At 71.8% G+C, this 50,189-nt stretch carries 57 protein-coding genes and 1 pseudogene; 36 read left to right on the plus strand and 22 right to left on the minus strand.

Annotation, left to right across the window (positions count from 1 at the left end):
• The first annotated feature begins 154 nt into the window (after nucleotides 1–154).
• Genes ABZW32_RS27760 through ABZW32_RS27775 form a run of 4 tightly spaced genes read left to right on the plus strand, consistent with a single transcriptional unit; the run spans nucleotide 155 to nucleotide 2,813 of the window.
• Complete coding sequence (locus tag ABZW32_RS27760; RefSeq protein WP_356220749.1) at nucleotides 155–1,261, plus strand: hypothetical protein; 1,107 nt, start codon at nucleotides 155–157, stop codon at nucleotides 1,259–1,261.
• Nucleotides 1,262–1,293: 32 nt separating this feature from the next.
• Nucleotides 1,294–1,770 (plus strand): macro domain-containing protein, encoded by a 477-nt coding sequence (locus ABZW32_RS27765; protein ID WP_356220751.1) that lies wholly within the window; start codon nucleotides 1,294–1,296, stop codon nucleotides 1,768–1,770.
• Between the two features lie 46 nt (nucleotides 1,771–1,816).
• On the plus strand, nucleotides 1,817–2,401 hold the full coding sequence (locus ABZW32_RS27770; protein WP_356220753.1) for a GNAT family N-acetyltransferase: 585 nt from the start codon (nucleotides 1,817–1,819) through the stop codon (nucleotides 2,399–2,401).
• A 55-nt stretch (nucleotides 2,402–2,456) separates the two neighbouring features.
• On the plus strand, nucleotides 2,457–2,813 hold the full coding sequence (locus ABZW32_RS27775; RefSeq protein ID WP_356220755.1) for a VOC family protein: 357 nt from the start codon (nucleotides 2,457–2,459) through the stop codon (nucleotides 2,811–2,813).
• A gap of 10 nt (nucleotides 2,814–2,823) precedes the next feature.
• On the opposite strand, the gene ABZW32_RS27780 is transcribed toward ABZW32_RS27775, so the two are convergent.
• Nucleotides 2,824–3,099 carry a hypothetical protein gene (locus ABZW32_RS27780; RefSeq protein WP_356220758.1) on the minus strand — a complete coding sequence of 92 codons (276 nt, stop codon included), beginning with the start codon at nucleotides 3,097–3,099 and terminating at the stop codon, nucleotides 2,824–2,826.
• A gap of 165 nt (nucleotides 3,100–3,264) precedes the next feature.
• A pseudogene (locus tag ABZW32_RS27785) lies at nucleotides 3,265–3,432 on the minus strand (TetR/AcrR family transcriptional regulator); the annotation flags it as partial.
• A 161-nt stretch (nucleotides 3,433–3,593) separates the two neighbouring features.
• Between ABZW32_RS27785 and ABZW32_RS27790 the strand changes: the two are divergent.
• Complete coding sequence (locus tag ABZW32_RS27790) at nucleotides 3,594–3,977, plus strand: hypothetical protein (protein ID WP_356220760.1); 384 nt, start codon at nucleotides 3,594–3,596, stop codon at nucleotides 3,975–3,977.
• On the opposite strand, the gene ABZW32_RS27795 is transcribed toward ABZW32_RS27790, so the two are convergent.
• From ABZW32_RS27795 to ABZW32_RS27815, 5 genes are all read right to left on the minus strand, one after another.
• The gene (locus ABZW32_RS27795; protein WP_356220762.1) at nucleotides 3,964–4,416 is read right to left on the minus strand and encodes a nitroreductase family deazaflavin-dependent oxidoreductase; all 453 of its coding nucleotides are present in this window, start codon (nucleotides 4,414–4,416) and stop codon (nucleotides 3,964–3,966) included. The genes ABZW32_RS27790 and ABZW32_RS27795 overlap by 14 nt on opposite strands.
• 207 nt (nucleotides 4,417–4,623) lie before the next feature.
• Entirely contained in the window at nucleotides 4,624–4,809 is a 186-nt protein-coding gene (locus tag ABZW32_RS27800; protein WP_030226344.1) for a hypothetical protein, read from the minus strand.
• Between the two features lie 128 nt (nucleotides 4,810–4,937).
• On the minus strand, nucleotides 4,938–5,963 hold the full coding sequence (locus ABZW32_RS27805; protein WP_356220863.1) for a YdcF family protein: 1,026 nt from the start codon (nucleotides 5,961–5,963) through the stop codon (nucleotides 4,938–4,940).
• A gap of 5 nt (nucleotides 5,964–5,968) precedes the next feature.
• Complete coding sequence (locus ABZW32_RS27810; RefSeq protein WP_356220765.1) at nucleotides 5,969–7,561, minus strand: D-aminoacylase; 1,593 nt, start codon at nucleotides 7,559–7,561, stop codon at nucleotides 5,969–5,971.
• Nucleotides 7,562–7,563: 2 nt separating this feature from the next.
• Nucleotides 7,564–8,844, minus strand: a complete 1,281-nt coding sequence (locus ABZW32_RS27815) for an alanine racemase (protein WP_356220766.1) — start codon at nucleotides 8,842–8,844, stop codon at nucleotides 7,564–7,566.
• A 186-nt stretch (nucleotides 8,845–9,030) separates the two neighbouring features.
• On the opposite strand from ABZW32_RS27815, the gene ABZW32_RS27820 reads away from it, so the two are divergent.
• Together ABZW32_RS27820 and ABZW32_RS27825 are read left to right on the plus strand one after the other, a co-directional pair.
• Nucleotides 9,031–9,843 carry an IclR family transcriptional regulator gene (locus ABZW32_RS27820; RefSeq protein ID WP_356220769.1) on the plus strand — a complete coding sequence of 271 codons (813 nt, stop codon included), beginning with the start codon at nucleotides 9,031–9,033 and terminating at the stop codon, nucleotides 9,841–9,843.
• On the plus strand, nucleotides 9,840–10,250 hold the full coding sequence (locus tag ABZW32_RS27825; RefSeq protein WP_030226332.1) for a RidA family protein: 411 nt from the start codon (nucleotides 9,840–9,842) through the stop codon (nucleotides 10,248–10,250). Before ABZW32_RS27820 ends, ABZW32_RS27825 begins: the two co-directional genes overlap by 4 nt.
• 68 nt (nucleotides 10,251–10,318) lie before the next feature.
• Here ABZW32_RS27825 and ABZW32_RS27830 read toward each other — a convergent pair whose 3' ends face one another.
• Together ABZW32_RS27830 and ABZW32_RS27835 are read right to left on the minus strand one after the other, a co-directional pair.
• Nucleotides 10,319–11,656: a M14 family metallopeptidase gene (locus tag ABZW32_RS27830; protein WP_356220771.1), complete on the minus strand. Its 1,338-nt coding sequence runs from the start codon at nucleotides 11,654–11,656 to the stop codon at nucleotides 10,319–10,321.
• A 125-nt stretch (nucleotides 11,657–11,781) separates the two neighbouring features.
• Entirely contained in the window at nucleotides 11,782–13,476 is a 1,695-nt protein-coding gene (locus ABZW32_RS27835) for a glycoside hydrolase family 18 protein (protein WP_356220774.1), read from the minus strand.
• Between the two features lie 350 nt (nucleotides 13,477–13,826).
• Here ABZW32_RS27835 and ABZW32_RS27840 point away from each other — a divergent pair, with 350 nt between their 5' ends.
• From ABZW32_RS27840 to ABZW32_RS27905, 14 genes are all read left to right on the plus strand, one after another.
• Nucleotides 13,827–14,798: a hypothetical protein gene (locus ABZW32_RS27840; RefSeq protein ID WP_356220776.1), complete on the plus strand. Its 972-nt coding sequence runs from the start codon at nucleotides 13,827–13,829 to the stop codon at nucleotides 14,796–14,798.
• A 40-nt stretch (nucleotides 14,799–14,838) separates the two neighbouring features.
• Nucleotides 14,839–15,540: a Flp pilus assembly protein CpaB gene (gene cpaB / locus ABZW32_RS27845; RefSeq protein ID WP_356220779.1), complete on the plus strand. Its 702-nt coding sequence runs from the start codon at nucleotides 14,839–14,841 to the stop codon at nucleotides 15,538–15,540.
• 7 nt (nucleotides 15,541–15,547) lie between these two features.
• Nucleotides 15,548–16,834 carry an AAA family ATPase gene (locus ABZW32_RS27850; RefSeq protein WP_356220781.1) on the plus strand — a complete coding sequence of 429 codons (1,287 nt, stop codon included), beginning with the start codon at nucleotides 15,548–15,550 and terminating at the stop codon, nucleotides 16,832–16,834.
• 84 nt (nucleotides 16,835–16,918) lie between these two features.
• Nucleotides 16,919–17,248, plus strand: coding sequence for a TadE/TadG family type IV pilus assembly protein (locus ABZW32_RS27855; protein WP_356220784.1), 330 nt, complete (start codon nucleotides 16,919–16,921; stop codon nucleotides 17,246–17,248).
• A 37-nt stretch (nucleotides 17,249–17,285) separates the two neighbouring features.
• Complete coding sequence (locus ABZW32_RS27860) at nucleotides 17,286–17,621, plus strand: TadE/TadG family type IV pilus assembly protein (protein ID WP_356220786.1); 336 nt, start codon at nucleotides 17,286–17,288, stop codon at nucleotides 17,619–17,621.
• The gene (locus ABZW32_RS27865) at nucleotides 17,618–18,964 is read left to right on the plus strand and encodes a CpaF family protein (RefSeq protein ID WP_356220788.1); all 1,347 of its coding nucleotides are present in this window, start codon (nucleotides 17,618–17,620) and stop codon (nucleotides 18,962–18,964) included. The genes ABZW32_RS27860 and ABZW32_RS27865 overlap by 4 nt, the downstream gene beginning before the upstream one ends.
• Nucleotides 18,961–19,899, plus strand: coding sequence for a type II secretion system F family protein (locus ABZW32_RS27870; RefSeq protein WP_356220790.1), 939 nt, complete (start codon nucleotides 18,961–18,963; stop codon nucleotides 19,897–19,899). The genes ABZW32_RS27865 and ABZW32_RS27870 overlap by 4 nt, the downstream gene beginning before the upstream one ends.
• Before the next feature lie 16 nt (nucleotides 19,900–19,915).
• Complete coding sequence (locus ABZW32_RS27875) at nucleotides 19,916–20,818, plus strand: DUF5936 domain-containing protein (protein ID WP_356220792.1); 903 nt, start codon at nucleotides 19,916–19,918, stop codon at nucleotides 20,816–20,818.
• A gap of 6 nt (nucleotides 20,819–20,824) precedes the next feature.
• Nucleotides 20,825–22,012 carry a histidine kinase gene (locus ABZW32_RS27880; RefSeq protein WP_356220795.1) on the plus strand — a complete coding sequence of 396 codons (1,188 nt, stop codon included), beginning with the start codon at nucleotides 20,825–20,827 and terminating at the stop codon, nucleotides 22,010–22,012.
• Nucleotides 22,009–22,695, plus strand: a complete 687-nt coding sequence (locus tag ABZW32_RS27885; RefSeq protein WP_356220797.1) for a response regulator transcription factor — start codon at nucleotides 22,009–22,011, stop codon at nucleotides 22,693–22,695. Before ABZW32_RS27880 ends, ABZW32_RS27885 begins: the two co-directional genes overlap by 4 nt.
• 125 nt (nucleotides 22,696–22,820) lie before the next feature.
• On the plus strand, nucleotides 22,821–23,051 hold the full coding sequence (locus tag ABZW32_RS27890; RefSeq protein WP_356220865.1) for a hypothetical protein: 231 nt from the start codon (nucleotides 22,821–22,823) through the stop codon (nucleotides 23,049–23,051).
• Nucleotides 23,051–23,707, plus strand: a complete 657-nt coding sequence (locus ABZW32_RS27895) for a pilus assembly protein TadG-related protein (protein WP_356220800.1) — start codon at nucleotides 23,051–23,053, stop codon at nucleotides 23,705–23,707. Before ABZW32_RS27890 ends, ABZW32_RS27895 begins: the two co-directional genes overlap by 1 nt.
• Nucleotides 23,708–23,737: 30 nt before the next feature.
• Nucleotides 23,738–24,325, plus strand: a complete 588-nt coding sequence (locus ABZW32_RS27900; protein WP_356220802.1) for a hypothetical protein — start codon at nucleotides 23,738–23,740, stop codon at nucleotides 24,323–24,325.
• Between the two features lie 4 nt (nucleotides 24,326–24,329).
• The gene (locus ABZW32_RS27905; protein WP_356220805.1) at nucleotides 24,330–24,968 is read left to right on the plus strand and encodes an OmpA family protein; all 639 of its coding nucleotides are present in this window, start codon (nucleotides 24,330–24,332) and stop codon (nucleotides 24,966–24,968) included.
• Nucleotides 24,969–24,988: 20 nt separating this feature from the next.
• Here the strand turns inward: ABZW32_RS27905 and ABZW32_RS27910 are convergent, their stop codons facing one another.
• Entirely contained in the window at nucleotides 24,989–25,519 is a 531-nt protein-coding gene (locus tag ABZW32_RS27910) for a TetR/AcrR family transcriptional regulator (RefSeq protein ID WP_356220807.1), read from the minus strand.
• Nucleotides 25,520–25,614: 95 nt separating this feature from the next.
• Here ABZW32_RS27910 and ABZW32_RS27915 point away from each other — a divergent pair, with 95 nt between their 5' ends.
• Complete coding sequence (locus tag ABZW32_RS27915; protein WP_356220810.1) at nucleotides 25,615–26,034, plus strand: nuclear transport factor 2 family protein; 420 nt, start codon at nucleotides 25,615–25,617, stop codon at nucleotides 26,032–26,034.
• Between the two features lie 28 nt (nucleotides 26,035–26,062).
• Here ABZW32_RS27915 and ABZW32_RS27920 read toward each other — a convergent pair whose 3' ends face one another.
• The 3 genes from ABZW32_RS27920 to ABZW32_RS27930 are packed head-to-tail and all read right to left on the minus strand — an operon-like array spanning nucleotide 26,063 to nucleotide 27,329.
• Complete coding sequence (locus ABZW32_RS27920; RefSeq protein ID WP_356220811.1) at nucleotides 26,063–26,263, minus strand: hypothetical protein; 201 nt, start codon at nucleotides 26,261–26,263, stop codon at nucleotides 26,063–26,065.
• Between the two features lie 5 nt (nucleotides 26,264–26,268).
• Nucleotides 26,269–26,466 carry a hypothetical protein gene (locus ABZW32_RS27925; protein ID WP_356220814.1) on the minus strand — a complete coding sequence of 66 codons (198 nt, stop codon included), beginning with the start codon at nucleotides 26,464–26,466 and terminating at the stop codon, nucleotides 26,269–26,271.
• An 11-nt stretch (nucleotides 26,467–26,477) separates the two neighbouring features.
• A complete protein-coding gene (locus tag ABZW32_RS27930) occupies nucleotides 26,478–27,329 on the minus strand; it encodes a helix-turn-helix transcriptional regulator (RefSeq protein ID WP_356220816.1) in 852 nt (283 codons plus the stop codon).
• A 189-nt stretch (nucleotides 27,330–27,518) separates the two neighbouring features.
• Between ABZW32_RS27930 and ABZW32_RS27935 the strand changes: the two genes are divergently transcribed.
• Both ABZW32_RS27935 and ABZW32_RS27940 read left to right on the plus strand, forming a co-directional pair.
• Entirely contained in the window at nucleotides 27,519–28,052 is a 534-nt protein-coding gene (locus ABZW32_RS27935) for an ATP-binding protein (protein ID WP_356220819.1), read from the plus strand.
• A gap of 390 nt (nucleotides 28,053–28,442) precedes the next feature.
• Nucleotides 28,443–28,775, plus strand: coding sequence for a hypothetical protein (locus tag ABZW32_RS27940; RefSeq protein WP_356220822.1), 333 nt, complete (start codon nucleotides 28,443–28,445; stop codon nucleotides 28,773–28,775).
• Here the strand turns inward: ABZW32_RS27940 and ABZW32_RS27945 are convergent.
• Entirely contained in the window at nucleotides 28,750–29,340 is a 591-nt protein-coding gene (locus tag ABZW32_RS27945; protein ID WP_356220824.1) for a helix-turn-helix domain-containing protein, read from the minus strand. The genes ABZW32_RS27940 and ABZW32_RS27945 overlap by 26 nt on opposite strands.
• A gap of 129 nt (nucleotides 29,341–29,469) precedes the next feature.
• Between ABZW32_RS27945 and ABZW32_RS27950 the strand changes: the two genes are divergently transcribed.
• The gene (locus ABZW32_RS27950; RefSeq protein ID WP_356220826.1) at nucleotides 29,470–31,050 is read left to right on the plus strand and encodes an MDR family MFS transporter; all 1,581 of its coding nucleotides are present in this window, start codon (nucleotides 29,470–29,472) and stop codon (nucleotides 31,048–31,050) included.
• A 120-nt stretch (nucleotides 31,051–31,170) separates the two neighbouring features.
• Here the strand turns inward: ABZW32_RS27950 and ABZW32_RS27955 are convergent, their stop codons facing one another.
• Entirely contained in the window at nucleotides 31,171–31,887 is a 717-nt protein-coding gene (locus ABZW32_RS27955; protein ID WP_356220828.1) for a TetR/AcrR family transcriptional regulator C-terminal domain-containing protein, read from the minus strand.
• A 185-nt stretch (nucleotides 31,888–32,072) separates the two neighbouring features.
• Between ABZW32_RS27955 and ABZW32_RS27960 the strand changes: the two genes are divergently transcribed.
• From ABZW32_RS27960 to ABZW32_RS27970, 3 genes are all read left to right on the plus strand, one after another.
• Nucleotides 32,073–33,686 carry a CocE/NonD family hydrolase gene (locus ABZW32_RS27960; protein ID WP_356220867.1) on the plus strand — a complete coding sequence of 538 codons (1,614 nt, stop codon included), beginning with the start codon at nucleotides 32,073–32,075 and terminating at the stop codon, nucleotides 33,684–33,686.
• A gap of 123 nt (nucleotides 33,687–33,809) precedes the next feature.
• Nucleotides 33,810–34,673 (plus strand): polysaccharide deacetylase family protein, encoded by an 864-nt coding sequence (locus ABZW32_RS27965; protein ID WP_356220831.1) that lies wholly within the window; start codon nucleotides 33,810–33,812, stop codon nucleotides 34,671–34,673.
• 142 nt (nucleotides 34,674–34,815) lie between these two features.
• Nucleotides 34,816–35,136 carry a nuclear transport factor 2 family protein gene (locus ABZW32_RS27970; RefSeq protein WP_356220833.1) on the plus strand — a complete coding sequence of 107 codons (321 nt, stop codon included), beginning with the start codon at nucleotides 34,816–34,818 and terminating at the stop codon, nucleotides 35,134–35,136.
• Nucleotides 35,137–35,152: 16 nt separating this feature from the next.
• Here the strand turns inward: ABZW32_RS27970 and ABZW32_RS27975 are convergent, their stop codons facing one another.
• Nucleotides 35,153–36,286: a serine hydrolase domain-containing protein gene (locus tag ABZW32_RS27975; RefSeq protein ID WP_356220835.1), complete on the minus strand. Its 1,134-nt coding sequence runs from the start codon at nucleotides 36,284–36,286 to the stop codon at nucleotides 35,153–35,155.
• A 185-nt stretch (nucleotides 36,287–36,471) separates the two neighbouring features.
• Between ABZW32_RS27975 and ABZW32_RS27980 the strand changes: the two genes are divergently transcribed.
• Complete coding sequence (locus ABZW32_RS27980) at nucleotides 36,472–37,098, plus strand: hypothetical protein (protein ID WP_356220837.1); 627 nt, start codon at nucleotides 36,472–36,474, stop codon at nucleotides 37,096–37,098.
• A gap of 160 nt (nucleotides 37,099–37,258) precedes the next feature.
• Here the strand turns inward: ABZW32_RS27980 and ABZW32_RS27985 are convergent, their stop codons facing one another.
• The 3 genes from ABZW32_RS27985 to ABZW32_RS27995 form a co-directional block, all read right to left on the minus strand.
• Nucleotides 37,259–38,569, minus strand: coding sequence for an extracellular solute-binding protein (locus ABZW32_RS27985; protein ID WP_356220840.1), 1,311 nt, complete (start codon nucleotides 38,567–38,569; stop codon nucleotides 37,259–37,261).
• A 351-nt stretch (nucleotides 38,570–38,920) separates the two neighbouring features.
• Nucleotides 38,921–39,538: an SMI1/KNR4 family protein gene (locus ABZW32_RS27990; protein ID WP_356220842.1), complete on the minus strand. Its 618-nt coding sequence runs from the start codon at nucleotides 39,536–39,538 to the stop codon at nucleotides 38,921–38,923.
• Nucleotides 39,539–39,598: 60 nt separating this feature from the next.
• Nucleotides 39,599–39,967, minus strand: coding sequence for a DUF192 domain-containing protein (locus ABZW32_RS27995; RefSeq protein ID WP_356220844.1), 369 nt, complete (start codon nucleotides 39,965–39,967; stop codon nucleotides 39,599–39,601).
• Nucleotides 39,968–40,048: 81 nt separating this feature from the next.
• Here ABZW32_RS27995 and ABZW32_RS28000 point away from each other — a divergent pair, with 81 nt between their 5' ends.
• Nucleotides 40,049–40,762: a prepilin peptidase gene (locus ABZW32_RS28000; protein WP_356220846.1), complete on the plus strand. Its 714-nt coding sequence runs from the start codon at nucleotides 40,049–40,051 to the stop codon at nucleotides 40,760–40,762.
• Between the two features lie 131 nt (nucleotides 40,763–40,893).
• Here the strand turns inward: ABZW32_RS28000 and mgrA are convergent, their stop codons facing one another.
• On the minus strand, nucleotides 40,894–41,931 hold the full coding sequence (gene mgrA / locus ABZW32_RS28005) for an L-glyceraldehyde 3-phosphate reductase (protein ID WP_356220849.1): 1,038 nt from the start codon (nucleotides 41,929–41,931) through the stop codon (nucleotides 40,894–40,896).
• 127 nt (nucleotides 41,932–42,058) lie between these two features.
• On the opposite strand from mgrA, the gene ABZW32_RS28010 reads away from it, so the two are divergent.
• The 5 genes from ABZW32_RS28010 to ABZW32_RS28030 all read left to right on the plus strand — a co-directional run bounded on the left by ABZW32_RS28010 (nucleotide 42,059) and on the right by ABZW32_RS28030 (nucleotide 47,753).
• Nucleotides 42,059–42,820, plus strand: a complete 762-nt coding sequence (locus ABZW32_RS28010; RefSeq protein ID WP_266841925.1) for an isoprenyl transferase — start codon at nucleotides 42,059–42,061, stop codon at nucleotides 42,818–42,820.
• A 316-nt stretch (nucleotides 42,821–43,136) separates the two neighbouring features.
• The gene (locus ABZW32_RS28015) at nucleotides 43,137–44,453 is read left to right on the plus strand and encodes a PhoH family protein (protein WP_356220851.1); all 1,317 of its coding nucleotides are present in this window, start codon (nucleotides 43,137–43,139) and stop codon (nucleotides 44,451–44,453) included.
• A 444-nt stretch (nucleotides 44,454–44,897) separates the two neighbouring features.
• A complete protein-coding gene (locus tag ABZW32_RS28020; RefSeq protein ID WP_356220853.1) occupies nucleotides 44,898–45,620 on the plus strand; it encodes a transglycosylase SLT domain-containing protein in 723 nt (240 codons plus the stop codon).
• Nucleotides 45,621–45,736: 116 nt separating this feature from the next.
• Nucleotides 45,737–47,080: an AI-2E family transporter gene (locus tag ABZW32_RS28025; RefSeq protein ID WP_356220855.1), complete on the plus strand. Its 1,344-nt coding sequence runs from the start codon at nucleotides 45,737–45,739 to the stop codon at nucleotides 47,078–47,080.
• Nucleotides 47,064–47,753, plus strand: a complete 690-nt coding sequence (locus tag ABZW32_RS28030; protein ID WP_356220857.1) for a hypothetical protein — start codon at nucleotides 47,064–47,066, stop codon at nucleotides 47,751–47,753. Before ABZW32_RS28025 ends, ABZW32_RS28030 begins: the two co-directional genes overlap by 17 nt.
• A gap of 60 nt (nucleotides 47,754–47,813) precedes the next feature.
• Here the strand turns inward: ABZW32_RS28030 and ABZW32_RS28035 are convergent, their stop codons facing one another.
• Nucleotides 47,814–48,353 carry an alkyl hydroperoxide reductase gene (locus ABZW32_RS28035; protein ID WP_030226238.1) on the minus strand — a complete coding sequence of 180 codons (540 nt, stop codon included), beginning with the start codon at nucleotides 48,351–48,353 and terminating at the stop codon, nucleotides 47,814–47,816.
• Nucleotides 48,354–48,356: 3 nt separating this feature from the next.
• Entirely contained in the window at nucleotides 48,357–48,911 is a 555-nt protein-coding gene (locus ABZW32_RS28040; RefSeq protein ID WP_356220859.1) for a peroxiredoxin, read from the minus strand.
• 165 nt (nucleotides 48,912–49,076) lie between these two features.
• Here ABZW32_RS28040 and ABZW32_RS28045 point away from each other — a divergent pair, with 165 nt between their 5' ends.
• Nucleotides 49,077–50,030 (plus strand): hydrogen peroxide-inducible genes activator, encoded by a 954-nt coding sequence (locus ABZW32_RS28045; protein ID WP_356220861.1) that lies wholly within the window; start codon nucleotides 49,077–49,079, stop codon nucleotides 50,028–50,030.
• The last annotated feature ends 159 nt before the right edge of the window (nucleotides 50,031–50,189 follow it).

Here is a 50,189-nt window from a genome sequence, read left to right on the forward strand (position 1 = left end):
CATCGCGAAGCGACGCGACGAAGGAGCGCCCTTGAGGGACCGGCCCGACACGGAAGGACAGTGGACTGGCGGGACGCCCCCAGCCCTCCCCTGATACCGACCGGGGGTGCACCGCCCACCCCGACCCCACCCCGACCTGCATAAGGTCCCTCCCATGACCCGGACCACACCACCGCGCCCGCTCGATGTCGAGGCGCTCTTCCCCGAGCTCGCCGCCCACCGGGGGACGACCACCCGGCTGCATCCGCGGCCGGGCCGCCCGGGGGTGGGAGACAGTTCCGTCGGCGGGCCGATGCTGTGGCCGGCGGACGAGCCGTGGCCGGTCTGTACCGCGAAGCACAAGCGGTCCCGGGGGCGCCGCCCCGAGGACGTGCACCGCGAGCGGCAGGTCCTGGACGCCGCCTGGGAGCGGGACCCGGTCCACGGTCCGACGGACGAAGAGCGCGCGCTCCTGGAGGAGTTGCGCCGCAGGCACCGTGTCCCCGAGGCGGGTGACACCGACCCGCTCCCGATGATCGGTGTCGCGCAGCTCTACCGCCGCGACCTCCCCGACCTGCCGGCCGGTCCGGACGGCTGCGACCTCCTCCAGGTCTTCTGGTGTCCCTTCGACGCCCACGGCGTCAACATGACCGGCATGGCACTCCAGTTGCTCTGGCGGTGTTCGTCCGAATTGACCGAGGCGGCGACCGGGCTGCTGCTGCCTCCGCCCCGGCCGCAGGTCGTCGGTTCCCCCGGCTACGTGGTGGAGCCTTGCGTGCTGCATCCCGAGCAGGTGGTCACGTATCCCTTCGCGGGGCTCCTGCCCGAGGACCTGTGCGATCGGATCCACGCCCGGGAGGACGCCCTCGACGAACTGGCGGAAGAGGAAGCGGATGCCCGAGCCCTGGCCCAGAGCCGAGCCCAAGCCCAAAGCGGGGACGGGGAGTACGAAGAAGGGCCGGACGGCCTCTCCTACCCCGCCTACCAGTACGACCTCTCCATCCCGCCGGGCTGGCGCGTCGGCGGTTTCGCTTCCTGGCACCTGACCGATCCGGCCCCCATGGACTGCACGGCCTGCGCGACGCCGATGGAACTGCTGCTGACCGTCGACAGCTCGGAGTGGGACGGCGGCAGCGGCAGTTGGCGGCCGCTGGAGGACCGGGGTCCGGGTGTCAGGGTGTCCTCCACGCCCACCGAGGCCGTCGTGGGCCGCTGGGGCGAGCTCAACGTCTTCGCCTGTCCGTCCGATCCCGGGCACCCGCACCGCTGGAGCATCCAGTGAGGGTTGTCAGTGCCACCGCCTAGCGTGGAGGCATGAAGCCGATCAGGATCATCGCCGGAGACGCCACGAGCCCGCAGGCCAAGGGGCCGAAGCTGATCGCGCACGTGTGCAACGACATCGGTGGGTGGGGCAAGGGGTTCGTGCTCGCCGTGTCGCGGCGGTGGCCCGAGCCGGAGGCCGAGTTCCGGGCCTGGCACCGGGGGAGGAGCGGGAACGACTTCGGGCTCGGGGCCGTGCAGGTGGTGCGGGTGCGGCCCGACGTGTGGGTGGCCAACATGGTCGGCCAGCGCGGGATCCGGACCGGCAGCGGCGGGCCGCCGATCCGCTACGACGCCGTCGCGCGCTGCCTCGCCACCCTGGCCGATCACGCCGTCGAACTGGGGGCCGGCGTCCACATGCCCCGGATAGGCTGCGGGCTCGCCGGGGGCGACTGGGCCCGTATCGAACCGCTGATCACCGACGCCCTGTGCGCCAGGGAGGTGGAGGTGACGGTCTACGACCGGAGTTGACCTCTCAGCCGCACCGAACCCGCATCCCCGTGGCAGCATCGGGGGCATGCGCTACCGATATGCCGTAGAAGCCGATGCGCCGGCCCTGGCAGGGCTGTTCGCCGCCAATCACCACGACGCCCTGACCGAGGAGCAGCGGGCCGAACAGGGCTTCGTGCAGGGGGCCTTCGGGATCGAGGCCCTGCGCGGGATGGCCCGCGACCGGGAGTTGCTGGTCGCCGACGCCGGGCAGGGGCGGCTCGCCGGGCTGCTCGCCCTGTCGGTGGCCCGGGACATGGGCGATCCACCGGCGGCGGTGCTCGGACTGCTGCACGCGCAGGGCGTCCTCCACTGGCAGGGGCGGCCGCTCGGGGAGGTGCCGTGGCTGCTGTACGGGCCGGTCGTGGTCGACGCCGCGTTCCGCGGACACGGGGTGGCCCGGGGGCTGTTCGGGATGGCGCTCGACGCGGCGGTGGGGCGGGCCGAGCTGCTGGTGGCCTTCATCGAATCGGGGAACGCCCCTTCGTGGAAGGTGCACGTCGACGCCTTCGGGATGATCCCGCTCGGGGAGTACGTCGTCGACGGCCGGACCTACGCGGCGGTGGCGGTGCCGGTCGCTCCGCGAGGTGAAGGGGGCTCGGGGACGGCCTGAGAAGACGCGTCCGAGCGGCCTGTTCTTCGAGGCCCGTCGACCCTAGGCTCAGCGGATGACCTTGGAATGGGAACAGGTAATCGTCCACTCGGCGGATCCGGCGGCACTGGGGCAGTGGTGGGCCGAGGCCCTCGGCTGGGTCGTCGTGTACACCTCTGACGACGAGTTCGAGATCCGCCCGGCGCCGGACCGCATGCCGGGGCTGGACTTCGTCCGGATCGACGAGGACAAGAAGGCCAAGAGCCGGCTGCACCTCGACTTCAGGCCCGACGACCAGGACGCCGAGGTGGCCCGTCTGGTGGCGCACGGCGCACGCCGTGTCGACATCGGACAGGGCGATCAGCCGGGGTGGGTCGTCCTGGCCGACCCCGAAGGCAACGAGTTCTGCGTCCTCGGCCCGCGGAGTCAGTGACGCGCACCGGCTAGCGCGGTTCGTGGGCCGCCTGTCGGCAGGCGCCGTTCGCGGCGCCGCCGGCGACGCCGGCCGCGGTCATCCCGTTCACGCACCCCGCAAGGTCGTTGACCACACCACGGGTGCACGCGGCCTTGACGGCGTCGGTCACCGCGACGCCGGACAGCTCGACCGTCTTCGTGCAGGCCGGGATGTCCGCCTGGGCGGCGGGGGCGGCCAGGGCGGCGCCGCCGAGCGTGAGGGTGAGGCCGGTGAGGACGCCGGCGATACGGGTCGACGTGCGCATGGAAGGCACCTGCTCTCCGGAATCGCGCGGCCGCGGAACCGGGTGTCCCGGATCAGCGGAGGAAGGGCGAAAACGAGCGGATGCGAGGGTTCCTCCCTCCCCCTTCGACGCTAGAACAGCTCCCCGCCGCCCGCACCCGCGCTCAGCGCCCGCGCCCACCGGAGCTCACCGTGCGGACGTCCAGCCCTGGCGGCGCAGCCTCTCGAAGCCGTCCAGGAGCAGGTCCAGGGCGAACTCGAACTCGAACTGGTCGTCGCAGCCGCCCCCGACGGTGGAGTCCCCGTCGTGCGCGGTCGCCGCGGCCAGCTCCGCGATGTCGGGGGTTCGGGCCGCACGGCCCGTCCGTGACCGTCCGTCCCGGAGGGCCGGACGAGTGATCGTGCCGGACACGCCGGATCGGCGGTCCGTGGCGAATCGATTCGCCACGGACCGGGCCTCCTAGGGTCGGCCCCGCAGTCCCGCTTGATCATCTTCGAGAAGGGATCATTCCCCGCATGAAGCTCCGCAACGCCGTCGCCGCCACTCTCGGTGCCCTCGCGCTCACGCTGTCCATGTCCGGCTCGGCCTTCGCCGCCGAGGGTCAGTTCCACTACACGTACCAGGAGGAGGACGGCCAGGTGCGCGAGGCCGCCCTCAGCAACCCCGCCAACGACAGCTGCGTCAACCTCTTCGGCGCCGGTGCCGACGAGGCCCCGGCCGGCTACGGTCCGGAGAACGCCACCGACTCCTACGCGGTCCTCTACCTCGGCGCCGACTGCAACGAGGAGAGCCCCAAGGAGCTCCTGCAGCCGAAGGGCCAGCGTGCCACCGACGACATGAAGGTCCGCTCGGTGAAGTTCACCACCGAGCGCCCCAGCCTCCGCCTCATGCCTCGATGATCACCAGCGGGATCTCCCGCGGCCGGGACGCTTCCCGGTAGTCGTCGAACAGCGGCCACAGGGCCGTCATGGCCTCCCAGTACGTTTCCTGCTCCAGCGCCGTCGCCGTGCGCGCCCGGGCCGGGAAGACGTCGGCGCCCACCTGGAGGCGGACCTCCGGGTGGGCGGTGAGGTTCCGGTACCAGGCGGGGTGGCGCGGCCCGCCCGAGCCGACGGCCACGACCAGGTGGCGGCCGGCGTCCCGCCCGTAGACCAGCGGCGTGCGCACCGTCCGCCCGGTCGCCCGGTCGAGGGTGGTGAGCAGCAGGGTGGGGACCCCGTGCCACAGGTGGCCGTCCGCGCCCCCGCTCGCGACGTACGTGCGGACGTGCTCCAGGCGCGGTCCGGGGCGCGGGTCCGTGGGGTGGTCCCAGTCGACGGTGACGGCGACGCTGTTCATCTGACCTCCGTGGCGCGGCCCCCGGACGGCTAACGACCTCCGTCGGTTCTGGATGCGGCACATCGGCACACCGCCCGTGCACGGGGTGACGGTTCCGGTCCCTTCCGGTGCTGAAACGTGCCTCTCGGCTTCGCAGAGGGTCACCGGGGGACCACGGCCCGGGGTGCGGCCCCGGGCCGGACCGTCGGCAGTGCCTTCGAGCGGCCGCTAGGGCAGATAGCGCTCGATGACCTGCGGCCCCTCCTTCTCCATCAGTTGGCGCGCCTTCTCGACCCGCTCCGGTGTCACGTCCTGCCCGGTCGCCATCACCAGGTCCTCGGGGTCGTACGGCCGCTCCCCGCCCGTGAAGAGCCGGTCCGACCGGGTGGGCTGCTGGTCCGCTTCACTGTCCATCGGTACCTCCTCGTGCCCCCTCAGGCCCCCATACTCCGGCCCCGGCCCCATGAACGCACCTCGGGACGCCGGGCGCCGCACGGAACCCCGGATCGGGCCGCGGACCAGGCCTCGGATCAGGCCCCGGATCAGGCCCCGGACCCGGCGGCGGTGAGGGTGGCCAGGGCGCCGAGGGCGGTCAGCAGTCCGCAGATCCAGAGGTTGACCGCCCTGTGCTCCCAGAACACCGCGACGAACTCGCGCAGCGTCGCGCTGGGCAGGAAGTACCGCGCCGTCGGCGAGCCCAGCACCTGTCCGTTGACCCCGGCCTTGCGGGCCATCATCGCGGCGCGGAAGGCGTGGAAGTTGTTGGTGACGACCACGCACCGGTAGGCCGGGTCGGCCGCCTCCATGATCTGCCGGGAGAACAGCATGTTCTCCTCGGTGGTGGTGGACCGGTCCTCCAGCACGATGTGCTCGGCCGGAACCCCCTCGGCGATCAGCCAGTCCGCCATCGCCCGCGCCTCGGCGACCTTCTCGTCGGTGCCCTTGCCGCCCGAGGGGAGCAGCACCGGCGGGCGGCTGCCCCGGGCGATCTGGGCCGCGTAGATCTCCTGGCCCTTGCGCAGGCGCGAGGCCAGCAGGGGCGGCACCCGTTCGCCGCCGATCAGGCCGGAGCCCAGCATGACCACGTGGTCGACGTCGCCGCGCACCTTGATGCGGCCGTAGAGGAAGGCGTAGCCGAAGAAGCACAGGAAGACGAAGGAGACGTAGCCGACGACCAGGGTGAGGGTCGCCGCGACGCCGGCGAGGGTCTTGGAGCCGGTCCAGGCGACCGCGATCAGCAGGGCGATCATCGCGAAGATCCCGAGCCCGGCCAGCAGGGACAGCAGGTTGGCCGGCCGGCCGCCCTCCTTGCGGACCATGGTCACGCCGTTGCGGACGAGGAAGACGCCGAGGGCCACCACGCCGACCGCGGGCACGAAGAAGACGAGCGCGAACAGGGTCAGCGCGGCCCACGGCGGCAGCGCCGTCAGCTGGAGGAGCATGACGAACGAGAGGGAGACGAAGGTCAGTCCGAGCAGGACCGCGTTGCGGAAGCGGCGGCGGTCCTTCCAGGCGCTGACGCAGAACACGAGGAAGAGCAGGGCGGGGAGGACGAAGGCGGCGACCATGGCGTTCATCGTATGGGCCTACGGTGAACGGGAGTCCGGCGCACGGAGCGGCCCGCCAGGACGTCCGTACGGCGTCCGTCGCGGATGACGGGAAGGCCGTCGATCAGTACGTGCGGGATGCCGTGCGGCAGCGCGCGCGGCGCCTCGAAGGTGGACCCGGCCGCGACCGTGTCCGGGTCGAAGAGGACCAGGTCGGCCCGGAACCCCTCGCGCACCAGGCCCCGGTCGGGCAGGCGCAGCCGGGCCGCGGGGCGGCCGGAGAGGTGGGCGACGCATTCCTCCAGGGAGAGCACGCCGAGTTCGCGGACGTAGCGGCCGAGGTAGTGGGGGAAGGTGCCGTACGCGCGGGGGTGGGGCTTCGCGCCGTGCAGGATGCCGTCGGAGCCGCCGGTGTGGGCCCGGTGGCGCATGATCGTGCGGACGTTGTCCTCGTGGCCGACGTGCTGGAGGACGGTCGGGCCGAGCCGGTCCGCCAGCAGGAGCCGCCGGGCGGTGTCCCAGCCGTCCAGGCGGGTGCCCACGTGACCGGTGAGGGCGGCGGAGGCGGTCCCGGAGACCTCGATCGTCGACCAGTCCACGGGCACCCCGTGGCAGCCGTCGGAGCCCTCCGCCTCCATGGCGTGGCGGATCCGGTCGGCGGTGGCGTCGTCGCGCAGCCGGGCCAGGACCGCCTCGGGGCCGCCCTCGTTGGCCCAGCTCGGCAGCAGGGCGACGAGGGTGGTGCAGCCGGGGGTGTACGGGTAGCTGTCGAGCGTGAGGTCGGCGCCCCGGGCGAGGGCGGCGTCGAGGAGGTCCAGCAGTTCCCCCGCCCGGCCCTCGTTCTCGCCGAAGTTCATGGTGGCGTGGGCGAGGTGGAGGGCGCAGCCGGCCTCGTGGGTCAGGTCGAGCATCTCGGCGTAGGCGTCGAGCGCGCCGCGGCCGTACGAGCGGTGGTGCGGGCAGTAGTAGCCGCCGTAGCGGGCCACCACGCGGCACAGCTCGGTGAGTTCGGAGCCGGACGCGTACAGGCCGGGGGTGTAGGTGAGCCCGGAGGACAGGCCGACGGCGCCCTGCTCCATGCCCTCGGCGACGAGGGAACGCATCCGGTCGAGCTCGGCGGGGGTGGCGGGCCGGTCGTCCCAGCCGAGGGCGTACGCGCGGACGGTGCCCTGGGGGACGAGGTAGGCGGCGTTCACGGCGATGCCCTGGCCGCCGAAGCCGTGGTCGAGGCGGTCGAGGTAGCCGCCGACGGTGCGCCAGTCGAAGTCGACGTCCTCGCCGGTGCCGTTCCAGCCGGCGATGGCGGTGCGCACCCCGGTGAGGGTCCGCTCGTCGGCGGGGGCGTACGAGAGCCCGTCCTGGCCCAGGACTTCGAGGGTGACGCCCTGGGCGGCCTTCGCGCTGTGGTCCGGGTCGCGCAGCAGCGCGAGGTCGCTGTGGGCGTGCATGTCGACGAACCCGGGGGCCAGGACCAGCCCCCGGGCGTCGATCGTGCGCCGTCCGCCGCCCGGGATCCGGCCGATCCCGGCGATGCGGCCCTCGTGGACGGCGACGTCGGCGGTGTAGGAGGGGCCGCCGGTGCCGTCGGCGACGCGGGCGCCGCGGATGACGAGGTCCACCGTCAGAAGAAGGTGCGGACGAACTCGGTGACGGTGCCGTCGGACTGCACCAGCGGGATCAGCGGCCACTTCTCGAAGATGGTGCAGGGGTGCGACATGCCGAGGGCCACCCAGTCGCCGACCTGCACGTCGTCGGCGGAGCCGGTCTCCAGCCAGGCGTGCTGGTCGGAGAGTTTGACGACGCGGATCCCGGTGGCGGGCCGCTCCTCGCCGGTGAGGGCGTCACGGACCAGTTCGGCCTCGGGCAGGCCGAGGTCGTAGGCGATGTCGCGCTTGCCGGCGTTGACGAAGGCCTGGGTGGGGGAGGGGCGGGAGACGACCTGGGTCCACAGCCGGAAGGCGGGGCGCAGGCCGCCCTCCTCGGGGACCCGGTTGAAGGGGGTCAGCCGGGTGTACCAGCCGTGGTCGTGGGAGACGTACGCGCCGGAGCGCAGCAGCCGCAGCACGGGGCGGGAGAGCTCCGGGATCGCGGCGAAGACGTCGGCGACGGCGTCGAACCAGGCGGAGCCGCCCGCGCTGACGACGATCTCCTCCAGGTCGGGGGCGAACCGTCCGGCCTTGTCGAACTCGACGGCGAGGCCGGTGAGGCGGCGCAGGTAGGCGTGGACGGAGTCCGGGTCGGCGCCCGGCACCTCGGCCTCGTAGCCGGCGATGCCGGTCAGGCGCAGCGTGGTGGTGGCGGCGACGGCGTCGGCGACGGCGCGGCAGTCGTCGTCGGTGCGGGCGCCGGTGCGGGCGCCCTCGCCGGCGCCGAGTTCGACGACCACGTCGAGGACGGCGCCGCGGCCCTGGAGGGCGCGGTCCATGAGCTGGACGCCGCGGACGGAGTCGACATAGCAGACGAAGCGGAAGTCGGGGTCGGCGGCGAGTTCGGCGGCCACCCAGTGCAGGGCGGCGGGGTCGACGAGCTCGTTGGCGAGGAAGATCCGCCGGATGCCGAAGGCGCGGTAGACGCGGACCTGGTGGGGGACGGCGGCGGTGATGCCCCAGGCGCCGTGTTCCAGCTGGCGCTCGAAGAGCTGCGGGGCCATGCAGGTCTTGCCGTGGGGCGCGAAGGCGAGGTCGTGGCGGCGGGCGTACTCGCCGAGGGCGGCGAGGTTGTGCTCCAGGGCGTCCGCGTCCAGGGTCAGGACGGGGGTGGTGAATCCGCCGTCGTACAGGCCGCGGGCCTGGGCGGCGAGTTCGCCGACGGTGAGGCCGGCGCTCTGGGCGTCCGGGGGGAGCCCCTTGAACCGGTGGTCGACCGGTTCGTCGGCGAGCCGTCGGACTGCGTCGCTGGCCATGCGGATGCCTCCTCGTACCGTTGCGTGATATGCAACGAGCGTTGCGGGTGGTGCTTGTGGTGTCTAACATCCCGGATGACGACGGGTCAACGGCGCCCGGTTCCGGAGCGGGGCGACGGAGCGACGGCCGGCCGCGGACGAACGAGCGGACGGGCGGACGGGCGGACGGGACGGGAGGGGCGTGGCATGAGCCAGTCGGTGGAACGGGCGCTGCGGATCCTGCCCGCGCTCGCGAAGGGACCGGCGGGCCTCGGCGAGGTGGCCGACGGACTGGGCGTGCACAAGAGCACCGCCCTGCGCCTGCTGCGCACCCTCCAGGCGCACGGCCTCGCCTACCGGCAGCCGGACGGCCGCTACCGGCTGGGGGCCCGCCTGTTCGCGCTGGCCGCCGAGGCCGTCGAGAACCTCGACGTGCGCGACGTCGCCCATCCGCACCTGGTCGAGCTGAACCGGCTCACCGGGCACACCGTCCACCTCGCCCTCCACCAGGACGACGAGGTGGTCTACGTGGACAAGGTCGACAGTCGCTACCCGGTGCGGATGTACTCGCGCATCGGCCGCCCCGTCCCCCTCACCGTCGCCGCCGTCGCCAAGCTGCTCCTGGCCGATCTGCCGGAGGACGACCGGCGCGCGCTCGCGGGGCGGATCGACTACCCGCGCTACACCTCCCGCTCGACCCCGGACGCGCAGGCGTTCCTCGCCGAGCTGGCCCTCGTACGGGAGCAGGGCTGGGCCGCCGACCTCGGCGGGCACGAGGAGGCCCTGAACTGCGTGGGCGCGCCGGTGCGCGGGCCGGGCGGGAGGGTGGTCGCGGCGATGTCGGTCTCGGCGCCCGCAGTGGTGGTCGGCGCCGGAGAACTGCTGGAGCTGTTGCCCCTCGTGCGCCGAACTGCCGACATCATCAGCCGGGAGTACTCCGGCACCGCGCCGGAGCCGGACCGAGAGTCTCCGGACCGGGAGCCACCGGACCGAGAGCCAGAAGACGAGGACCTTCCGTGAGCGAGAAGACCGCCATCACCCCCGACACCCACACCGCGCCGCCCGCGAGGTTCTCGCACGGCGTGCGCAAGGGAAACATCCTCCAGGTCGCCGGCCAGGTCGGCTTCCTCCCGCACGTCGAGGGGCAGCCGCCGACGCCGGCCGGGCCGACGCTGCGCGAGCAGACCCTGCAGACGCTGGAGAACGTCCGCTCCGTACTGGAGGCGGGCGGCGCCGGCTGGGACGACGTGATGATGATCCGCGTCTACCTGACCGACACCGCCCACTTCGCCGAGATGAACGGGATCTACAACACCTACTTCGAGGAGCAGGGCCTCAAGGAGGCCCCGGCCGCCCGCACCACGGTGTACGTGGGGCTGCCGGCCGGGCTGCTGATCGAGATCGACGCGCTCGCCGTCCTGGGCTGAGCGGACCGGGCCGATCGGACCGGGCGGGGCGCCCCCCTGGCGGTGGGGCGCCCCGCCCGGTCATCGGGCTAGGAGCAGTACTGGGCTTCCTTGCCGATCGAGCGGTACATGCAGTCGGCGTTCTCCAGGAGCTGGAGCACGGCCTCCTTGTTGCGCGAGGTCTCGCGGTCGATGACCTCGTCGGGCGGGTAGAAGCCGCCGCCGCTGCCGGATTCGGACGGGTACATCTCGAAGGTGTAGGCGAAGACCTTCTGGTCGCCCCACAGCCAGTCGTCGATCGTGCCGTCGGTGATGTACAGGTCGCTCGACTGCTCGGGCGTGTAGCCGTTGCTGGCCGCCATGCCCGTGCCGATCTTCTTGTACGCGGCGAGGTCGTCGGCGGTCATGCCGGGCGCGGTGTCGTTGTACGTCCAGCCGAAGGGCCACAGGACCAGCTGGCTGTACGTGTGGAAGTCGATGGCGGCCTTGATCTGCTGCTTGCCGCCGACGACCCGGCTGCGGACGAAGTCGGAGACCACCTTGACCTCGGGGGCGGAGGCGGCGGCGGGGCCGCGGTAGGTCTCGGAGCTCTTGCTGGAGCTGGAGCCGCCGCAGCAGCCCCACTTGTAGTCCCAGTTGCGGTTGAGGTCGGTGCCGACGGCGGAGGAGCCGCTGTTGGGCTGCCGGTTCTTGCGCCAGGAGCGGTAGGAGCCGGTGGCGATGTCGTACTCGCCGCCGTCCGGGTTGAGGTCCGGGATGATCCAGATCTCGCGGTTGTTGACCATGTTGGTGATCCGGGGTTCGGTGCCGTACTTGGAGCCGAACTCCTTGAGCAGGTAGAGGGCCATCTCCACCGTGAGGTGCTCGCGGGCGTGCTGGTGGGCGGTGAAGAGGACCTCGGGCTCGGCCTCGTCGGTGCCCACGTTGTCGCTGATCTTGATGGCGTAGAGGTTGCGGCCCTCGTACGACTTCCCGATGACCTGCTTGCTCATGATCCCGGGGTACTGGGCGATGCGCTGGTCGATCTCCGCCGTCGCCTCGGCGTAGTTGTGGTAGTTGGAGTCCGCCGAGGGGAAGTCCATCGGCTTCGCCGCCGTGCCGCGCTCGCCCCGGTCCGGCGGGCCGGGCAGGGCGGTGAGCCGGTAGCCCCGGGCCCGCAGTTCCCTGGCCTGTGCGGGGTCGGCGCTGACCACGACCGAGCGGGCGTCCACCTCGTCGATCGAGACGCCGGAGCTCAGCAGGGCGGTGCGTTCGGCGGCGGTGGACGGGCCCTGGATCTCGTACTGGACGATCGCCTCGTCCTGCGTCGCGGTGGACGGGGTGGGCGGCGGTGCCGCCGTCGCGCTCATGCCGTAGGCGGGCGCGCCGAGCGCGAGCGCCAGGAGGGCCGCCGTGACGGCGGCCCTTCCGCGGTGGTGGAGCCGCATGCGTTCTCCTGGGTGGGAGTGTGGGGGTAGCCGTGCGGACGCGCACAGCGTGCTCTCGTGGCATGTCCCGGTCAAGAACCCCGTCCTTCCGGGGAGCCCGAACCGGCCACCCCCACACCTACCGCCTACGGGAGCCCGTGGACCTTGGGACCCACCGCGTTGGACCAGGCACTACCCGCCTTGGCGTCCCAGTTGGTCGACCAGGTCATCGCGCCGCGCAGTCCCGGGTACGTCTTCGACGGCTTGAAGGAGCCGCAGCCCGTGCCCTTGGTCAGGCAGTCCAGCGCGTTGTTGACGATCGTCGGGGAGACGTAGCCGCTGCCCGCGCCGCTGGGGGACGCCGGGACGCCGATGCCCACCTGCGAGGGGTCGAGCCCGCCCTCCAGCTGGATGCAGGCCAGCGCCGTCAGGAAGTCGACCGAGCCCTGGGAGTAGACCTTGCCGTCACAGCCGTTCATCGCGCCGCTGTTGTAGTACTGCATGTTCACCACGGTCAGGATGTCCTTGACCGCCAGCGCCGTCTTGAAGTAGCCGCCCTGGGTGGACTGCATGTCGATGGTCTGCGGGGCCATCGTCAGGACGAGCGAGGGGCCCGCCTTGGCCGCCAGGGCGCGCAGCGCCTGGGTCATGTACGTCGGGTTGAGGCCGTTCTCCAGGTCGATGTCGATCCCGCTGAAGCCGTACTCCTGCATCAGCGCGTACGCCGAGTTCGCCAGGTTGTTCGCGGAGGCGGAGTCGTTGACGGAGATGGTGCCCTTCTCGCCGCCGATGGAGAGGATGACGGACTTCCCCGCCGCCTTCTTCGCCGCGACATCGGCCTTGAACCGGTCCACGGTGTAGCCGCCGAGCCCCGCCGAGTCGAGATTGAAGGAGATGGCGCCGGGCGTGGTCGTGGCGTCGGCGAAGGAGACGGCGATGATGTCGTACTGGGAGGAGACGTCGGAGATCTTCTGGACGGTCGCGCCGTTGTTGAAGTTCTGCCAGTAGCCGGTCAGGGCGTGCCTGGGCACCGACGGGTTGGGGTTCGGGCCGCCGCCCCCGGTCGTGGTGCCGGTGACCGCCGCCGACTTCGGCCCCTCGCCCGCCGCGTTGTACGCGCTCACCTGGAACGCGTACGAGGTGGTGGCGGCCAGCCCGGTGACCTGGGCGGAGGCGCCGGACACCGTCTGGACGCGGACGCCGTCCTGGTAGACGTGGTAGCCCGTGGCGCCGCTGACCGCGTTCCACGAAAGGGTGAGCCCGCTCGCGCTCTGGCCGGAAACGGCGGCTCCGGAGGGGGCGCCCGGCACGCTCGGGCCGGGATCGGTACCGCCGCCCCCGTCCGGGCCGAAGACGCTGAACTCGTCGACCGTGTAGGCGGGCTGGCCGTACCAGCCGTGGGTCCAGACGGTGACCTGGGTGGTGTTCGGGCCGGTGGTGAAGGTGGTCGACAGCTTCTGCCAGCCGGAGCCGGAGCCGGGGGTCCAGGTGGAGACGTCCTGGGTGCCGGTGCCGGTCGCGCCCAGGTAGACGTACGAGCCCTGCACCTGGGTGCTCAGCGTGTACGTGGAATTCGGCTTGACCGTGACGGTCTGGCTGCACTGCGCGTTGTCCGAGCCCGCCGGGGTGGCGCGCAGGGCGCCCGCGCCGGCGTAGACCGGAGAGCTGACGACGGCTCCGCTGCCGCCGGTGCAGGACCAGTTGGCGAGGCCGTTCTCGAAGCCGCCGTTGCGGGCGACGTTGACGTCGGCGGCCTGTGCGGTGCCCGTGGCGAGGGCGGTCAGCCCGCCCGCGGCGAGGGTGGCGGCGCCCAGCAGGGCGAGGGAGCGTATGCGGTTCACGTGGGCTCCGTGGGGGGAGGAAGGGGGGAAGCGGAAGGAGGGGGAGTGGGGGTCCCCCGGAATGAACTGCCGGCGCAGCCAAGTTGGTCCAGACCAATCCTCGTGTCAAGGGTCTTTGCGAAGTGGCTTGAATTGGTCGGGCTTCCGATCCCTGTTGTCCGGGTTTCCCGCCACCTGTGACGACCCCTTCCGGCACGGGAATCACCAAGCCCCTGACCAGCCAGGGGTGACGCGGTTATGGTGCTGGGGCAAGGGGGGAGCGCGTCGATCGTTTGCGGTCGCGCAGCATGTGCGCGTACGTGAAAGCCGTGCGAACAGGCGTCGCGTACAGGGTGAACGGGGGGATTCGCGTGCCGACCGCCATCGCTGTCACCAGCGCCGACCTGGTGCTGCCCGCCCCCGACCGGCACACCCCCGGCGCCGCCGTCCTGCGCCCGCCCGGCGAGGCCGACCTGGAAGGCACGCTCGCCGAGACCTCCGCCCTGCTGGAGCGGCACGGCCACCTGGTGGCCGTCGTACCGCCCTGGCTCCCGCCCGCCACCGTGCGCCGCCTGCACACCGTGCGGGCCATCCTGGAGACCGACCGGATCGCGCTCCTCGACATCGATCTGCCGCCCCTGGGTACCGCCGTGCTGGTACGTCAGCTGCGCCAGCTCACGGTCTGCGACTTCAGCCCCGGGGTCATAGCCTCCGCCGCGCGGCTGCTGTCCCACTACATCCACGCGGGCGCGCTGCTGGGTACGGTCGCCAAGCTGGACCGGGTCCCCGTCGGGCTCAAGGCCCACGCCCGGTCCTGGTCGCCCAGCGCCCAGTTCGCCGTACTGGCCCACCCGACGCCGCACCTGGCCAGGCTCGGCTCCGCGGGGTCGAAGGGGGCGGGGTCGAAGGGGGCGGGGCCGAAGGGAGCGGGGCCGAAGGGAGCGGGGTCGAAGGGAGCGGGAGCGCAGGGGGCGGGGCCGCAGGGCGGGCTGCCGCCGGGACCCGGCTTCGCCACCCACCTCACCTTCGCGCGCGGAGCACTGTCCTCCGACTGGGTGACGGCCGAACTGGCCCCCGCCTGGCAGGTGCAGGGCGTCATGGAGAACCCGCTCCCCGCCGACTCCGCCGCCTGGTGGGCCACCCCGAAGCTCGTCGAGTTCGCCGCCGCCATCCCCGACCTGTCCGTGCTCTACCAGCTCGTCGCCTCGGTCCGCCGGGAGGAGTGCCGCTGGTGCGGCCTCGAACTCATCGGCGACCGCTGCGGATTCTGCGCCGCGCCCCTGGCCGCACCCCCGCCCGAGACCCCCGCCCGTACCGGCACCCGCTCCCGCTCCAGAACCTGACCGGCCCGAACGAACGAAGAACGGCGAGGTAGTACGGCTCATGAACTCACGCCAGCGCCGCGGCGTCATCCTGCTCCTGCTGTCGGTCCTGTGCGCCCTCGCGGCCTTCGCCGGGGTCCTGGTCGTGATCGGCGACGTCAACTCCAAGGTCGGGTCCGAGGTCGTCGCCTACCGCGTCAAGGGCGACATCGCCCCGTACAGCCCGCTCACGGCCGGCCAGTTCGAAGAGGTCAAGGTCCCCAAGCGGTGGCTCTCCGACACCGCCGTCACCGACCTGGGCGCCCTCCAGGGCAAGATCGCGCTCACCACCCTGAAGCGGGGCTCGCTGCTCCAGAGCGACATGTTCGTCGACAAGCCGCAGCTCCAGGCCGGGGAGCAGGAGATCGCCATCATGATCGACGCGGCGACGGGCGTGGCCGGCAAGATCACCTCCGGCGCCAAGGTCAACATCCTGGCCACCTTCAAGGGCGCCAAGGACACCGACCCCGCCCGCTCGGTCATCATCGTCGCCAACGCCCGCGTCCTGGGCGTCGGCAAACTCACCGCCCTCGACAAGGACAGCGACAAGAAGGGCCCCGCGGAGGCCGTCCCGATCACCTTCGCCCTGAACACCAAGGACACCCAGCGCGTCGCGTACGCCGAGTCCTTCGCGGAGCACGTCCGCCTGGCCCTGGTGGCCCCCGGCACCGACTCGACTCCCGGCCCGAGCGACCGCACGTACACCCTCGACGGGGACAAGTGAGGCCCGGATGACCACCCGAATCCTCCCCGCGGCCGGCGACCCGGACGCCGCCCGCGCCATCGTGGCGCTGCTCAGCCAGCTCCCGGACGCCGAGCCCGCCGCTCCCGTCCCCGATTCCACGACCCTCCTCGACACCCTGTTCCGGCTCGCCGCGGACTCCCTGGACGAACTGCCCGAGGTGGTCCTCGTCCACGAGCGGATCGGGCCCGTCCCCGCCCTGGAGCTGATCCGCGAAGTCGCCCTGCGCTTCCCCGCCGTCGGCGTGGTGCTGATCTCCTCCGACGCCGGGCCCGCCGTCTTCTCCGCCGCCATGGACTCCGGCGCGCGCGGCCTGATCGGCCTCCCCCTCGCCTACGAGGAACTCGCCGCCCGCGTCCAGGCCGCCGCCCAGTGGTCCGCGGGCGTACGCCGCCACCTGGGCCGCGGCCCCGAGGCGCCCGCCGGGCCGGGCGGCCGGGTGGTCACCGTCACCGGCGCCAAGGGGGGCGTGGGCGCCACGTTCACCGCCGTGCAGTTCGCGCTGGCAGCCGCCGCGGCGGGCCGGCGCACGGCCCTGGTGGACCTGGACCTCCAGGCCGGCGACGTGGGCTCCTACCTCGACGTGCAGTTCCGGCGCTCCATCGCCGACCTCGCCGGCATCCAGGACATCTCCCCGCGCGTCCTCCAGGACGCCGTCTACGAGGACCGCACCGGCCTGGCCCTGCTGCTGGCCCCGGCGGAGGGGGAGCGGGGCGAGGAGGTCGACGAACGGGCCGCCCGGCACGTCATCGGCGCCCTGCGCGCCCGCTACGAGCTCGTCGTCATCGACTGCGGCAGCCAGGTGACGGGCGCGAACGCCACCGCCGTGGAACTCGCGGACCTGGCCGTCATGGTCACCACCCCGGACGTGGTCGCCGTGCGGGCGGCGAAGCGGATGGTCCGGATGTGGGAGCGGCTCCAGGTGCGCAAGGCCGAGGACACCACGATGGTGGTGAACCGCTGGAGCAGGCACACCGAGATACAGCCCTCCCTGATCGAGAAGATCACCAAGACCCGGCCCACCCGCACCCCGGTCCCCGCCGCCTTCAAGGAACTGCAGGCGGTGGTGGACGCGGGCCGGGTGCAGGACCTCGACAACCGCTCGACGGTCAAGCAGGCCCTGTGGACCCTGGCCGGCGAACTGGGCCTCCTCGCCGCCCCCGACGCCCCGGCGGGATCCCAGGCCCCCGCCGCGCCCGGCTCCGGCTCCGGTTCGGCCCTCGCCCTCCGCGCGGCCGGCCCGGTGGCCCGGCTGCGGCGCGGCCGGGAGGGCTGAACGGTGGCCGGGCGGGGGCCCGTACGCGGGGGGCGGGGGTGGTTGCGGTCACGGTCGCGGTCGCGGTCGCGGGACCGGGGGCAGGTGGCCGTTGAGTTCGTCGGCATGGTCCCGCTGATCCTGCTGCTCGTGGCGGCGGTGTGGGAGTGCGTACTGATCGGATACGCCTTCTCCCTGGTCGGGAACGCGGCGGACGAGGCGGCCCGGGCCGGCGCGGTGAAGGGCGACGGGGCTTGCAAGGCTGCCGCCGGGAAGTACATCGGGGACGCCTGGGGCATGGGGGTGGGTTGTGACGGGGGCGGTGACGTGTACAAGGCCACGGTCACGGTCCAGATCCCGGTGCTCTTCCCCGGGCTCGACTTCGGCGAGATCAAGGGCGAGGCCGGCGCGGCGATGGAGAAGGAGGCGAAGTGACATGAGAAGGCGTCACACCCGCTCCGACCGTGGCCAAGTGGCCATCGAATACATCGGCTTCGTCCCGATCCTGCTGTTCGTCGCGCTCTGCGGGATCCAGCTGGGCTGGGTCGCCTACGTCCACGAACAGGCGGACACGGCGGCGCGGACGGCGGCGCGGGTGGAGGCCCAGCACCGCGGCCGGGGCGAGGCGGCGGGGCTCGCCGCGATCCGGTCGGGCCTTCCGGCGACGGTCTCCGTGCCCGGCGGCGGTGACGCCATCACCGCGACCGTGACCATCAAGGTCAACTCCATCATCCCCGGCCTCGACCTCCCGGACGCCACGGCCACCGCCGTCATGCCCAACACCGACCCGGACGGAGCCCGACCGTGAGCCTGCGTTCCCGGGTCAGCACCCCCGACGACCGCCACAGCCCCCGCGAGGACGGCCGCCTGGTCTCCTCGTACCGGGCCAAACTCCTCGAAGAGATCGACCTCGCCGAGATGTCCGCGCTCGCGCCCGCCGAGCGCCGCGCCCGCCTGGAGCGCGTACTCGGGCACATCATCAGCCGCGAGGGCCCGGTCCTGTCCACCGCCGAGCGCGCCCAGCTGATCCGCCGCGTCGTCGACGAAGCCCTCGGGCTCGGTGTCCTCGAACCGCTCCTCGAAGACGCCTCGATCTCCGAGATCATGGTCAACGGCCCCGACCAGATCTTCGTCGAACGCTCCGGCCGCGTCGAGCAGCTCCCGATCCGCTTCGCCTCGCACGAGCAGCTGATGCAGACCATCGAGCGCATCGTCTCCACCGTCAACCGCCGCGTGGACGAGGCCAATCCGATGGTCGACGCGCGCCTCCCCAGCGGCGAGCGCGTCAACGTCATCATCCCGCCGCTCTCCCTCACCGGCGCCACCCTCACCATCCGCCGGTTCCCGCGCGCCTTCACCCTGCCCGAGATGATCGCGCTCGGCTCCCTCGACGAGCAGATGCTCTTGCTCCTGTCCGGGCTGGTGCAGGCGAAGCTGAACCTGATCGTGTCCGGTGCCACCGGCACCGGCAAGACCACCCTCCTCAACGCCCTCTCCGGCCTGATCCCGGAGGGCGAGCGCGTGATCACCATCGAGGACTCCGCCGAACTCCAGCTCCAGCAGGCGCACGTGATCCGTCTCGAATCCCGCCCCGCGAACGTGGAGGGCAAGGGCCAGATCACCATCCGCGACCTCGTGCGCAACTCCCTGCGCATGCGCCCCGACCGCATCATCGTCGGCGAGGTCCGCGGCGGCGAGACCCTCGACATGCTCCAGGCCATGTCCACCGGCCACGACGGCTCCCTCGCCACCGTCCACGCCAACAGCTCCTCGGACGCGCTCACCCGCCTGCAGACCCTCGCCTCCATGTCGGAGGTGGAGATCCCCTTCGAGGCGCTCCAGGACCAGATCAACAGCGCCGTCAACGTCATCGTGCAGCTCACCCGATTCGGTGACGGCTCGCGCCGCATCACGGAGATCTCCATCCTCGAATCCCATGGCCGCGAGCCCTTCCGGATCACCACCGTCTGCCGCTACGTGGCCCAGCCCATGGGCGCGGACGGGCGCGTGCACGGCTACTTCGCGTACGCCCCCCTTCCCCGCCGGATCGCGGAGCGCCTCTACATGAACAGCCAGCCGATCCCCCAGGCCTTCGGCGTCGCACAGCCCGACGCCCTCCTCGACCCGCTCACCCCCCGGACCGTCCTGTGAACGACCTCGTCCTCCTCACCCTCGGCGCCACCCTGCTCGCCGGACTGTTCACGGCCCTCGGGGTGCACGCGTACTCGGCCGGGCTCGACCGGCGCGCCGCCCTCATCGAACGCCTCTCGGCGAGCGGCGAACCCCCGCCGGCCGGACGCAGGCGCCGCTTCCGCGGCGTCGACCGCCGCCTGCGCAGGACGGCGCTGGGCCGCCGCATCGAACTGAAACTGGCGACCACGGGACTGGACCTCACCCCCGGCGAGTTCTTCGTCTACATGCTGGCGGCCGTCGCCGGCACCTGGCTGGTCTGCGCCTCGCTGCTGGCCCCGTTCTTCGGCCCGGTGGCCGGGCTGATCGGCCTCTGGTCCGCCAACGCCTTCCTGAACTGGCAGCGCGCCCGCCGCACCGAACGCTTCATCAACCAGCTCCCCGAACTGGCCCGGATCCTCGCCAACGCCACCCAGGCCGGCCTGGCCCTGCGCACCGCCATCGGCATGGCGGCGGAGGAACTGGAGGCCCCGGCGGGCGAGGAACTGGCCCGGGTCGCGGACCGCCTCGCAGTCGGACACTCCATCGAGGAGTCCCTCGGGGAGATCGTCGACCGGCTCCCGTCCCGCGAACTGGTCGTCCTCGTCTCCACCCTGGTCCTCTCCGCCCGCGCGGGCGGCGCCATCGTGGGCAGCCTGCGCAACCTCACGGTGACCCTGGAGCAGCGCAAGGAGACGCGCAGGGAGATCCGTACGCAGCTCTCGCAGGTGACGGTGACGGCGTACCTGGTCCCGGCCATCGGACTGGGCTCGCTGCTGCTGGTGAACGCGATGATGCCGGGCGCCCTGGACCGGATGACCGGCGCGCTGGTCGGGCAGGTCGCGGTGATCGTCGCCCTGGGGCTCTTCGCGCTGGGCTTCGTCCTGATCCGCCGCCTGTCGAAGATCGACGTGTGAGGGGGCCGACGCCGCGATGACCGCCTACCTCCCCCTCCTCCTCGCCCTGGCCGCGGCCCTGTCCGTCTTCGGGGTCCTGCACGGCATCCGCCTCTACCGCGCCGACGTCAAACTCCCGACCGACCTCGCCCTGGCCCTGGAGGTCGGCGCCACCCGCACCACCGCCGTCGGCTCGCTCGTGGACCGCCTCGGCATCCGCTGGGCACCGCTCGTCCTGCGCCTGATGGGCCCCAAGCAGGTGGCCCGCAAGCGCCGCCAGATCGACATGGCGGGCAACCCGGCGGGCCTGACCATAGACCGCTACGCCGCCCGGCGCGCCGTCTACGGGTTCCTGGGCGGACTCGGCGCCCTGTCCATGCTGATGAACGGGCAGCTCGTCCTCGCCCTCCTCATGGTGGCCTTCGGCCTGTTCTGGATCGAGGTCGGCCTGTGGTCGGCCATCCGGGTCCGCCGCGACCACATCGAGCGGATCCTGCCGGACTTCCTCGACGTCCTCGCGGTCGTGGTCAGCGCCGGACTCGGCTTCCGCCAGGCCCTGGAACGCGTCGCGGACAAGTACACCGGCCCCTGGTCCGACGAGATCCGGATCACCCTGCAGCAGATGGACATGGGAGTCAGCCGCCGCCAGGCCTTCGACGAGCTGCGCAGGCGCAACGACTCCGAACAGGTCGCCCAGTTCGTCACCGCCCTCCAGCAGGGCGAGGAACTCGGCTCCCCGATCGTGGACACCCTCATCGCCATCGCCGAGGACATGCGCCGCACCGACGCCCAGAACGCCCGCCGCCGCGCCGCCCGCGCCGTCCCGAAGGCCACCTTCGCCGTCACCATGTTCATGCTCCCCGGCACCCTGATCCTGCTCGTCTGCGGGTTCGTCTACGGAGCCAACGTGGACTTCGGCGCACTGCTCGGGGGCGGGTGAGCCGCCATGACCGCACTGCACCTGCCGTTACTGCGCGCGGCCCGCGGACGGGACGCGGCTCCCGGACGGGACACGGGCCCCGGACGGGACACGGCTCCCGCCCCCTCCCTCGCGGTCCAGGCGAACGCCCTCCAGAGCCTGTGCCGGCAGGTCATGGCCTTCCGGCTGGTGATGACCGGCCTCGGCGCCCCCTTCTCCCTGGGCCGTACGGCGTCCGGGGCACCCACGTACCTGGTGTCCGGCGCACTGCTGGCCACCTTCATGCTGTCCTACGTCCTCTTCCGCGACTGGGAGCGCTTCGGGCCGCTGCTGCTGCGCCACCGCTGGCTGCTGGCGGTGGACATGGCTCTGAGCGGCCTCCTGCTGATCGTGGCCACCCCCACCTCCCCGGTCGGGCTGGTCGCCCTGTGCACCCCGCTGCTGGCCGGGCTGGTCTACGGATGGCGGGGCTCGGCGGTGTACGCGGCCGCGCAGGCGGTGGCGGTGGCCGCCCTGGGCGGCGGCTTCGTGCTCTGCCTGCTGTGCGTGGTGGCCGGGGCCGCCGGATCCGGGCTGCGGGAGCTGCTGCTGCGTTTCGGGACGGCCGTACGGAGCCTGGCGGCGGCCGAGGCGGTCCGGGAGGAGCGGGAGCGGCTGGCCCGGGAGATGCACGACTCGGTGGCCAAGACCCTGCACGGCCTGGCACTGGCCGCCGACGCCCTCGCCCGCACCCCCGACCCGGAGGCGATCCGCCGCCAGGCCGAACTGGTCGCGGACGCGGCCCGCCGCGCCTCCGCGGAATCCCGGGCCCTGCTGACGGAGCTGCGCGTGCCCGGCGCCGCCCTCCTGCCGGGGCTGCGCGCCCTGGACGCGGAACTCCGCACCACGGGCACGCTGCCCGTCCTTCCCCCGGGGGTGGTGCACCAGCTCCTGGCCGTCGCCGGGGAGGCCGTGGAGAACGCCCGCCGCCACGCGGGGGCCTCGCGCGTGGAGATGTCGGTGTGCGCGGAGCCCTCCACCCTCACGGTGACGGTCGAGGACGACGGCGTCGGCCTGCCGCCCGTACTGCCCTCCGTACTGCCGGCCGGGCACTTCGGGCTCCTCGGCATGAGGGAACGCGCCCGGGCCATCGGCGCCGCCTTCGAGGTCGGCCCCCGCACCACGGGCCCCGGCACCCTGGTCCGCCTGACCCTGCCGACGGGGGGCCGCCCGTGAGCACCCTGCGCGTCCTGATCGCCGACGACAACCCCGTCGTCCGCGCGGGCCTGAGCAGCCTCCTGGCCACCACCGAGGACCTCGTGGTCGTCGCGGAGGCCCGGGACGGCCACGAGGCCCTCCACCTGACCCGGCTCCACAGCCCGGACGTGATCCTGCTGGACGTCCGCATGCCGGGGGTCGACGGCATCTCGGCCCTGCCGCACCTGGTGTGCCTGGCACCCGTGCTGATGCTGACGTACAGCCAGGAGCCCGATGTCGTCCGCGAGGCCCTGCTGCTGGGCGCGGGCGGCTACCTCGTCCACGGCGAGTTCACCCCCGACGACCTCCTGCGCGCGGTCCGCGACACCCGGGCCGGCCGCGCCCACTTCACCCCGACGGCGGCGACCGCCGTGCTCGCGGAACTCCGGTCCTCTTCGCAACAGCAACGAAATGTGGGACAGTCTACGGAGCGCGTGCACAACTCCGTTGCTTTCGGGCTGAGTTCGCGGGAGGTGGAGATCATGGATCTGATCGCGTCCGGCATGAACAACCAGCAGATCGCCGGCGCCTGCTTCATCAGCGAGAAGACGGTCAAGAACCACATCAACCGCATCTTCGCCAAACTCCGGAGCACCTCCCGCAGCGAGGCGATAGCCCGCTGGCTGGGAACCGCCCGTCCAGGGGTGACCGGCCATGGGTAGACGGAGTACGCAGTGGGTCCGTATTTGGGCCCCGGGACCCTTGGTGACGACCGGTAACTCGTCGTACCGTCCGCAAATCAACAGCGGCACCGGCCCGGGAGGGAACCCCCATGTCACACAACTCGCTGCTGAAGGCATCGGTCGAGGCGAAGCTCCGCCTGAACGACTGGACGGACACGGCGGTGGCGCGGATCCGCAAGCGCTACGCGAACCTCGACCGGGGGCAGACCGCGTTCGAGTACCTGGGCATCATCCTGGTGGTCGTGGTGATCATCGGGGCGATCGTGGGATCGGGTATCGGCACCGAGATCACTACGAAGATCAAGAAGGCAGTGCAGGACATCAAAGCCGGCTAGTGGCGCCCTTCGGCAAGCTTGACGCCAGTCGAGGGCAGGCCTTCCCCATCTACATCGTGGTGGTGGCGGGTCTGCTCTTCGTCGCGCTCGCCTTCTTCGCGATCGGCCAGGCCTCCGTCACGCGAAGTGACGCGCAGGGAGCGGCTGATGCGGCCGCGCTGGCGGCGGCCCGGGAGGCCAGGGACGGCGGCTTGACCGGTCTGGACCTGGTCGGAATGAAGCCGGATGACTGGGTGAAGTTTCTGACGGGCGATCTTCTCACCGGCAAGGGAGCCTGCGCCGCCGCCGTCGACTTCGCGGCCAGGAACGATGCCAGGGCCACCTGCGAATCGTCGCTGCCCCGCTTCGCCGTCACGGTGGAGACGAAACGTACGGTGGGCGAGTCGGTGATCCCCGGAACGGACGGCATGCACGGCGAGGCCCGGGCCGAAGCCGTCATCGAGCCCCTGTGCACGCTGGGATCCGCACCCACCCCCACCGCGACGCCCCAGCCCGACCCCACCGCCACGGCATCTCCGGGGCCGAGCGCCACTTCGGTGCCGGCCCGGGTCAAGCTGCGGTGCAAAGGGGGAAAGTCCATTGACATCGACCCGTTGAACCCGGGATCCCTGCGCGGGTTGGCACGGTCCTTGTTCAACGTGCGACTGGTCGAGTGAGAGCCAATGAGAGACAAGGAAGCGGCTTACATGAGGATTCGGCACACGGTGAAGGTCCGCGGGGGAGCGGCCACGGCGGTCGTGGCGGTCTTGGCCCTCGCGCTGGCCGGCTGTGGCGGCGGGGAGAAGCCGAAGGCGACGGGCGTGCAGAGTGCATCGTCGCCGCAGTCTCAGGGCAACTCCTCCGGCGCGACCCCGGCGGGTGGGGCCAGTTCCGCGCCGCTTCAGGTCCTCGCGTCGGTGACCGGCGCGGACGGGATGTCCCTCGTCATCAACTCCGTGCAGCGAGACGCCGGTGGATTCGTCACGGTGAACGGACAGATCAAGAACGGCGGCACCGAGAGCTTCGCTGGCACGTCGGCCTGGCGTGGCATCGAGCTGAAGGGGAGCGGGGAATCCGTGGCGGGGGCTACGTTGGTGGACAAGGCGGGCAAGAAGCGCTACTACGTGCTCCGGGACACGGAGTCCAGGTGCCTGTGCACCACGGGGATCTCAAGCGTGGCCCCCGGGCAGAGCGTGGCCTTCTTCGCCCAGTTCCCCGCCCCGCCCGCCTCCACCACCGAGGTCGAGTTCAGCCTCCCCACCTTCGCCACGGCAACCGTCAAGATCTCCGGGTGACGCCATGACCACACGCCACCGCGCAGCCGCCGCCACAGCCGTTTCGGCCCTGATCATCGCCGGGGCCCACCTGCTCGGTGCCACCGCCGCCCACGCCGACGACGTCAAGCCGTCCGCGCCGCCCGGTACCGAGCCGTCCGCCGCGGCGCCCGTGCCGATCGACTCCGCCTCGCCGGGGCTCAAGATCCCCCAGGGCGGCACCCTCGCCCCCGCCAAGGTGCTCGACATCGCCGAGGTCGTCGAGGACCTCGGCGGGGAGCAGCGGCGGCAGGAGACCAACCAGACCGTGATGATGGCCCTGCAGTCCGAGGTCCTCTTCCCCGAGAACAGTGCCGTCTTCAACGCCCAGGCGGCCGCCCGCATCCAGGCCATCGCCAACGAGATCAACACCCAGAAGGCCACCCGCGTCCGCGTCTTCGGCTTCACCGACGACCAGGGCACCTACGAGCACGGCCAAGAGCTCAGCAAGCAGCGCGCCGACGCCGTGCAGGCGGAGCTGGCCAAGACCGTCACCGCTCCCGGGGTCACCTACGACGTCCGCGGCTACAGCGAGGACTACCCGATCGCCGACAACAGCACCGAGGAGGGCCGCAAGAAGAACCGGCGCGTCGAGATCACCTTCCCCCGCAGCACCGGCGGCTAGCCGGTCAGCCGGGCGGCCCGTCAGCCGGTCAGGCGTTCCGCCATCGCGCGCGCCCTGCGCGCCGGCTCCGGGCCCGGGGAGAGGGTGGCCACCGTGATCGCGCCCTCGACCAGGATCAGCAGTTCGTCGGCCGTGTCGGGGGAGTCCGGGACGAGTTCCGCCAGCAGGGTGCGCAGTTCCGCCTTGTGGCGGCGTACGGCGTCGAGGACCCCGGCCGGGCCCCCGGCGCCCAGTTCCCCGTACGCGTTCTGGAAGGCGCAGCCCCGGAAGTCCGCCTCCGAGAACCACCGCTCCAGCCAGTCGAAGACCGCGCCGACCGGTTCCGGGGCCCCGGTGACCGCCTCCCGCAGGCTCCCCGTCCAGCGCCGGTCGCGCCGCTCCAGGTAGGCCGTGACCAGGGCTTCCTTCGCCGGGAAGATCCGGTACAGCCGCTTCAGCGGCACCCCCGAGCCGGCGCGGATGCGGTCCATGCCGACGGCCTGGATGCCGTGTGCGTAGAACAGCTCCTCCGCCGCGTCCAGCAGCCGGGTGCGGGCCTCTTCCTCGTCCATGAGGGCAGCGTAGCCCAGTCGGCCTTGCCGCGAGAACGGTCGTTCTCGTACAGTGGAGAACGATCGTTCTCCACTGATCGAGAGGGGACCCCCGCATGTCCGTTTCCGCCCGCCCGCCGCTGCCGCCCTTCACGGAGGAATCCGCCCGCGCCAAGGTCCAGGCCGCCGAGGACGCCTGGAACAGCCGCGACCCCGAACGCGTCTCGCTCGCCTACACGGAGGACTCCGTCTGGCGCAACCGCGACCGCTTCCTCACCGGCCGCGCCGAGATCCGCGCCTTCCTCGCCGACAAGTGGGAGCGCGAGCTGGACTACCGGCTCCGCAAGGAACTGTGGGCGTACACCGGCAACCGCATCTCCGTCCGCTTCGAATACGAGTGGCACGACGCCGCCGGGCAGTGGTGGCGCAGCCACGGCAACGAGCAGTGGGAGTTCGACCCCGCCGGTCTGATGCGCCGCCGCGAGGCCAGCATCAACGACGTCCCGATCACCGCCGCCGAGCGCCGCCTCGCCTGATCCCGCGACGCCGCCACCCTCACCGGCTTCACCCGTCGCCCAGCAGGTGGTCCGCCTTCCCGGCCTTGATGTCGCGGATCAGCTGGCGCAGTGACTCCGCCGAGTCGGTGAGGTGGGCGGCTTCGGCCCCGGCGACGGCGATGTAGCTGTTCCCGTTCCCGTCGACCCCGATCCGGTAGCAGGAGTTCCCCTCGCCGCAGAACGGCTCTTCCCAGGCCACATCGGCCATTCCGGTCAGCCTTCCAGGAGGTGGTCGGCCTTTCCGGCCTTGATGTCGCGGATCAGCTGGCGCAGTGACTCCGCCGAGTCGGTGAGGTACGCGGCTTCGGCGCCCGCGACGGCGATGTAGCTGTTCCCGTCCCCGTCGACCCCGATCCGGTAGCAGCTCGCGCCTTCGCCGCAGAAGGCGTCTTCCCAGGTGATGTCCGGCATCGGTCGTCCTCTCAGGCGTGGCGGGCCAGGCGGTGGATGAAGTCCCGAGAGGCCTCGGGGGAGAGGCTGAGGCTCTCCATCCAGTCCAGCTGGGCCCGGTACTTGGCCAGTTGGGCTTCGGTGTGCAGGAAGTCCGGGCCGTGTGTGCTGTCCACCTGCACGGTGTCGAGCTGGGGCACCGGCCCTTCCGAGTAGTTGACGGTCTGGCCGGCGCCCGGGAATCCGCCCGCCTCAAAGGTAAGCACGCGCAGCACGACGTTGTCGCGTTCGGACATGTGGTTCAGGTGTTCCAGCTGCGCCCGGGAGACCTCGGCTCCCCCGAACTGCATCCGCAGTGCTGCTTCGTGGACGATTGCCACGTACTCGGGCGCCGAGTCGTGCGCCAGTACGTGCTGGCGCTCCAGGCGGTAGGCCAGTCGCAGGGCGACCTCCGCTTCCGGCAGGGCCGGGACGACGAACCGGAAGAGGGCCAGCGCGTGATCGCTGGTTTGCAGCAGTCCGGGGATGTGGACCGAGTGGGCGCACCGCATGCGTGACGCGTGCGCCTCCAGCTCGGCGATGTCGAGTATCGGAGCCGACAGTGAGCCCCGGTAGCGCTCCCACCAACCACGCTTGCGGGTCTGGGTCATGGCGACGAGGGCCTCGACGTACTTCTCGTCGGCGCAGTCGCAGTGGCAGGCCAGGGAGCGCAGTCGTTCTTCGCTGATGGCGCGGATGCCCTGTTCGATGGCGGAGACCTTGGAGCGGTCGACTCCGAGCAGGCCGGCCGCGGACTCGGCCGAGACGTCAGCGGCGAGCCTCATGCGGCGCAACTCGGTGCCAAGTCGCTTCTGCCGTTCGGTCGGTGCGGTGCGTGGCGGCATGGGTGCAGTCTGCCGTGCAACTGGCACCCGATCCACCGGGGTGCAATCACCACGACCGGGTGGTGAAAAGACCCCCTTGGGCGCTACGTTGAGTGCTGCACCGCTCACACAGGGAAGTTGAAGTGCATCGCCGCAGCATGCCTCGGGCCTCGGTGACGAGCCACGCTCCCCGTGTCGTGTGAGCCATCCGTGCGCGTCGAACTCACCTTCGTCCACGTCGACTTCAGGGAGTCCGTCATGTTCAGCGCCCTTTCCGCCTGCCCGCCGCCCCGGCCCGTCGGGGGTGCGTGCGAGCCGCCCGCGCCCGATGCGCTCGCGTGCAGCCTCACCGTGCCCGGAGCCCCGTACAGCGCCCAGATCGCGCGCGGCGCCGTACGGGCCGTGCTGCACACCTACCGGCTCGACCCACTCGCCCCCGCCGCCGTGCAGGTCGCCGGGGAACTCATCGCCGCCACCGGGCACTTGGAGCCCGGCCGGAGTCTCTACCTCTCGGTCCGCTACCGCGACGACGCGCTGCGCCTGAGCGTCTACGACGGCCACGCCCCCCACTCCCACCCCCGCCTGGCCGCCCACTGCGAGGCCCGGCGGCGGGCGGGGCTGCGCGTGATGGCGGCCGTCGTGCGGGACTGCGGCGGGGCGTGGGGGTTCGGGGAGTCGCGTGAGCCCGGGGGCGGCACCCGGACCTGGGCGAGCCTGCCCCACACCGGGGCTGCCGAGTGGTGAGGGGGGCGCGGGTCTCCGGCGGGTGAACATCCCCTGACGGGACGGCTGTTCGGGGTATGGATGGCCCGGCGTGCGGTCAGGATGCGGGCATGGTGGTGGATGTCAGACGGAACCTCGCCGGTGCGGTCTTCGCCGTCGTGCTGATGGGGGCCGCGCTCTGGTGGGTGTCGCTCCCGGACTCCGTGCGGGTGCCCGCACGGACCTGTGGGGGTGTTCTGCCGGGGAGGGAGGTCGCCGCGTTGCTGCCGTCGAGGACGCGCGGCGAGGGGTACGCGGAGTCCCGGGAGCCCGTGCGGTCCGACGGTGACGCCTGGTGCCGGATGACCGCGGGGGGGCGGCGCCCTCTGGGTCGACCACCACTGGCTCACCCCCGAGGACGCCCGCAGCCGGGTGCGGGGCAACGCCCCCGTCCGGCTGGCGGAGGTCGAGGGGTACGCGAACGACCACGCGGCGGTCCTCTACCTGCCCTGCCGGGCCCCCGCCGGCGTCGAGGCCCGCTGGCTCGCGGTCACCGTGCACCGGAGGGAGAGCCGGGTGGCGGGGGAGGGGGTGCCGCCCGGCAGTGCGGAGCCGCTGGCCGCCCTCGCCGCCGACGCGGCCCGCCACCTCGCTCCGCTCCTGCCCTGCGACCTCGGCTTCCGGCTCGCCCCCGGCCCGCCGGTCGTGGGCACGGCCGTCGTCGAGCCGGCCACCCCCGCTACTCCGTCTGGTGGGCCCGGGTGATCAGGTCGGTGGCCACTTCCAGGGCGGCCTGGCGGGTTTCCTCCGGGTCGCCCTCCACGTGCTGGAGGAACATCATCCCCGCGTGCAGGGTGAACAGGGCGCTCACGCAGCGCACCTGGTCCGCCAGCGGGCCCTCCTCCGTGCGCAGCAGTTCCACCAGGGTGAAGAGCCGCTTCTTGACGGTCTCGCCGATGCTGAGTTCCCGCATCGTCGCCTGGTTCTCCTGCATGAAGCGGTACAGCTGTGCGCCCGACGCCATCGCCTCGCTGTACCGGCGCAGCACTTCCCGCTTGGTCTCCAGCGTCCGGGGCTGCCCCTGGGCCCACTCGATCAGCTCGTCGATCGGCCGCGTCGAGTCCTCGAAGACACTGATGATGATGTCTTCCTTGGTCTTGAAGTGGTAGTAGAGCGCCGCCTTGGTGACGTCCAGCCGCTCCGCGATCTCCCGCAGGGAGGTCTTCTCGTACCCCTGCTCGGCGAAGAGTTCCAGCGCGACGTCCTGGATGCGCTGGCGCGTGTTTCCGCGCTTGGCCTGCGGAGCGGTTTCGCTGGAACTGCTGGACATGACTCTCCCCACGAGAACTTACTTGACGCCCGGCTAGTAGCAGGGCTACCTTCCCCAGTGTAGTGAACTAGCCGGGCGGCAAGTAAGTGCCCGACCGAATGAAGAAGTGCCAGTACCAGGGGAGTGGACATGAGCGAGACGGTCAAGCAGGCGGACGCCCCGGGGGAGGTGAAGCCGCGCAGCGTGCGCGTCGTGCTCATGGCACTCATGATCGCCATGCTGCTCGCCATGCTAGACAACATGATCATCGGGACCGCGATGCCGACCATCGTCGGTGAGCTCGGTGGTCTCGAACACCTCTCCTGGGTGGTCACCGCCTACACCCTGGCCACCGCGGCCTCCACCCCCATCTGGGGCAAGATCGGTGACATGTACGGGCGCAAGGGCTCGTTCCTCACCTCGATCGTCATCTTCCTCGTCGGCTCCGCGCTCAGCGGCATGGCCCAGGACATGGGTCAGCTGATCGGCTTCCGCGCGATCCAGGGTCTGGGCGCCGGCGGTCTGATGGTCGGCGTCATGGCGATCATCGGCGACCTGATCCCGCCCCGTGAGCGCGGCAAGTACCAGGGCATGATGGCCGGCGTGATGGCCCTCGCCATGATCGGCGGCCCGCTGGTCGGCGGCACCATCACCGACCACATGGGCTGGCGCTGGGCCTTCTACATCAACCTCCCGCTCGGCGCCGTCGCCCTCGCGATGGTCACGGCCGTGCTGCACCTGCCCAAGAAGAAGGCGCAGGGGAAGATCGACTACCTGGGCGCGGCCCTGCTGACCGTCGCCATCACCTCGACCGTCCTCGTCACCACCTGGGGCGGCACCGAGTACTCCTGGGGTTCCGCGGAGATCATCGGCCTGATCGTCGCCGGCCTGCTCTCGCTCGCCGCCTTCCTCTACGTCGAGACCAAGGCCGCCGAGCCGGTCATGCCGCTGCACATCTTCCGCAGCCGCAACTTCACGCTCATGTCCGTGATCGGCTTCCTCGTCGGCTTCGCGATGTTCGGCGGCGTGCTCTACCTGCCGCTCTTCCAGCAGTCGGTGCAGGGCGCCTCCGCCACCAACTCGGGCCTGCTCCTCCTGCCGATGCTGCTCTCGATGATGGTCGTCTCGCTCGTCGCGGGCCGGATCACCACCAGCAGCGGCAAGTACAAGATGTTCCCGATCATCGGCGGCGCGCTCATGGTCGTCGGACTCTTCCTGCTGGCCTCCATGGACACCGGCACCACCCGCCTGGTCTCCGGCCTCTACATGGCCGTCCTCGGCGCCGGTCTCGGCTTCCTGATGCAGATCACCATGCTGGTCGCGCAGAACAGCGTGGACATGAAGGACATGGGCGTCGCCTCCTCCTCGGCCACCCTCTTCCGCACCCTGGGCGGCTCCTTCGGCGTGGCCCTCATGGGCTCGCTGTTCACCACCCAGGTCACGGACACCATGTCCGAGCGGCTCGGCCCGCAGGCCGCCAAGGCCGCCGGTTCCGCCCAGCTGGACGCGGCGAGCCTGGCCAAGCTGCCCGAGGCCGTGCGCGACGCCTACCAGCACGCGGTGGCCGCCGGTACGCACTCGGCGTTCCTGCTGGGTGCGGGCATCGCCGTCATCGGCTTCGCGCTCGCCTGGTTCGTCAAGGAGGTCCCGCTGCGGGGCGCCGGTCCGGCCCAGGCCGGCGGCGAGGGCGCCAAGGCCGCGGCGGCTCCGCAGGACTCCTTCGCGCACTGAGTCCGGCCGTACGCGACGAACGAAGGAACGCACGGGCCCGGCCCGGGGACGAATCCCCGGGCCGGGCCCGTTCCTCGTGCGGCCGCGGTACGGAAAGGGGCGGCGTGCGGCCCCGCGGGATCAGCCGGTGTCGAGGCCGTCGACGAGGCGGTTGAGGAACCGGTCGAAGGTGGCTTCCGGGGTGACGGGGCGCGCCGGTGCGGCGAGGGCCTCGGCGAGTTCCGGGTGGCGGCCGTCCATCGCGACGGCGGTGAGGTAGCGGACTTCGGCCGCGACCCGGTCGGGGGACCGTGAGGCCGCGGCCCGCGCGATCTCATGACCTACGTGCCCGGCCACGAACGCGGTGAGCTGGGCGAAGACCTCCAGTTTCGCCGCACCGTCCAGTCCGGTGGGCCGCAGGGCCGCGAGCGCGCGTTCCAGGAAGGCCAGGGTGTTGGGGCCGGGGGTGCGATGGGTGGCCAGCGCGGCGGGCAGCCACGGGTGTCGCAGCATATGGGCGCGCTGGAGGTGGGCGATGGCCTTCAGCGCGGCGCGCCAGTCGTCGGTGGGGGTGTGGGCGGTCGGCAGTTCGCCGCTGACGTGGTCGACCATCAGTTCCAGCAGCGTCTCCTTGTCGGGGGCGTAGCTGTAGAGCGACATGGCGCCGGCTCCGACCTGTGCGGCGACCCTCCGGATGGTGACCGCTTCGAGCCCCTCCGCGTCGGCCAGGGCGACGGCCGCCGCCGTGATCGCCTCTCTGCTGTAGGCGGGCTTGCGCCCCCTGCGGGGCCGGGTGGAGCCCAGCCAGAGCTGTTCGGGGTCGATGCCTGCGGCATCGGACCCTCCTCCATGGGACATGACCCTCGTTCCCTTCCTTTCCTTGATCGAGGAGGCCCCTTGCGGGATCCATCCCTGCATCGTCTATTCTCGTACATCGTACGGATATCGAGGAGGGGAACGATATGACGACACGCACGCACGCTCCTGCGCCGAGGACGACCTGGGCCGTGCCGTCCGGCAAGCCGCCGCTGGCCTCGCGGATGATGAGGGCGACCTGGCGCGGACTCCCGGCCAAGCGGTACGACGCCGGGTGGGAGCCGGGTCTGCGGGTGCCGGCCGCCGACGGCAGCCCGCTGGTCACGGACCACTACTTCCCGCGCGCCGAGGGCGACTTCCCCACCCTCGTGGTGCGCTCGCCGTACGGCAGGGGCCTGCCGTGGTCCCCCATGTACGGCGTCCTCTTCGCCGAACAGGGCTTCCACGTGGTGCTGCAGAGCTGCCGCGGCACCGGCGGCTCCGGCGGTGACTTCGACCTGTGGCGCAACGAGGCCGCCGACGGCCTGGCCACGGTGTCCTGGCTGCGCGAGCAGCCCTGGTTCGACGGAACGCTGGGGACCGTCGGCCCCAGCTACCTGGGCTACGTGCAGTGGGCCCTCGCCGCCGACCCGCCGCCGGAGCTGAAGGCGATGGTGGTGCAGGTCGGGCTGCACGATCCGTACTCCCTGTTCTACGCGGACGGTGCGCTCCGCCTGGAGAACGCCCTCGCCGTCGGCGCCGGCATGACGTACCAGCACCAGGGCATGGGCCGGTTCATCAGGGCGACGATGCGTCTGCAGCGCCGCCTGGGCGAAGTCACCACCGCCCGGCCGCTGCGCGGGGCCCACGCGCCCGCCCTCGGGGGCGAAGTGCCCTGGCTGGACGAGGTGATGGCGCACCCGGACGCCGGGGACGCGTACTGGCACGGTGCGTCGTTGGCGACGGTGGCGGAGCGGTCGGCCGTGCCGACCGCCCTGATCTCCGGATGGCACGACGTCCTGGGCGACCAGACCCTCGGGCAGTACCACCGGCTGCGCGAGGCCGGCTGCGAGACCTCCCTGCTCGTGGGCCCCTGGACCCACACCTCCGCGCTCCAGCAGGGGTGGCCCGAGGTCTTCGCCGAGAGCCTCGCCTGGCTGCGCGCGCACCTGTGCGGCGACCCCTCCGGCCTGCGTCCGACCCGGGTGCGCGTGCACGTCGGCGGCGAAGACGACTGGCGGGACCTCGACGACTGGCCGCCGGCCGCGGCCACCACCTCGTGGTTCCCCGCCGGGCAGGGGGACCTCACCCGGCAGGCTCCCGCGGAATCCGCGCCACTGGTGTCGTTCCGCTACGACCCGGACGACCCCACCCCCTCGCTCGGCGGCCCGCTGCTCTCCCGTACGGCCGGTCCCCGCGACAACGGCACCCTGGAGGCCCGGGACGACGTACTGACGTTCACCGGTCCCCCGCTGACCGAGCCCCTGGACGTCCTCGGCCCGGTCTCCGCCCGGTTGACCATCTCCACGGACACCGGCCACGCCGAGGTCTTCACCCGCCTGTGCGACGTGGACGAACAGGGCCGCTCCGTCAACGTCTGCGACGGGCTGGGCCGGATCGGGACGGCCGAAGGGGCGCCCTCGTCCCTCACCGTGCCGATGAGTTCCACCGCCCACCGCTTCGCCGTCGGTCACCGCGTGCGCTGGCAGATCAGCGGGGGCGCCCATCCGCGCTACGCCCGCAACCCCGGCACCGGGGAATCGGCGGTGGACGCCACGGCCTTCACGCCGGTGCGCATCACCCTCCACACGGACTCCGCGCTGCTGCTCCCGACGACCGCCCCCGATGCGGGAGGGGCGTAAGGGGCTGTAAAGGAGCAAAGTCCTTATTACCTGGAATTTATAGGGCAATCGGGTGGAACCCGGCCTGGTTCCAAGGCGTCATGACCCACAGGACCCTCGCACGTCCGGATGGGGAGTGGACACATGACGCGCACGCAGAAGCAGGCCCTGCGGACCCGGATGGCAGTCGGCGCCTCGGCCGTGGCCGTCGCCGCGACCGTCTGGGGCGTGACGGCCCTGGTCGCCGCGGACGACCGCACCGCCCACCCGCAGGACAACGCCTCCCGCCAGGACGGCGGCTCCCGCCGGGGCGAAGCGGACGGCGGCCCGGACGAGGGGGGCACCGGCGGGGCCGCCACCGGCGCCGGTGGCGCCCCCGCCGCCCCCGCGGGGCTCCCCGACACCATCGCCCACGCCTCGGAGGGCGGCGGGAACACCGTCAACATCACCATCGACGACGGCCCCGACCCCCGCTGGACCCCACAGGTCCTCGACGTCCTGGCCCGCCACGACGTGAAGGCCGTCTTCTGCATGATCGGCCCGCAGGCCAAGGCCCACCCGGAGCTGGTCAAGCAGGTCGTCGCGGCCGGTCACCGGCTCTGCGACCACACCATGAACCACGACACGACCATGGACAAGAAGCCCGTCGCCTACCAGGAGGCGCAGATCCTCGACGCGAAGAGGCTGATCGAGGAGGCTGCGGGCGGCGGCGCGAAGGTCGAGTACTACCGGGCCCCCGGCGGGGCCTTCACCCCCGACAGCCGGCGGATCGCCGCCGCCCACGGCATGCGCCCGCTCGGCTGGAACGTCGACACCAAGGACTTCGGCAGGCCCGGGACCGCCGCCATCGTCGCCGCCGTCAAGCGGGAGATGGGCAACGGCCCGACGGTGCTCTTCCACGACGGGGGCGGCGACCGCCGGCAGACCGTCGAGGCCCTCGACCAGGTGCTGACCTGGCTGAAGGACCAGGGCCGCCCGACCGGCTTCCCGGTCCGCACCGCCCCCTGAGCCGCGCCCCGACCCGCGCCCGCACCGCCCCTTGACACGCCGTCCGGCGGCGAACGGGTGAGGGTCGCCGCGTCCACGGCCGCCACGGTGTTCCCTGGTCGCGCACGCAGCACCGTACGCACGCACCCGCCCAGGAGCATCCGTGATCGACCCCACCCGGCTGACCGACCCCACCGTCCGCGCCTTCGTCACCGCCGTCAACGCCGGGGACCGTACCGCCTTCCACGCGGTCCTGACCCCCGGCGCGACCATGTCCGACGACGGCTCGGACCGAGACGTCGACGACTGGTCGGAGCGGGAGATCTGGTCCTGCCACGGCCACATGTCGGTCGACTCCGAAGCCGACGGGGGCCGCTCCCTGGTGGTCGACTACCGCAACGACACCTGGGGCGAGATGCGCACCGCCTGGCGGTTCGAGATCGCCGACGGCCACGTCGTCCGCTTCGAGACCGGCCAGGCCTGACCCCGGAGCCCCGGGGCTACAGCCCCCGCGCCACCTTCAGCACCGCCGCCACCAGCGGACCGTTCTCCGGGCCCGTACCGCCCGGGAAGCCGAAGCGGCGGCGCGTGTACCCGTACGCGATGCCCGTCACCGGGTCGGCGAAGCCCAGCCCGCCCGAAGCGGCGCAGTGCCCGAAGGCCTCCGGGCCCACCGCGTGCTGCCGCTCGAAGCCCAGACCGAAGTGGTCGGCCTCCGGAACGACCGAGTCCGTGCCCGGGGTGTGCGGCCGCGCGACCTCCGCCACGGTGTCCGGCTCCAGCAGCGCCGGGAGGCCGTTCAGCCCGCCGACCGCCGCCGCGTACAGGTCCGCCACCGCGCGCGCCGTGCCGACGCCGCCCGCGGAGGCGGGGCCCCGGCCCTTCACCTGCGGGTGGTTGGCGTACGCGACCAGGTCCATCGCGGGCTCCCGGTGCCAGTTGAAGGCGATCTTCATCAGCTCCGGCAGCGGGTCGCCCGCAGCGAGCAGCTCCAGCTGGGCCGGGGTCGGCACCATCTCCAGCACCGGCTTCCAGCGGCCCTCCTCGGAGGACGGCAGACCCATGTACAGGTCCAGCCCGTACGGGGCCCGCAGCCGCTCCTCGTAGACCTCCTGCAGGGAGCGGCCGGTCGCCCGCCGGACCACCTCGCCCGTCAGGGCGCCGATCACGAAGGCGTGGTAGCCGTACGCCGTACCGGGCTCCCAGTAGGGCTCGGACCCGGCCAGCCGCGCCGCGATCAGGGCGTCGTCCGCGATCTCCTCGTACGAGAAGCCCTCCGGGGTGTTGATCAGCCCGGAGCCGTGCGCGACCAGCTGCCGCACCGTCAGCCGCTCCTTGCCGTGCCCCGTGAACTCCGGCCAGTACGAGGACACCGGACGCTCCAGGTCCAGTACGCCCTCCTGCGCCAGCAGGGCCACCACCAGGTGCGCGGCGCCCTTGGTGATCGAGTAGACCCCGGTCAGGGTGTCCCCCTCGGTGTCCTCGCCGCCCCACAGGTCGACGACGACCCGCCCGTGGTGACGCACCGACAGCTGCGCCTCGGGCGAGACGTGTTCGCCGGCCACGAAGGCCTCGAACTCCTCCCGCACCGGCTCCCAGCCCGCCGCCACCGTTCCGTTCACCGTCACGCCCATGCCATCCCCCGTTCGTCGCACGCGGATCCTTCCGTCGTGTCCGTGGGCAGCCAACCAGAGGCGGTGGGATCGTATTCCTGTCGGATCCGGGAGTTTGTCACCTGCGCGCGCCCGGCCCGCTCCCTTACGGGTGAACGCGCCCGCGGCGTCGTTCCGGCCCGCCGCGGCCTCCCGTTGGGCCGTACATGAACCGCACCCGTACCGTCGCCCTCAGCCTCGCCGCCACCGTCGCGGCCCTCGCGCCCGCCCTCGGGCAGGCCGCCGCCACCGCCGCGCCGGGCACGTCCTACCTCCAGGACCCGGCCGGGGACGAGCACGCGATGAAGTCCATGTGGACCAAGGACGACATGCACAAGGTGGAGGGACAGCTCCGCTTCCACCCGGGCGTGCAGTACAAGACGGTGACCCGCTCCGGCCCGCCGGAGGCGCCCGAGTGGAAGCGCCAGGTGGGCGATCCCAGGACGCTGGCCTGGCAGCCGTCGTACGAGTTCGCCTGGGCGGTCTCCGACTCGGCGCTGGTGAAGAAGGCCCTGACCACCAAGGACGGCAACCAGCCGATCGTCGTCCACGCGGTGCTGCGCGACGCGAAGGGGGCCGCGGCGGGCGAGGTGCGCAAGGAGCTGTCCGGACAGCCGGCGACGGGGCGTCAGAAGGTCGCGGGGAACAAGCGGATCGCGTGCGACACCGGCGAGTACACGGTGGAGTGGTCGGTCACCCGGACCGGCTACGGGACGCTGACGGGCAGCCTGCGCTGGGACTCCAGCTGCGAGCAGTACCGGACGGCGTTCGCCGCGGAGAACGGGGCGCACTAGCCGCGCGGAGCAGGAGGGGGAGGGGAGGCCTGGCGCCCCGGCACCTTGTGGGTGCTCGGCGGGCGACCGGGCCGGGGCCTTGGATCAAGGCCGTCACGGTCATGGTGCCGTACGGGATGGGTACGTGCGGAGGGTCGAAGGTCCCGGTTCGGGAGGTGTTTCAGTGCTTCTTCTTGCCGGCTTCGGCGGCCTTCGCGGCCATGCCCTCCAGGATGGCCTTCGGGTCGCCGCCCGGCTCCACGGCCCGCCCGATGCCGCGCTTGATGGTGTCGCTGACCGTCACCCACGTCGGATCGTTGACGGGGTAGAGCTGGGCGCCGCGCAGGGCGGTCAGGAACTGCTCGTCGGTCCTGTCCAGACCCCCGCCCGCCGGGGTGCGGGAGGCCGTGACCGTCGAGGGCAGCAGGTGGTAGCGGCCGGCGAAGTCCGACAGGTACTTGTCCGCGTAGACGAAGTCGAGGAACTTGCCGATCTCGACGCGGTGGTCGTTCTGCTTGAAGGCCATCATCCAGTCGGCGACGCCGACGGTCGGCGGGGTCTCGCCCGAGCTCAGGTTGTCCGAGACCGGCATGGTGACGGTGCCGACGGTGATGCCCTTGGCCCGCGCCTCGTGGGAGAGGGAGGGGTAGCCGTTGAGCATCCCGACCTCGCCGCGCAGGAAGGCGGCGAAGGCGTCCGCGCGGTTGAGCTGCGACGGCGGCGTCGGGCCGGTCAGGCCGGGGGCGACCATCTGGTCCCGGAGCCAGCGCAGGGTGTAGATGTTCTGGTCGGAGGCCAGGGCGTAATTGCCGCTGCTGTCGGCGTATCCGCCGCCGTTGCTCAGCTCCCAGATCAGCGTCTCGGCGTGCGCCTCCTCGGGGCCCAGGGGAAGGGCGTACGGGTACTTCACGCCCTTGTCCTTGAGCGCCTTGGCGGCGGCCTTCAGGTCGGACCAGTTCTTCGGCTGCCAGGTGGCCGTGGCGTCCTTGGGGATGACCCCGGCGTCGGCGAGCAGCTTCTGGTTGTAGAAGAGCAGGCGGCTGCTCGCCACGAAGGGGAGGCCGTAGAGGGTGCTGCCGACCGAGCCCGCTTCGGCGAGGGGCTGGAGGAAGTTCGATTCTGCGGTGATGGAGAGGAGCTCGTCCGCGGAATACAGCTTGCCCTGCGCGGCGAAGTCAGAGTACGAGCCCATGAGGGCCATGTCGGGCGCCTTGCCGGCCTTGACCATACGGGAGACCTCGCGGTCGATGTCGGCCCAGGGAAGCAGCTGGACCTCGACCTTGATGTCCGGGTTGGCCGCGGTGAAATCCTTCGTCACCTGGTCCCAGAAAGCCTTGGAACTGTTGCCGGCATTGTCGCCGTATTCGGCCGCGACCAGGCGCAGGGTTCCACTGCCACCCGACCCGGCGTCGGAACTTCCGCAGCCGGACAGCGGTATCAGCAGGCCGAACACGGCCGCCGTGGCGGCAGCGCCGAACATTCTTCGTCGCACGGGTGGATACCCCTGATTTTCTTTTGAAGCCGGATATTACTTATGAGTCACTCCGGGCTGGGGTGTCCCTCCGTGGCCCGTTGGCCGGAATTCTCTCCTGAGGTCGGTGGGATTGATTCCATTGGGTCGGCAGTTGTGTTCAATGCTCCAAGTTCGGCAATTCCCGCTCGTGTTTTCCGATATGTGATCCAGGAATCGGACGCGCGTAGACGTGCGGAGACATGCCGAAAAGCCCGTTTCCGGCCGGGAAACGGGCTGAAGGGTGCGGCGGGGTGCGGCGGGGTGCGGCGGGGTGCGGCGGGGTGCGGCGGGTCGTGGCAGGAGCCGGCGGGCCGGCCGGCCGGGCGTCGGCTAGTCGGCGAACTCGCCCGCGTAGGGGTCGGGCTCGCCGGTCTCGGGGTTGCGGCCCTCCTGCCAGCGGCGCTGGGCCTTGCGCCAGTGGACGAAGCTGAGGTGGCCGACGTCCCAGAAGGTGATGCCGACGGGGCTCACGTCGAACTCGTCGGAGCACAGCAGCAGCAGGAATTCGGCCATGCCGTACGGGTACACCGCGAACGCGTCGGCGGTGTGCCGCCCGACGACGAGGACCGGCCACCGGTCCGGGTCCGGGTCGGTGGTCAGCCAGCACAGGACGTCGGCGCCGCCGGTGACGCCCCACGCGACGATGGACTCCGGGTCCACGTCGAAGGCGGCCCGGCCGCCCCCGTCCTCCCAGGCCTGCCGGGCGTTGGCGGTCTCCTCCGACATCTCCGCCGGGTCCCACTGGAGTCCCGGCTTGGGCAGCGGCAGCAGGATGCTGGCCTCGCCGTTGATGGAACCGGCCCCGTAACGCCCCATGAACGCGACGAAGTCGGCCGGGAACCGGGTACCCCAGACGGCCTCGGCCGCCTGCCAGTCGATGTCCTCGTCGGCGCCGTGCGTCGCCGGCATGATCTGCTCCAGCGCCTTGATCCGCGCGTTCTCCGTCATGCCGCTCCCCTGCGCGCCCCAGCTCAACCGCCTCAACCTACCGCCCGAGCGCCCGCGGACCTAGGCGGTGTCGAGACGGCCCCGAGGCCGCACCCCGACCCGGATCCCCGGGCGCAGCCCCCAGCCCGCCATCGCGCCCGCCTCCGCCTCCAGGACGTGCCGGGAGAGCGGGCGGGGCAGGCCCAGGCGGCCCGGCGCCATCGTTACCACCGCGCGGACCCGCAGGCTCCGGTCCAGGTAGGCCACGTCGATCGCGAACCGCATCCGGAAGGTGTGCACGCTCGCCGCCGGGGTCAGCAGCAGGGCACCCTCGATGCCGTCCCGCCCCAGGAGCCCGCGCGTCCGCGCCCGGTACGAGGCGGCCACCTCCAGCGGTACCGCCACCGCGCCGACCTGGAGGATCCCGTACCCGTCGTCCCACCGCGTCATGGCGGCCACCCTAGGCCCCCCTCCCCCCGGGGAAAGGGGAAACGGCCGCCGGGCCCGTACGCCGCGGTCTACCGTCGGCGGATGGGCCACGCCGTGATCGTCCTCCTCGCCGCCGCGTACGGCGCCGCCGCCGGGCTGGGGCTGCCGCGCGCCGCGTACCGGCTGTCCGTGGAGCCCGGTGAGCCCTGGCGGCGCAGCTGCCCGCGGGGGCACCCGCTCGCCGGGTGGTTCGGCCCCGCCCGCTGCGCGGGGCTCCGCTACGGGCCCGCCGGGGCCTGGGCGGCCTCCGGGGCCGTCTGCGGGGCGCTCGCCGCCGCGGTGGGACCGCGCCCCGAGGCGGCGGCGTACGTACTGCTCGCCCCGGCGCTGGTGCTGCTGGCCCTCGTCGACCTCGCCGTGCACCGGCTGCCCGACGTGCTCACCCTGCCGCTGGCCGCCGCCACCGCCGCGCTCCTCGGCGCCGCCGCCCTGCTGCCCGGCGCCGCCGGGTCGTGGCGGCTCGCACTGCTGGGCGGGGGCGCGCTCGGGGCCGCGTACCTCCTGCTGTTCCTGATCAACCCCGCCGGGATGGGCCTCGGCGACGTCAAGCTGGCGCTCCCGCTCGGGGTCGCTCTTGGGTGGTACGGGTGGGGGGTATGGCTCGCCGGGGCCTTCCTGGGCCTGCTCTACGGGGCCCTGTACGGCCTCGGCCTGCTGCTCAGGGGCCGGGCGACCCGTACGACGGGCTTCGCCTTCGGCCCCTTCATGGCCGCCGGAGCCCTCACCGGAGTGCTGCTGGGCGGATTCGGAGCGTAATCGTTTCGCGGCAATGCACGCATCTCGCTTTACGAAGGGTTATGGTGGAACCCCCCCCTCGGGCCGGTCCGTATCCCCCCCACGGACCGGCCCGTTTTTTTCTCACCGCCCCTTCCGGGCGAAGGCGCAGGTCAGCCGCGTTGGGCCCAGATGTTGGTGCCGGGGGTGGAGACGGCGAAGGAGTCGATCTCCTTCAGCTCCTCCGCGGACAGCGGCGCCCCGGCCAGTGCGGCCACGTTCTCCTCCAGCTGCCGGACGCTCGAAGCGCCGATCAGCGCGGAGGTCATCCGCTCGTCGCGCAGCACCCACGTCAGCGCCAGCTGCGCCAGCGACTGCCCGCGCCGCGCGGCGATCTCGTTCAGGCCGGCGAGGCGGCCGCGCACGTCCTCGGAGAGCAGGTCCGGGTTGAGGGACTTGCCCTGGCTGGCACGCGAGCCCTCCGGGATGCCGCCCAGGTACTTGCCGGTCAGCAGGCCCTGCGCGAGCGGCGCGAAGGAGATGCAGCCCATGCCGGCCTCCTCCAGGGTGTCCAGCAGGCCGTCCTCCTCCGTCCAGCGGTTGATCATGGAGTACGAGGGCTGGTGGATCAGCGGCCGCACCCCCATCCCGCGCAGGATCCGCGCCGCCTCGGCCGTCTGCTCCGCCGTGTACGAGGACACGCCGACGTAGAGCGCCTTGCCCTGCTGGACCGCGGACGCGAGCGCGCCCATGGTCTCCTCCAGCGGGGTCTCCGGGTCGAAGCGGTGCGAGTAGAAGACGTCGACGTAGTCCACGCCCATCCGCTTCAGCGACGCGTCGAGCGAGCCGAGGAGGTACTTGCGGCTGCCCCACTCACCGTAGGGGCCCGGGTGCATCAGGTAGCCGGCCTTGGTGGAGAGCACCAGCTCCTCGCGGTAGGACGCGAAGTCCTGCGCGAAGATCTTGCCGAAGTTCAGCTCGGCCGAGCCGGGCGGCGGGCCGTAGTTGTTGGCCAGGTCGAAGTGGGTGACGCCGAGGTCGAAGGCGCGGCGGAGGATGGCCCGCTGGGACTCCAGGGACTTGTCGTCACCGAAGTTGTGCCAGAGGCCGAGGGAAATGGCCGGAAGCTTGAGGCCGCTGTGGCCGGTGCGCCGGTACTGCATGGAGTCGTAGCGCGAGGGCTCTGCCCGATAGGGATTGTTATCAGTCACGATGTCCTCCCTATCACGGACTTGTGACCGACCGAGTTGGGTACCCGATCCCGCCGCGCAGTAATGTGGCCGCCTCGGGGGAGACCGCAATCCGCACGGGGGCATTGCACGGAGGGGCTGGAAGATCGTGAAGCTGCGCGACCTGGTGTACAGGCTCTACGCACGCCGGGTGGAAGGCCGCCTCGACCACGACGCGTCACCCAAGCACATCGGCGTCATCCTGGACGGGAACCGGCGCTGGGCCAAGGCGGCGGGGAGCACCACGGTGCAGGGCCATCAGGCCGGCGCCGACAAGATCTCCGAGATGCTCGGCTGGTGCACCGAGACGGACGTCGAGGTCGTCACCCTGTGGATGCTGTCCACGGACAACCTGGACCGGCCCGAGGTCGAGCTCCGCCCGCTGCTCAACATCATCGAGAACACGGTCCGGGGCCTCGCCGCGGACGGCCGCTGGCGCGTCCACCACGTGGGCAACCTCGACATCCTGCCCGCACAGACCCAGTCCGTGCTCAAGGAGGCCGAGCAGGCCACGCACGACGTCGACGGGATACTGGTCAACGTCGCCGTCGGCTACGGCGGCCGCCAGGAGATCGCGGACGCCGTGCGCTCGCTGCTCCTGGAGCACGCCGAGAAGGGCACCTCCTTCGAGGAGCTCGCCGAGGTCCTCGACATCGACCACATCGCCGAGCACCTCTACACGCGCGGGCAGCCCGATCCCGACCTGGTGATCCGCACCAGCGGAGAGCAGCGGCTGTCCGGATTCATGCTGTGGCAGAGCGCCCACTCGGAGTACTACTTCTGCGAGGTCTTCTGGCCGGCCTTCCGCAAGGTCGACTTCCTGCGCGCGCTGCGCGACTACGCCGCCCGCCACCGGCGCTACGGCACCTGACCCCGCGGAGCTGACGCCCCTTCGGTCCCTCCCGTCCCCTCGCGAAGCCTTCACCAGGGATTCACCGAGCGTCCGTCATATGCCATGGCATGGCGGCGCATGTTCGAGGGCATAACCCAGACAGGTCGACGCCCGATCCACGGGTGTCGAGTCTCAGCGGACGGCACAGGGCCGTCCGCCCGGGAGGCCCTTTGCACCAGGACGCGCGTGCGGTTCGCACGGACGGATTGGAGGGCCGGAATTCGGCCCTGGCATGGGTGCCGTTGACCGGTCCGGTCTTCATGGCCCGACCTCTTCCGAGGGGGTACGTCCTTCCGTGGTGACCAGCACAAAGCGCCGCCTGCCCGACAGGCGGACCTACGTCCTCGACACCAGCGTCCTGCTGGCAGACCCCAACGCGTTCTCCCGCTTCGACGAGCACGAGGTCGTGCTCCCGATCGTGGTGATCACCGAGCTGGAGGCAAAGAGGCACCATCCCGAACTCGGCTACTTCGCGCGTCAGGCCCTGCGCCTGCTCGACGACTTCCGGGTCCGCTACGGTCGCCTCGACGCCCCCATCCCGCTGGGAGATCTGGGCGGGACCCTGCGCGTCGAGCTCAACCACTCCGACCCGGGCGTCCTGCCCGCCGGCTTCCGGCTGGGGGACAACGACTCGCGCATCCTCGCGGTCGCCCGCAACCTCCAGGCCGAGGGCTACGACGTCACGGTCGTCTCGAAGGACCTTCCCCTGCGCATCAAGGCCTCCTCCGTGGGGCTGCTCGCGGAGGAGTACCGCGCGGAACTCGCGATCACCGGTGCCGGCTGGACCGGCATGAGCGAGCTCGCCCTCTCCGGGGAGCAGGTGGACCTCCTCTACTCCGAGGAACGGCTCTACGTACCGGAGGCCGCGGAGCTGCCCGTGCACACCGGACTGGTCCTGCAGTCCGAGCGCGGCAAGGCCCTGGGCCGGGTCACGGCCGACGGCAACGTGAAGCTCGTGCGGGGCGACCGGGAGGCCTTCGGGCTGCACGGCCGCAGCGCCGAACAGCGCATCGCCCTCGACCTGCTGCTCGACCCGGAGATCGGGATCGTCTCGATGGGCGGCCGGGCCGGCACCGGCAAGTCGGCGCTGGCCCTGTGCGCGGGCCTGGAGGCGGTCCTGGAGCGCAGGCAGCACAAGAAGGTGATGGTCTTCCGGCCGCTGTACGCGGTCGGCGGCCAGGACCTCGGCTACCTGCCCGGCGACGCGTCCGAGAAGATGAGCCCCTGGGCGCAGGCGGTCTTCGACACCCTCTCCGCGGTGGCCGGGCGCGAGGTCATCGAGGAGGTGCTGGGCCGCGGGATGCTGGAGATCCTGCCGCTCACGCACATCCGCGGCCGCTCGCTCCACGACTCCTTCGTGATCGTGGACGAGGCGCAGTCGCTGGAGCGCAACGTCCTGCTGACCGTTCTGTCCCGGATCGGGGCCAATTCGCGGGTGGTCCTGACCCACGACGTGGCCCAGCGGGACAATCTGCGGGTCGGCCGGTACGACGGAGTGGTCGCCGTCGTTGAGAAGCTGAAGGGGCATCCGCTCTTCGCCCACGTCACGCTGACCCGTTCCGAGCGCTCCCCGATCGCCGCCCTGGTCACCGAGATGCTCGAAACGCTCTGACCGGTACCGATCGCCCACCCGGCCCGAAAGGGTCAAAAACCCCATAGTGGGATGGTGAGTTGGCGCCGCCCGGCAAAGGCCCAGGAGCCTAGCCGGGCGGCGTCGTGCCGCACAGGGCTTTGGCGAAAACGACGGCAACATGCCAGGTGTGACCTTTCCCACGCAACGTGGAATTGCCCTGCGGCGTCGCGGTCCGGCAGAGTCTGTTTTCCGTCAGGCCCCGCATACGGCACACCTGTATCTCCCGTTCTCCTCGGGGGATGCGCGCAGCACCACAACTCCACAGCCGATGTCCGTATGCCGCCCGGTTTCACGCGGCAGCTCCCGCAGGGGAGTTGCCCACGGGCCCGCGTCTCCGGTGACCGCACCACCACGGAGGCCAGTGTTCGAGGGGGCACTCTCGCGCCCGTGCGGTCACTGCGGACGCTGCTGGAAGGACACCGTGTGAGCCGGATCTCGGTTCGGGGGTTCGCAGTGGCTTCGGCCACCGCGGTCACCACCGTCGGCGCAGTCGTCGGAGTCGCCACCGGCGACGCCGCCTCCTCGAACGACATCGAGACCACCGCATCGGGTGCGACTCTCCTCAGCGAAATCCCGGTCGGCGAGCAGGCCCAGGTCCAGAGCGCGTCCCTGACGCAGCAGGCCGACGCCATCGCCCACGCCGCCGACACCGACGCCAAGCGCTCGGCGGAAGAGGCTGCCCGCATCCAGGCCGCCGACGACGCCAAGTCCAAGAAGGCCGACGCCGAGAAGGCGGAGAAGGCCAAGAAGGACGAGGCCGAGGCCAAGGCCAAGAAGGAGCGCGAGGAGAAGGACGAGGTCGCGAGCCGGTCCGCCACCCGCGACGCCGGCGACTTCCCGCTCCAGGGCTCCTACACGGTCGCCCAGGTCAGGGCGATCGCCCAGCAGCTGGTCCCCTCGGGCCAGTTCCAGTGCTTCTCGAACATCATCAACGAGGAGTCCACCTGGAACTACCAGGCGGTCAACTCCTCCTCGGGCGCCTACGGCCTGGTCCAGGCGCTCCCCGGTTCGAAGATGGCCTCGGCCGGCTCGGACTGGCGCACCAACCCGGCCACCCAGATCAAGTGGGGCCTGGGCTACATGAACGAGCGCTACGGCAGCCCGTGCAGCGCCTGGAGCTTCCACCAGGCCAACGGCTGGTACTAGCGCAACCGCCTCCGGGCCGGTTCAACCTTGAGGGGCCCCGCACCGTCCTACGGTGCGGGGCCCCTCGCGTGTACGGTCGTGAGAGGTGTGACCGTAGGGCGGGGGAAGGGAACGAGATGTCGAAGAGGGCAGGCTGGCTCGGCCGGCTCGGCAGCAGACTGAGCCGGATGGAGGCGCGCCTCGACGAACGGCGGGCCGAGGTCGAGGCCGAGGCCACCGGGGAGCCGGTGGCGCCCGTCGTGGTCGCCGCCGAGGCGCCCGTCCCCGTACCGCAGGGCGCGTCCGGGCAGCTCCCGCCGCCGGGCCGGCCCGATCCGGTGACCGTCATCCCGTGGGGCATGCGCGTGGCCGCCGAGGCCAGCTGGCGGCTGCTGCTGCTCGCCGGGATGCTCTGGGTGCTGATGAAGGTGATCAGCGAAGTCCGGCTGGTCGTCCTCGCCTTCGCGGCCGCCCTGCTGGTGACCGCGCTGCTCCAGCCCTTCGTGGTCCGGCTGCGCGGGCTCGGGCTGCCCAGGGGGCTGGCCACCGCCGTCACGGCGATCCTCGGCTTCGTCGTCATCGGACTGGTCGGCTGGTTCGTGGTCTGGCAGGTCATGGAGAACCTCGACGACCTCTCCAACCGGCTGCGCGAGGGCATCAACGAGCTCAAGAGCTGGGCGCTGGACAGTCCGTTCCACGTGACCGAGAAGCAGATCAACGACATCGCGAAGAACCTCAGCGAGACGATCGGCACCAATACCGAGGAGATCACCTCCGCCGGGCTCCAGGGCGTGACGGTCCTCGTCGAGGTGCTGACCGGAATGCTGCTCGCGATGTTCTCGACGCTCTTCCTCCTCTATGACGGCGCGAAGATCTGGAACTGGGTCCTCGGCCTGGTCCCTGCCGCCGCCCGCCCTGGCCTCTCGGGCGCCGGTCCGCGAGCCTGGCGCACGCTCACGGCGTACGTGCGCGGCACCGTCCTCGTCGCGCTCATCGACGCCGTCTTCATCGGCCTGGGGCTCTACTTCCTCGACGTGACGATGGCCGTTCCGCTGGCCGTGTTCATCTTCCTGTTCGCCTTCATCCCGCTGGTCGGCGCCGTGGTCTCCGGGGCCCTCGCCGTGGTCGTGGCGCTGGTGACGCAGGGCCCGTTCATCGCCCTGATGGTGCTGCTGGTGGTGCTGGCGGTGCAGCAGATCGAGGGGCACGTGCTCCAGCCCTTCATCCTCGGCCGCGCGGTACGGGTCCACCCGCTCGCGGTGGTGCTCTCGGTCGCGGCCGGCGGGCTGATCGCGGGGATCGGCGGCGCGGTGGTCGCCGTACCGCTGGTCGCCGTCACGAACACGGTCGTCGGCTACCTGCGGGCCCACGCCCGCGAACAGCACCTGTCGGCCCTCGCGATGGGTCCGGCCCCGCACGGCGCCACGGCCACGGCCGTGGCCGTGACGGGGCCGGGGGCGGGCGATGATCAGCGAGCCTGAGCTCGAAGGGGAGTGGCCCGCGGGCCGGTCCGCCGGGGAGGCCCGGCCGGACGCTCCGCCGGCGTCCCCGCCGTCGGGCGGCGGGCGCGTGCCGTGGCGGTGGGCGCTGGGCGGTGCGGTGCTGGCCTCGATGGTGTGGGCGGGCGCACTGGTCGCGCAGGAACGTTCCGCCGAGGCCGGTCCGCCGATCCGCTACCGGCACGCCGAGAACCTGTGCGACGAGGCGCCCCTGAAGACGCTCGGCGCGATCGGCGGCTCGGTCGACGGGCGGAGGCCCAAACACGGCGAGAGCCCCGCGCAGGACTGGGCCTACTGCGCGATCGGCATGAGCGGCACCGACGGACAGCCCGCCTACGAGCACCAGGTCGTGGTCGAGCTGCACAGGAAGCGCGATCCGGGGCCGGAGTTCGGCACCGGTCCGGGTCTGGAACCCGGCATGCGGCCGGTGGGCGGCGAGGTGGAGCAGGTCCCCGGGCTCGGGGAACGGGCGCTGATGACCACGGTGGTGGGCTGGCCCCAGCTCCAGGTGCTCGACGGCGGGGCGGTCTTCACCCTGACCTCCCGCTGGTTCGCCATGGACGGTCCGGGCAGCGCGCAGGAGCCGGACGAGGACGCGGTCAAGGCCGCGATGATCGAGGACATGCGCCAACTCATGGCCCGGTTGCGCAGGTGAACGCGCAGGGCCCCCACGGCCGGTGACGGCTGTGGGGGCCCTGCGCGTTCGCGCGGGTGACTACTCGGCGGCCAGGGCCGCTTCGGCGTCGAGGGTGACGGCGACGGCCTGGATCACCGAGGCGATCTTGAAGGCCTCCTGGACCGTCTCGCGGTCCACGCCGGCCTTGCGCAGGACCTGCTCGTGCGAGTCCAGGCACTGCCCGCAGCCGTTGACCGCGGAGACCGCGAGCGACCACAGCTCGAAGTCGATCTTCTCCACGCCGGGGTTGCCGATGACGTTCATCCGCAGGCCCGCGCGCAGCGTGCCGTACTCCGGGTCGGAGAGCAGGTGGCGCGTGCGGTAGAAGACGTTGTTCATCGCCATGATCGCCGCGGCGGACTTGGCGGCGGTGTACGCCTCGGGCGACAGGGCCGCCTTCGCCTCGGGCTCCAGCTCGCGCAGGACGCGCGGGGAGCGGGAAGCGATCGCGCAGGACAGGACGGTGCCCCACAGCTGCTGCTGCGAGAGGGTGTCCTGGTTGCCGATGACCGAACCGAGGTTCAGCTTCAGGTCCTTGGCGAAGTCCGGTATGGCGGACTTGAGGGAGTCGAGGGACATCCGTCACTCACCGGCCAGCAGGGCGCCCGCGTTGATGGTGTCGTCGCCCTTGTTCCAGTTGCAGGGGCACAGCTCGTCGGTCTGCAGGGCGTCGAGGACCCGCAGGACCTCCTTGGGGTTACGGCCCACGGAACCGGCGGTCACCATCGAGAACTGGATCTCGTTGTTCGGGTCCACGATGAAGACGGCGCGCATCGGCAGGCCGTCCTCGCCCAGGATGCCCAGCTCGGTCGACAGCTCGCGCTTGATGTCGGACATCATCGGGAAGGGCAGGTCACGCAGGTCGGCGTGGTCCTTGCGCCAGGCGTGGTGGACGTACTCGGAGTCGAGGGAGAAGCCGAGGACCTGCGCGTCGCGGTCGGCGAACTCCTCGTTCAGCTTGCCGAAGGCGGCGATCTCCGTCGGGCACACGAAGGTGAAGTCCAGCGGCCACGCGAAGACGACCTTCCACTTGCCCTCGTAGGTCTTGTGGTCGATCTGCGTGAACTCGCTGCCGGCTTCGAGGGAGACGCAGGCGGTCAGGTCGTAGCTGGGGAACTTGTCACCGACAGTGAGCACGAACTCTCCTTGCGAACGGGAAAGTGACCCTTTTGGGGGCTTTCCGAAGGGGTTGGACGGATCTCACATGCTGACACAGCTGCATTGATTACGGAAATAGCTACTCTTGTGGTGGGTGATCGGAGGTACCTATCAGTGGCTGTCGGTAATAGGGGACCGAAGCAGGTGAAGCAGACCAGGCAGGCGCGGCAGGCCAGGCAGCCGACGCTGGCCCAGTTGCGCGCCTTCGCGGCGGTCGCCGAACACCTGCACTTCCGGGACGCCGCCGCGGCGATCGGCATGAGCCAGCCCGCGCTCTCGGGCGCCGTCTCCGCACTGGAGGAGGCCCTCGGGGTGCAGCTGCTGGAGCGCACCACCCGCAAGGTGCTGCTCTCCCCGGCGGGCGAGCGGATCGCCGCCCGCGCCCGCGGGGTGCTCGACGCGATGGGCGGGCTGCTGGAGGAGGCCGAGGCGGTCCGGGCCCCCTTCACCGGGGTGCTGCGGCTCGGGGTGATCCCCACCGTGGCCCCGTACCTGCTGCCGACCGTGCTCGGGCTCTTCCAGCGGCGCTACCCGCGCATGGACCTCCAGGTGCACGAGGAGCAGACGGCCTCGCTGCTGGAGGGGCTGGGCGGCGGGCGCCTCGACCTGCTGCTGCTCGCCGTGCCGCTCGGCATGCCGGGCGTCACCGAACTGCCCCTCTTCGACGAGGACTTCGTCCTGCTGGCCCCGCGCGAGCACCCGCTGGCCGGGCGGCGCGACATCCCGCGCGAGGAACTGCGCGGCCTCCAGCTGCTGTTGCTCGACGAGGGCCACTGTCTGCGCGACCAGGCCCTGGACATCTGCCGTGAGGCGGGCCGCGGCGCCGGGGCGGACGTCACCACCACCGCCGCCGGACTGTCCACGCTCGTCCAGCTGGTCGCGGGCGGGCTCGGGGTCACCCTGCTGCCCCGCACCGCGCTGCGCCTGGAGACCGCCCGCAACGAGTACCTGGCCACGGGCTACTTCGAGGAGCCCGCCCCCTCGCGGCGGATCGCGCTGGCCATGCGGACCGGGACGGCCCGCCAGGAGGAGTTCCGGGCCGTCGCCGCCGCGCTGCGCGAGGCGGTGCGCCCGCTGCCGGTGTGGCCCACCGACTGAGGGGGCCGTCCGGGAGCGGGCGCGCCGCCCGCTTCCGGACCAGTCAGCCGTCCGGCTGCGTGGTGCGCGGCCGGCCGCGCGGCGGCCCACCGGAGCCCCCGCCACCACCACCCTGATCTCCTGCGGTGACGTGACCCAGCCGTCCACCACCATCGAGGT

This window comes from Streptomyces sp. NPDC004667 (assembly GCF_040609475.1).
Classification (GTDB): domain Bacteria; phylum Actinomycetota; class Actinomycetes; order Streptomycetales; family Streptomycetaceae; genus Streptomyces.

Coding starts and splice junctions, on each gene's coding strand:
- ABZW32_RS28030 (WP_356220857.1), top strand. CDS start 47,064: ATGATCAGCGAGCCTGAGCTCGAAGGGGAGTGGCCCGCGGGCCGGTCC.
- ABZW32_RS27955 (WP_356220828.1), bottom strand. CDS start 31,887: ATGTCCCATGGAGGAGGGTCCGATGCCGCAGGCATCGACCCCGAACAG.
- ABZW32_RS27875 (WP_356220792.1), top strand. CDS start 19,916: ATGACCGCCTACCTCCCCCTCCTCCTCGCCCTGGCCGCGGCCCTGTCC.
- ABZW32_RS27995 (WP_356220844.1), bottom strand. CDS start 39,967: ATGACGCGGTGGGACGACGGGTACGGGATCCTCCAGGTCGGCGCGGTG.
- ABZW32_RS27795 (WP_356220762.1), bottom strand. CDS start 4,416: ATGAACAGCGTCGCCGTCACCGTCGACTGGGACCACCCCACGGACCCG.
- ABZW32_RS27990 (WP_356220842.1), bottom strand. CDS start 39,538: ATGACGGAGAACGCGCGGATCAAGGCGCTGGAGCAGATCATGCCGGCG.
- ABZW32_RS27915 (WP_356220810.1), top strand. CDS start 25,615: ATGTCCGTTTCCGCCCGCCCGCCGCTGCCGCCCTTCACGGAGGAATCC.
- ABZW32_RS27765 (WP_356220751.1), top strand. CDS start 1,294: ATGAAGCCGATCAGGATCATCGCCGGAGACGCCACGAGCCCGCAGGCC.
- ABZW32_RS27965 (WP_356220831.1), top strand. CDS start 33,810: ATGACGCGCACGCAGAAGCAGGCCCTGCGGACCCGGATGGCAGTCGGC.
- ABZW32_RS28000 (WP_356220846.1), top strand. CDS start 40,049: ATGGGCCACGCCGTGATCGTCCTCCTCGCCGCCGCGTACGGCGCCGCC.
- ABZW32_RS27805 (WP_356220863.1), bottom strand. CDS start 5,963: ATGGTCGCCGCCTTCGTCCTCCCCGCCCTGCTCTTCCTCGTGTTCTGC.
- ABZW32_RS28025 (WP_356220855.1), top strand. CDS start 45,737: ATGTCGAAGAGGGCAGGCTGGCTCGGCCGGCTCGGCAGCAGACTGAGC.
- ABZW32_RS27975 (WP_356220835.1), bottom strand. CDS start 36,286: ATGGGCGTGACGGTGAACGGAACGGTGGCGGCGGGCTGGGAGCCGGTG.
- ABZW32_RS27980 (WP_356220837.1), top strand. CDS start 36,472: ATGAACCGCACCCGTACCGTCGCCCTCAGCCTCGCCGCCACCGTCGCG.
- ABZW32_RS27910 (WP_356220807.1), bottom strand. CDS start 25,519: ATGGACGAGGAAGAGGCCCGCACCCGGCTGCTGGACGCGGCGGAGGAG.
- ABZW32_RS27800 (WP_030226344.1), bottom strand. CDS start 4,809: ATGGACAGTGAAGCGGACCAGCAGCCCACCCGGTCGGACCGGCTCTTC.
- ABZW32_RS27780 (WP_356220758.1), bottom strand. CDS start 3,099: ATGCGCACGTCGACCCGTATCGCCGGCGTCCTCACCGGCCTCACCCTC.
- ABZW32_RS27770 (WP_356220753.1), top strand. CDS start 1,817: ATGCGCTACCGATATGCCGTAGAAGCCGATGCGCCGGCCCTGGCAGGG.
- ABZW32_RS27930 (WP_356220816.1), bottom strand. CDS start 27,329: ATGCCGCCACGCACCGCACCGACCGAACGGCAGAAGCGACTTGGCACC.
- cpaB (WP_356220779.1), top strand. CDS start 14,839: ATGAACTCACGCCAGCGCCGCGGCGTCATCCTGCTCCTGCTGTCGGTC.
- ABZW32_RS27920 (WP_356220811.1), bottom strand. CDS start 26,263: ATGGCCGATGTGGCCTGGGAAGAGCCGTTCTGCGGCGAGGGGAACTCC.
- ABZW32_RS27880 (WP_356220795.1), top strand. CDS start 20,825: ATGACCGCACTGCACCTGCCGTTACTGCGCGCGGCCCGCGGACGGGAC.
- ABZW32_RS27850 (WP_356220781.1), top strand. CDS start 15,548: ATGACCACCCGAATCCTCCCCGCGGCCGGCGACCCGGACGCCGCCCGC.
- ABZW32_RS27945 (WP_356220824.1), bottom strand. CDS start 29,340: ATGTCCAGCAGTTCCAGCGAAACCGCTCCGCAGGCCAAGCGCGGAAAC.
- ABZW32_RS27950 (WP_356220826.1), top strand. CDS start 29,470: ATGAGCGAGACGGTCAAGCAGGCGGACGCCCCGGGGGAGGTGAAGCCG.
- ABZW32_RS27760 (WP_356220749.1), top strand. CDS start 155: ATGACCCGGACCACACCACCGCGCCCGCTCGATGTCGAGGCGCTCTTC.
- ABZW32_RS27900 (WP_356220802.1), top strand. CDS start 23,738: ATGAGGATTCGGCACACGGTGAAGGTCCGCGGGGGAGCGGCCACGGCG.
- ABZW32_RS28035 (WP_030226238.1), bottom strand. CDS start 48,353: ATGTCCCTCGACTCCCTCAAGTCCGCCATACCGGACTTCGCCAAGGAC.
- ABZW32_RS27960 (WP_356220867.1), top strand. CDS start 32,073: ATGAGGGCGACCTGGCGCGGACTCCCGGCCAAGCGGTACGACGCCGGG.
- ABZW32_RS27790 (WP_356220760.1), top strand. CDS start 3,594: ATGAAGCTCCGCAACGCCGTCGCCGCCACTCTCGGTGCCCTCGCGCTC.
- ABZW32_RS27775 (WP_356220755.1), top strand. CDS start 2,457: ATGACCTTGGAATGGGAACAGGTAATCGTCCACTCGGCGGATCCGGCG.
- ABZW32_RS27925 (WP_356220814.1), bottom strand. CDS start 26,466: ATGCCGGACATCACCTGGGAAGACGCCTTCTGCGGCGAAGGCGCGAGC.
- ABZW32_RS27830 (WP_356220771.1), bottom strand. CDS start 11,656: ATGCGGCTCCACCACCGCGGAAGGGCCGCCGTCACGGCGGCCCTCCTG.
- ABZW32_RS27815 (WP_356220766.1), bottom strand. CDS start 8,844: ATGGCCAGCGACGCAGTCCGACGGCTCGCCGACGAACCGGTCGACCAC.
- ABZW32_RS27820 (WP_356220769.1), top strand. CDS start 9,031: ATGAGCCAGTCGGTGGAACGGGCGCTGCGGATCCTGCCCGCGCTCGCG.
- ABZW32_RS27905 (WP_356220805.1), top strand. CDS start 24,330: ATGACCACACGCCACCGCGCAGCCGCCGCCACAGCCGTTTCGGCCCTG.